At 36.2% G+C, this 57,671-nt stretch carries 62 protein-coding genes (2 of these 62 running past the window's edge); 9 read left to right on the top strand and 53 right to left on the bottom strand.

Annotated features, from left to right (window positions below; genetic code table 11):
- The 6 genes from M947_RS18095 to alaS form a co-directional block, all read right to left on the bottom strand.
- Positions 1 to 1,294 carry the 5' portion of a penicillin-binding protein 1A gene (locus M947_RS18095; RefSeq protein WP_021287515.1) on the bottom strand. The gene continues 707 nt to the left of window position 1, outside the view, so the window shows 1,294 of its 2,001 coding nt (coding positions 1-1,294); its start codon is at positions 1,292 to 1,294; its stop codon lies beyond the left edge, outside the window.
- On the bottom strand, positions 1,291 to 1,980 hold the full coding sequence (locus M947_RS18090) for an ABC transporter ATP-binding protein (protein ID WP_021287514.1): 690 nt from the start codon (positions 1,978 to 1,980) through the stop codon (positions 1,291 to 1,293). The genes M947_RS18095 and M947_RS18090 overlap by 4 nt, the downstream gene beginning before the upstream one ends.
- Before the next feature lie 49 nt (positions 1,981 to 2,029).
- Positions 2,030 to 3,133, bottom strand: a complete 1,104-nt coding sequence (locus tag M947_RS18085; protein WP_021287513.1) for an aminotransferase class I/II-fold pyridoxal phosphate-dependent enzyme — start codon at positions 3,131 to 3,133, stop codon at positions 2,030 to 2,032.
- Entirely contained in the window at positions 3,130 to 4,866 is a 1,737-nt protein-coding gene (locus tag M947_RS18080; RefSeq protein WP_021287512.1) for a sensor domain-containing diguanylate cyclase, read from the bottom strand. The genes M947_RS18085 and M947_RS18080 overlap by 4 nt, the downstream gene beginning before the upstream one ends.
- Before the next feature lie 178 nt (positions 4,867 to 5,044).
- Positions 5,045 to 5,590, bottom strand: coding sequence for a septum formation inhibitor Maf (gene maf, locus M947_RS18075; protein ID WP_031347975.1), 546 nt, complete (start codon positions 5,588 to 5,590; stop codon positions 5,045 to 5,047).
- Complete coding sequence (gene alaS / locus M947_RS18070) at positions 5,587 to 8,136, bottom strand: alanine--tRNA ligase (protein ID WP_021287510.1); 2,550 nt, start codon at positions 8,134 to 8,136, stop codon at positions 5,587 to 5,589. The genes maf and alaS overlap by 4 nt, the downstream gene beginning before the upstream one ends.
- A gap of 156 nt (positions 8,137 to 8,292) precedes the next feature.
- Here alaS and M947_RS18065 point away from each other — a divergent pair, with 156 nt between their 5' ends.
- On the top strand, positions 8,293 to 9,072 hold the full coding sequence (locus M947_RS18065; protein WP_021287509.1) for a flagellin: 780 nt from the start codon (positions 8,293 to 8,295) through the stop codon (positions 9,070 to 9,072).
- Here the strand turns inward: M947_RS18065 and M947_RS18060 are convergent.
- Together M947_RS18060 and M947_RS18055 are read right to left on the bottom strand one after the other, a co-directional pair.
- Positions 9,064 to 9,504 carry a 2-thiouracil desulfurase family protein gene (locus M947_RS18060; RefSeq protein WP_021287508.1) on the bottom strand — a complete coding sequence of 147 codons (441 nt, stop codon included), beginning with the start codon at positions 9,502 to 9,504 and terminating at the stop codon, positions 9,064 to 9,066. The two genes, M947_RS18065 and M947_RS18060, sit on opposite strands and share 9 nt — an antisense overlap.
- On the bottom strand, positions 9,504 to 10,919 hold the full coding sequence (locus M947_RS18055; RefSeq protein ID WP_021287507.1) for an aldehyde dehydrogenase family protein: 1,416 nt from the start codon (positions 10,917 to 10,919) through the stop codon (positions 9,504 to 9,506). Before M947_RS18055 ends, M947_RS18060 begins: the two co-directional genes overlap by 1 nt.
- Before the next feature lie 178 nt (positions 10,920 to 11,097).
- Between M947_RS18055 and M947_RS18050 the strand changes: the two genes are divergently transcribed.
- The gene (locus tag M947_RS18050; RefSeq protein ID WP_021287506.1) at positions 11,098 to 11,847 is read left to right on the top strand and encodes a DUF3108 domain-containing protein; all 750 of its coding nucleotides are present in this window, start codon (positions 11,098 to 11,100) and stop codon (positions 11,845 to 11,847) included.
- On the opposite strand, the gene M947_RS18045 is transcribed toward M947_RS18050, so the two are convergent.
- From M947_RS18045 to M947_RS17995, 11 genes are all read right to left on the bottom strand, one after another.
- On the bottom strand, positions 11,840 to 12,169 hold the full coding sequence (locus M947_RS18045; protein ID WP_021287505.1) for a YraN family protein: 330 nt from the start codon (positions 12,167 to 12,169) through the stop codon (positions 11,840 to 11,842). The two genes, M947_RS18050 and M947_RS18045, sit on opposite strands and share 8 nt — an antisense overlap.
- Entirely contained in the window at positions 12,166 to 14,235 is a 2,070-nt protein-coding gene (locus tag M947_RS18040) for a molybdopterin oxidoreductase family protein (protein WP_021287504.1), read from the bottom strand. Before M947_RS18040 ends, M947_RS18045 begins: the two co-directional genes overlap by 4 nt.
- Positions 14,236 to 14,248: 13 nt before the next feature.
- Complete coding sequence (locus M947_RS18035; protein WP_021287503.1) at positions 14,249 to 15,508, bottom strand: homoserine dehydrogenase; 1,260 nt, start codon at positions 15,506 to 15,508, stop codon at positions 14,249 to 14,251.
- 21 nt (positions 15,509 to 15,529) lie between these two features.
- Complete coding sequence (locus M947_RS18030; RefSeq protein ID WP_021287502.1) at positions 15,530 to 16,750, bottom strand: LL-diaminopimelate aminotransferase; 1,221 nt, start codon at positions 16,748 to 16,750, stop codon at positions 15,530 to 15,532.
- A 69-nt stretch (positions 16,751 to 16,819) separates the two neighbouring features.
- Positions 16,820 to 17,656, bottom strand: coding sequence for a hypothetical protein (locus tag M947_RS18025; RefSeq protein ID WP_021287501.1), 837 nt, complete (start codon positions 17,654 to 17,656; stop codon positions 16,820 to 16,822).
- Positions 17,650 to 18,465, bottom strand: a complete 816-nt coding sequence (locus M947_RS18020; protein ID WP_021287500.1) for a hypothetical protein — start codon at positions 18,463 to 18,465, stop codon at positions 17,650 to 17,652. The genes M947_RS18025 and M947_RS18020 overlap by 7 nt, the downstream gene beginning before the upstream one ends.
- Positions 18,462 to 19,142 carry a 23S rRNA (guanosine(2251)-2'-O)-methyltransferase RlmB gene (gene rlmB, locus M947_RS18015; protein ID WP_021287499.1) on the bottom strand — a complete coding sequence of 227 codons (681 nt, stop codon included), beginning with the start codon at positions 19,140 to 19,142 and terminating at the stop codon, positions 18,462 to 18,464. The genes M947_RS18020 and rlmB overlap by 4 nt, the downstream gene beginning before the upstream one ends.
- A 50-nt stretch (positions 19,143 to 19,192) precedes the next feature.
- Complete coding sequence (gene rsmI / locus M947_RS18010) at positions 19,193 to 20,008, bottom strand: 16S rRNA (cytidine(1402)-2'-O)-methyltransferase (RefSeq protein ID WP_021287498.1); 816 nt, start codon at positions 20,006 to 20,008, stop codon at positions 19,193 to 19,195.
- 58 nt (positions 20,009 to 20,066) lie between these two features.
- Positions 20,067 to 20,267: a 50S ribosomal protein L31 gene (gene rpmE, locus M947_RS18005; protein WP_021287497.1), complete on the bottom strand. Its 201-nt coding sequence runs from the start codon at positions 20,265 to 20,267 to the stop codon at positions 20,067 to 20,069.
- A 246-nt stretch (positions 20,268 to 20,513) separates the two neighbouring features.
- A complete protein-coding gene (locus M947_RS18000) occupies positions 20,514 to 21,191 on the bottom strand; it encodes a 16S rRNA (uracil(1498)-N(3))-methyltransferase (RefSeq protein ID WP_245541255.1) in 678 nt (225 codons plus the stop codon).
- On the bottom strand, positions 21,182 to 21,589 hold the full coding sequence (locus tag M947_RS17995) for a hypothetical protein (protein ID WP_021287495.1): 408 nt from the start codon (positions 21,587 to 21,589) through the stop codon (positions 21,182 to 21,184). Before M947_RS17995 ends, M947_RS18000 begins: the two co-directional genes overlap by 10 nt.
- Positions 21,590 to 21,706: 117 nt before the next feature.
- Between M947_RS17995 and M947_RS17990 the strand changes: the two genes are divergently transcribed.
- Positions 21,707 to 22,918 carry a molybdopterin molybdotransferase MoeA gene (locus tag M947_RS17990; protein WP_021287494.1) on the top strand — a complete coding sequence of 404 codons (1,212 nt, stop codon included), beginning with the start codon at positions 21,707 to 21,709 and terminating at the stop codon, positions 22,916 to 22,918.
- Positions 22,919 to 22,937: 19 nt separating this feature from the next.
- Here M947_RS17990 and M947_RS17985 read toward each other — a convergent pair whose 3' ends face one another.
- The 6 genes from M947_RS17985 to M947_RS17960 all read right to left on the bottom strand — a co-directional run bounded on the left by M947_RS17985 (position 22,938) and on the right by M947_RS17960 (position 28,168).
- Positions 22,938 to 23,336: a PaaI family thioesterase gene (locus M947_RS17985; RefSeq protein WP_021287493.1), complete on the bottom strand. Its 399-nt coding sequence runs from the start codon at positions 23,334 to 23,336 to the stop codon at positions 22,938 to 22,940.
- A 100-nt stretch (positions 23,337 to 23,436) separates the two neighbouring features.
- Complete coding sequence (locus M947_RS17980) at positions 23,437 to 24,018, bottom strand: 6-pyruvoyl trahydropterin synthase family protein (protein WP_021287491.1); 582 nt, start codon at positions 24,016 to 24,018, stop codon at positions 23,437 to 23,439.
- Between the two features lie 3 nt (positions 24,019 to 24,021).
- Complete coding sequence (locus M947_RS17975) at positions 24,022 to 24,783, bottom strand: 7-carboxy-7-deazaguanine synthase QueE (RefSeq protein ID WP_021287490.1); 762 nt, start codon at positions 24,781 to 24,783, stop codon at positions 24,022 to 24,024.
- 328 nt (positions 24,784 to 25,111) lie between these two features.
- Positions 25,112 to 26,077, bottom strand: a complete 966-nt coding sequence (moaA, locus tag M947_RS17970) for a GTP 3',8-cyclase MoaA (protein WP_021287487.1) — start codon at positions 26,075 to 26,077, stop codon at positions 25,112 to 25,114.
- An 8-nt stretch (positions 26,078 to 26,085) separates the two neighbouring features.
- Positions 26,086 to 26,760, bottom strand: a complete 675-nt coding sequence (locus M947_RS17965) for a hypothetical protein (RefSeq protein ID WP_021287486.1) — start codon at positions 26,758 to 26,760, stop codon at positions 26,086 to 26,088.
- Positions 26,761 to 26,896: 136 nt separating this feature from the next.
- A complete protein-coding gene (locus M947_RS17960) occupies positions 26,897 to 28,168 on the bottom strand; it encodes an OprD family porin (RefSeq protein ID WP_021287485.1) in 1,272 nt (423 codons plus the stop codon).
- A gap of 187 nt (positions 28,169 to 28,355) precedes the next feature.
- Here M947_RS17960 and M947_RS17955 point away from each other — a divergent pair, with 187 nt between their 5' ends.
- Together M947_RS17955 and M947_RS17950 are read left to right on the top strand one after the other, a co-directional pair.
- On the top strand, positions 28,356 to 28,838 hold the full coding sequence (locus tag M947_RS17955) for an RDD family protein (protein ID WP_021287484.1): 483 nt from the start codon (positions 28,356 to 28,358) through the stop codon (positions 28,836 to 28,838).
- Between the two features lie 152 nt (positions 28,839 to 28,990).
- A complete protein-coding gene (locus M947_RS17950; protein ID WP_021287483.1) occupies positions 28,991 to 29,416 on the top strand; it encodes a hypothetical protein in 426 nt (141 codons plus the stop codon).
- A 148-nt stretch (positions 29,417 to 29,564) separates the two neighbouring features.
- Here the strand turns inward: M947_RS17950 and M947_RS17945 are convergent, their stop codons facing one another.
- The 5 genes from M947_RS17945 to mnmG all read right to left on the bottom strand — a co-directional run bounded on the left by M947_RS17945 (position 29,565) and on the right by mnmG (position 35,396).
- On the bottom strand, positions 29,565 to 30,509 hold the full coding sequence (locus M947_RS17945) for a c-type cytochrome (RefSeq protein ID WP_021287482.1): 945 nt from the start codon (positions 30,507 to 30,509) through the stop codon (positions 29,565 to 29,567).
- Positions 30,510 to 30,519: 10 nt separating this feature from the next.
- On the bottom strand, positions 30,520 to 31,737 hold the full coding sequence (locus M947_RS17940; RefSeq protein WP_021287481.1) for a cytochrome b: 1,218 nt from the start codon (positions 31,735 to 31,737) through the stop codon (positions 30,520 to 30,522).
- A 16-nt stretch (positions 31,738 to 31,753) separates the two neighbouring features.
- Positions 31,754 to 32,284: a ubiquinol-cytochrome c reductase iron-sulfur subunit gene (gene petA / locus M947_RS17935; protein WP_021287480.1), complete on the bottom strand. Its 531-nt coding sequence runs from the start codon at positions 32,282 to 32,284 to the stop codon at positions 31,754 to 31,756.
- A gap of 58 nt (positions 32,285 to 32,342) precedes the next feature.
- On the bottom strand, positions 32,343 to 33,218 hold the full coding sequence (locus tag M947_RS17930; RefSeq protein ID WP_021287479.1) for a hypothetical protein: 876 nt from the start codon (positions 33,216 to 33,218) through the stop codon (positions 32,343 to 32,345).
- 264 nt (positions 33,219 to 33,482) lie between these two features.
- Complete coding sequence (gene mnmG / locus M947_RS17920; protein ID WP_021287477.1) at positions 33,483 to 35,396, bottom strand: tRNA uridine-5-carboxymethylaminomethyl(34) synthesis enzyme MnmG; 1,914 nt, start codon at positions 35,394 to 35,396, stop codon at positions 33,483 to 33,485.
- A gap of 98 nt (positions 35,397 to 35,494) precedes the next feature.
- Here mnmG and M947_RS17915 point away from each other — a divergent pair, with 98 nt between their 5' ends.
- From M947_RS17915 to M947_RS17900, 4 genes are all read left to right on the top strand, one after another.
- On the top strand, positions 35,495 to 35,698 hold the full coding sequence (locus M947_RS17915) for a hypothetical protein (protein ID WP_021287476.1): 204 nt from the start codon (positions 35,495 to 35,497) through the stop codon (positions 35,696 to 35,698).
- Positions 35,695 to 36,381, top strand: coding sequence for a tetratricopeptide repeat protein (locus M947_RS17910; RefSeq protein ID WP_021287475.1), 687 nt, complete (start codon positions 35,695 to 35,697; stop codon positions 36,379 to 36,381). The genes M947_RS17915 and M947_RS17910 overlap by 4 nt, the downstream gene beginning before the upstream one ends.
- A gap of 19 nt (positions 36,382 to 36,400) precedes the next feature.
- Positions 36,401 to 37,021, top strand: a complete 621-nt coding sequence (gene ribE / locus M947_RS17905) for a riboflavin synthase (protein ID WP_021287474.1) — start codon at positions 36,401 to 36,403, stop codon at positions 37,019 to 37,021.
- 133 nt (positions 37,022 to 37,154) lie between these two features.
- Entirely contained in the window at positions 37,155 to 37,676 is a 522-nt protein-coding gene (locus M947_RS17900; RefSeq protein WP_021287473.1) for a YtfJ family protein, read from the top strand.
- Positions 37,677 to 37,678: 2 nt separating this feature from the next.
- Here the strand turns inward: M947_RS17900 and M947_RS17895 are convergent, their stop codons facing one another.
- The 23 genes from M947_RS17895 to ccoN all read right to left on the bottom strand — a co-directional run.
- A complete protein-coding gene (locus tag M947_RS17895; protein ID WP_021287472.1) occupies positions 37,679 to 38,434 on the bottom strand; it encodes a tRNA (5-methylaminomethyl-2-thiouridine)(34)-methyltransferase MnmD in 756 nt (251 codons plus the stop codon).
- Positions 38,435 to 38,448: 14 nt separating this feature from the next.
- Positions 38,449 to 38,751 (bottom strand): hypothetical protein, encoded by a 303-nt coding sequence (locus M947_RS17890; protein ID WP_021287471.1) that lies wholly within the window; start codon positions 38,749 to 38,751, stop codon positions 38,449 to 38,451.
- The gene (luxS, locus tag M947_RS17885; RefSeq protein ID WP_021287470.1) at positions 38,752 to 39,258 is read right to left on the bottom strand and encodes an S-ribosylhomocysteine lyase; all 507 of its coding nucleotides are present in this window, start codon (positions 39,256 to 39,258) and stop codon (positions 38,752 to 38,754) included.
- A gap of 567 nt (positions 39,259 to 39,825) precedes the next feature.
- Entirely contained in the window at positions 39,826 to 40,782 is a 957-nt protein-coding gene (locus M947_RS17880) for a thiamine pyrophosphate-dependent enzyme (protein ID WP_021287469.1), read from the bottom strand.
- A 9-nt stretch (positions 40,783 to 40,791) separates the two neighbouring features.
- A complete protein-coding gene (locus M947_RS17875) occupies positions 40,792 to 42,015 on the bottom strand; it encodes a 2-oxoacid:ferredoxin oxidoreductase subunit alpha (protein ID WP_021287468.1) in 1,224 nt (407 codons plus the stop codon).
- A gap of 2 nt (positions 42,016 to 42,017) precedes the next feature.
- A complete protein-coding gene (locus tag M947_RS17870; RefSeq protein WP_021287467.1) occupies positions 42,018 to 42,410 on the bottom strand; it encodes a 4Fe-4S dicluster-binding protein in 393 nt (130 codons plus the stop codon).
- A gap of 10 nt (positions 42,411 to 42,420) precedes the next feature.
- On the bottom strand, positions 42,421 to 42,978 hold the full coding sequence (locus M947_RS17865) for a pyruvate flavodoxin oxidoreductase subunit gamma (protein ID WP_021287466.1): 558 nt from the start codon (positions 42,976 to 42,978) through the stop codon (positions 42,421 to 42,423).
- Between the two features lie 126 nt (positions 42,979 to 43,104).
- Positions 43,105 to 43,737 (bottom strand): HAD family hydrolase, encoded by a 633-nt coding sequence (locus M947_RS17860; protein ID WP_021287465.1) that lies wholly within the window; start codon positions 43,735 to 43,737, stop codon positions 43,105 to 43,107.
- The gene (locus M947_RS17855) at positions 43,734 to 45,233 is read right to left on the bottom strand and encodes a peptide-binding protein (protein WP_021287464.1); all 1,500 of its coding nucleotides are present in this window, start codon (positions 45,231 to 45,233) and stop codon (positions 43,734 to 43,736) included. The genes M947_RS17860 and M947_RS17855 overlap by 4 nt, the downstream gene beginning before the upstream one ends.
- Positions 45,234 to 45,237: 4 nt before the next feature.
- Positions 45,238 to 46,626 carry a YdgA family protein gene (locus M947_RS17850; protein WP_021287463.1) on the bottom strand — a complete coding sequence of 463 codons (1,389 nt, stop codon included), beginning with the start codon at positions 46,624 to 46,626 and terminating at the stop codon, positions 45,238 to 45,240.
- 116 nt (positions 46,627 to 46,742) lie between these two features.
- Positions 46,743 to 47,132: a 30S ribosomal protein S9 gene (gene rpsI, locus M947_RS17845; RefSeq protein WP_021287462.1), complete on the bottom strand. Its 390-nt coding sequence runs from the start codon at positions 47,130 to 47,132 to the stop codon at positions 46,743 to 46,745.
- 10 nt (positions 47,133 to 47,142) lie between these two features.
- Complete coding sequence (gene rplM, locus M947_RS17840) at positions 47,143 to 47,565, bottom strand: 50S ribosomal protein L13 (protein ID WP_021287461.1); 423 nt, start codon at positions 47,563 to 47,565, stop codon at positions 47,143 to 47,145.
- A 156-nt stretch (positions 47,566 to 47,721) separates the two neighbouring features.
- The gene (locus M947_RS17835; protein ID WP_281166950.1) at positions 47,722 to 48,330 is read right to left on the bottom strand and encodes a LysE family translocator; all 609 of its coding nucleotides are present in this window, start codon (positions 48,328 to 48,330) and stop codon (positions 47,722 to 47,724) included.
- Positions 48,331 to 48,333: 3 nt separating this feature from the next.
- On the bottom strand, positions 48,334 to 48,501 hold the full coding sequence (gene rd / locus M947_RS23370) for a rubredoxin (protein ID WP_021287459.1): 168 nt from the start codon (positions 48,499 to 48,501) through the stop codon (positions 48,334 to 48,336).
- Positions 48,502 to 48,584: 83 nt separating this feature from the next.
- Positions 48,585 to 51,317, bottom strand: coding sequence for a RecB-like helicase (locus tag M947_RS17830; protein ID WP_021287458.1), 2,733 nt, complete (start codon positions 51,315 to 51,317; stop codon positions 48,585 to 48,587).
- 71 nt (positions 51,318 to 51,388) lie between these two features.
- A complete protein-coding gene (locus M947_RS17825) occupies positions 51,389 to 53,743 on the bottom strand; it encodes a PD-(D/E)XK nuclease family protein (RefSeq protein WP_021287457.1) in 2,355 nt (784 codons plus the stop codon).
- A gap of 15 nt (positions 53,744 to 53,758) precedes the next feature.
- On the bottom strand, positions 53,759 to 54,265 hold the full coding sequence (locus M947_RS17820; RefSeq protein ID WP_021287456.1) for a FixH family protein: 507 nt from the start codon (positions 54,263 to 54,265) through the stop codon (positions 53,759 to 53,761).
- Complete coding sequence (locus M947_RS17815; RefSeq protein ID WP_021287455.1) at positions 54,252 to 54,941, bottom strand: hypothetical protein; 690 nt, start codon at positions 54,939 to 54,941, stop codon at positions 54,252 to 54,254. The genes M947_RS17820 and M947_RS17815 overlap by 14 nt, the downstream gene beginning before the upstream one ends.
- 109 nt (positions 54,942 to 55,050) lie before the next feature.
- Positions 55,051 to 55,260 (bottom strand): DUF4006 family protein, encoded by a 210-nt coding sequence (locus M947_RS17810; protein ID WP_021287453.1) that lies wholly within the window; start codon positions 55,258 to 55,260, stop codon positions 55,051 to 55,053.
- Between the two features lie 10 nt (positions 55,261 to 55,270).
- Positions 55,271 to 56,086 (bottom strand): c-type cytochrome, encoded by an 816-nt coding sequence (locus tag M947_RS17805; RefSeq protein ID WP_245541249.1) that lies wholly within the window; start codon positions 56,084 to 56,086, stop codon positions 55,271 to 55,273.
- Between the two features lie 119 nt (positions 56,087 to 56,205).
- A complete protein-coding gene (locus M947_RS17800) occupies positions 56,206 to 56,409 on the bottom strand; it encodes a cytochrome c oxidase, cbb3-type, CcoQ subunit (RefSeq protein WP_021287451.1) in 204 nt (67 codons plus the stop codon).
- 12 nt (positions 56,410 to 56,421) lie between these two features.
- Positions 56,422 to 57,114 (bottom strand): cytochrome-c oxidase, cbb3-type subunit II, encoded by a 693-nt coding sequence (ccoO, locus tag M947_RS17795; RefSeq protein WP_021287450.1) that lies wholly within the window; start codon positions 57,112 to 57,114, stop codon positions 56,422 to 56,424.
- A gap of 17 nt (positions 57,115 to 57,131) precedes the next feature.
- A protein-coding gene (gene ccoN, locus M947_RS17790) for a cytochrome-c oxidase, cbb3-type subunit I (RefSeq protein WP_021287449.1) crosses the window boundary here: on the bottom strand, positions 57,132 to 57,671 show its 3' portion. The gene runs 954 nt beyond the window's last position; only the last 540 of its 1,494 coding nucleotides appear in the window; its start codon lies beyond the right edge, outside the window — the gene reads right to left on this strand; the stop codon is at positions 57,132 to 57,134.

Raw genomic sequence — 57,671 nt, 5'->3', positions numbered from 1 at the left:
CAAGCCCTTTATAATTTTTTCCATAATTTCTTGGACTCCAAGTTAGCTCTTGCCCATCTTTTTCATACTTATATGTTCTTGATATGTCTACAAGTTCAGTAGCCCCTGAGTAACCAAGGTCTATGGCTACTTGATATATAAAAGGTTTAAAAGCAGAACCAGGAAGTCTCTTTCCTTGAGTAGCACGGTTATAGGATGAAGTCTTATAGTCAACACTTCCAACAAGAGCAACTATATCACCACTTGCAGAATCAAGAGAGACTATAGCACCATTAAGTAAAGAGGTGTTTACATCTTCAGATGCTTCGTATGATGGATTAGTCTCAAGGATCTTAGCCTCCCTCTCTTTATATCCTTCTATTCTCTCTAAAGACTTATCGTAAGCGCTCTTTAGTGCCTCTTTTGCAGCATCTTGAAGTCTTAAGTCTATGGTTGTGTATATCTCATAACCACCGCTTTTCATATCATAAATACCAAGGTCAGGAAGTCTTCTAGCAACTTCATCAACTATAAAAGGTGCTCTATTTTGAGTTAGAGTATCATCATAAACTTTTGGATTTTCATCCATTGCAGCTTTATAAGTCTCTTCATCTATCCAACCTAGAGTGTGCATCCTAGATATGACACGATTTGCTCTGCCCATAGATATCTCATAATTTTTTGTAGGTGCATAAATACTAGGCGCTTTTGGAAGCCCTACCAAAATCGCCATCTCTTTTAGTGTCAAGTCACTTAGTTTCTTGTTGAAGTATCCATCAGCTGCTGTTTTTATACCATAATATCCATGCCCATAATAGATCTCATTTAAGTATCTCTCAAGTATCTCTTCTTTAGTTAAAACTCTCTCTACTTTGAGTGCGAATATCGCCTCTTTTATCTTTCGTGAGAGTTTTTTCTCTCTTGTTAAAAGCACATTTTTTACAAGTTGTTGGGTGATGGTACTTGCACCCTCCACCGCTTTCCCAGCCTTTATAACCTTAATGGCTGCTCGAAAAATGGCATCTATATTTATACCAGGATGTTCAAAAAAAGTAGTATCTTCTATAGCTACTAGTGCTTCTATGACTCGCGGTGGGATCTCTGCAAAAGTTGCATAGTATCTATGTTTTTTATCAAAAATATTTGCTATTTTTTCGCCATTTTTATCATAGATTCTAGTAGTAACATTTGGTTTGTACTCAACTAGCTCAGTTATGTCATAACTATGTGAGGTTAAAAAATATCCTAAAACTATAAATGGAGATAATAACCCCACAAGCAAGATACTCAAAAAAATATTTTTAGCAATTCTCATCTTCTAAAATCCCTATTTGCAAAGTTTGCATCTATGAGTGTTTTTGTGTACTTTTGTTGTGGCGAGGCTAAAAGAGTCTTCATATCACTACTCTCTACGACTCTTCCATCTTTTATAACGCAGATCTCATCACAAATCACTTTAGCCGAGTTCATATCGTGTGTTACAAAGAGCATCTTAAATCCATGCTCCTTTTGCAAATCCCTTAGCAAGTCAAGTATCAAAACTCTGGTTTTTGGGTCGAGTGCCGTCGTTGGTTCATCTAAGAGTATAAGCTTTGGCTCTCTCTCTAATGCCATAGCGATTACTACTCTTTGAAGCTGCCCACCAGAGAGTTCAGGTGCAAATCTCTCAAGCAAACTCTCATCTAAATCAACCTGAGAAAAAAGCTCTTTTATCCTGCCATCATCCACAAAAAACTGTTTTTTTATCTTTGTCAGTGGAGAGAGGGCTGTAAAAGGATTTTGAGGAACAAAAGAGATATCTCTGCCACCTTTTAGTTCAAATGCAGCATCTGACTCTATGATGGATTCCATTGAAGATGGGAGCATCCCCAGAAGTGCTTTAAGTGTCAAACTCTTTCCGCTACCACTCTGTCCAACAAGTGCTAAAGATGATGAGATGCTAAAGTTTATATCTACTAAAATTTTCTCTTTGAGGCTAATCTGCAACTTGGATATTTTCATTGTGCTATTCTATCTAATTTCTAGTAACACTTCACTTACTCTCAAAAGACTAAACCTCTCTCTTTAAGGCTATTAGTCTGCATAACTCTCTTAGCTCACCTTCACTACCGCCAAGTCTCGCTATTAGCCTTATAATAGCACTCTTTACAGTTGGTTGTCTGATGGCACCTACTGCATATCCGCTCCTTTTTAGCTCCTCTTTTATCTTTATAACCTCTGCATTATCACCTATAGTTATTGGAACTATCAAGCTCTCTGTTTTTATGCCTAAATCTTGCTCTATTATGCTTTTGTTAAGCTCTATTTTCTCTTTTAAACTCTCTTTGTTATCTCTTATATATCTTAGAGCGTTGTGGGCTAAAAGTGTGTCGTAGAGAGAGAGTGAAGTGGCATAGATGATTGGTCTTGCACGATTTATAAGATAGTCTATAATGTGTATTGAAGATAAAATATAAGCACCAAAACTTCCATATGCTTTACCCAAAGTTCCCATCTTTATGTGGTTTGGTCTGATTTTAATATCATACAAATCATAAACACCCATAAGATTTTCGCCAACTACTCCACTACTATGAGCCTCATCAACAATAACAATAGCATCATGTTTATCGCAAATTGTAAAAATCTCTTTTTTTACCAAATCGCCATCCATAGAGTAGATGCCCTCAACTGCTACTATTTTCCTCTTAGCATTAGATGCAAGTAGCATCTCTTCTAACTCTTCTATATCATTATGCTTAAAAAATTTCACTCTTTTGTTGCCTATCTGAGATGCCAAGACCCCAGAAGCGTGATAGAGTTCGTCCATAAAAAGTTCATCGCCTTTTCTCACAAGAGCATCTATAAGTGCAATATTTGCGCTAAAACCACTCCCTAAAACTACCGCATCTTCAAAGCCATTTAGCTCTTTTAATATATCTTCAAAATTTTTGTGGATCTTATGATAACCATTTACCAAAAGTGAGGCTTTTGAGCTGTTTTGTGGAAGTTTTGAAATCTCTTTACAGGTTTTTTCATGCAAGACTTTGTTGCAAGAGAGCCCTAAATAGTCGTTAGACGCAAAATCTGCAAGAGAGTTATCTACTAGCTCTCTTTGCCTATATCTTGAACTCTTCTTCAGAGCTTTTATCTCATTTTCGTAGTATAAACTCACTGAACTACAACCATATTTCTACCATTTCGCTTTGCACTATAAAGAGCATCATCAACTCTCTTATAGATGGACTCAAAATCATCACCCTCTTCAAACTCAACTACTCCAAAGCTCATTGTAATAGAGATGACTTTTTTATGTGACTCTATAGCTACTCTTAATTTTTGTGCTATCTCTTTAGCCGCATCTTTTGAGGTATATGGAAGTATAATCATAAACTCTTCCCCGCCAACTCTACACAACACATCTGCTTCACGCAAGTTAGAATTAACAAGTTTTGAGTACTCCTTTAAAACCTCATCGCCTATAGCGTGACCATACTTATCATTTACTACTTTAAAGTGGTCTATATCAAACATTACAAGAGAAAACGGATAATTATATCTACTAGCACGGCTTATCTCTTCTTTTAGTTTTCTCTCAAAATATCTACGATTTCCAGTATTAGTTAACTCATCAGTAATGCTTAAAAGCTCTAGCTCTTTTTTGTATATCTCTTGTTCAGTAATATCACTTAAAATTACAGAGTAGTGCTCGCTTGTACTTAAAAGTTTAGCTGCTCCAACGCTAAAGCAATATACTTTGCCAAATATATCAAGTTTAATTTTATGAGTCTCTTTTGGGTTTTTAACTACATACTTAATCCAGTTTACTCCACCTATATCTTCTTGTAGATATCCATCTTCTGCAACAAAAAAATCACTTATGCTTCTATGATTTTTTTTGAACTCTTGTAATGTTTTGTATCTGCTAAAGTATTTAAAAAATATCTTATTGACGTCTATAATGTTTTTGGTATCATTTACCATTACTATGTTAGTTGATGAGTCTATAATATTATGAAAATACTCCTTCTGCCTTCTGTTTGCGAAAAAAAGCATCATGCTTACAATTATAGCTACACTCATTACAAAAACCAAACCAAAAGTAAGCCACTTAAACATAAAGTAATCCAAATCTAAATTTGAGAGGCTATTTATCTTTTTAAACATCACATAGTGACCAAACAAAGTGCCATCAGGATCCTTTAGTTCGTAAGAGGTTACTATCCTATCATCAACTATTTTACAGCCTTTGATAAAATAACTCTCAACTCCATCTCTTTGCATCCTCTTCATAAGCTCTTTTGGAGCATCAAAGTTTGCAACATAATAATCACCCATAAAGATTTTAGTAAATGGCTCTTCTAGTTGCTCTTTATACTCTTTACCCAGAACTACAACTGAGTCTATATCTGACTTTTTGAGCTCTTTAGAGATGGAGTTAAAGTGAGAAATCACTTCAATAATACCAACAAATTCATCTTTTATAAAGAGTGGAACTATGGCTTTTAAGGAGAGATTAAACTTTGCCGCACTTATAGAGTAGATAACTTTTTTATCCTCTACCGCTCTTATCAAGTCTGCTCTTATATTTGAGAGATTGTCACCACGCTTATGCGACCAACTTCTATAAAGTGTGTTTATATCTTTATCAAAGAGCTGTATCCAGATGTTTTTATAGAGTGTTTCTCGTGTGAGCTTTTCTATGAGTTGTTTGTAGTAGTCTTGTTCGATTTTTTTGTTTTTTACTTTTAGAGCTAGGTTTTTATCATTGGCAAGACTTAGAGCCATGGCAACTGTAGCTTTTTGTTTAAGCAAAATGAGACTACCTACTTGCTCACGCATAAACGAAGATTCTGCTTGATGCTTAGACATAGTCAAAGAGTCTTTTTTAAAATTTAAAAAATCCATATACAACCATGATGCACATAAGACAATTAACACTAATGCTGATATAAGTATATATAACCTATATTGTCTCAAAACAGCTCTCCCCTCTCCTTTTCTATTTCCTATTCTTCCATTTTATCACTATATCTTATTAAAACTTCTAAAAATAGATATTTAATCACTTTTTTAATTATTTATCTTATAAAAATGCTTTTAACACCTCTATATTTAAGCCCATAGCGGTACTCTCAAAGCCTCTTACTTCTTCTATATAAGCTTTGCAAAATCCCTCAACCATACAAGCCCCTGCTTTACCCATCCACTCACCACTTTTTAGATACTTTTCTAAATCATCTCTATCAAATTCTCTAAAACTGTAAGTTGTTTGTGAAATATCTATGATTTTTTTATATTTGCTTTGGTATATCATGCAGGTGATAATAGAGGTAAGATTGCCGCTTTGAGATAGTAAAATTTCTCTTGCCTCAGCCTCATCTTTAGCTTTTCGTAAGATTTTACCATTTGCTGTTACTACAGTATCGGCGACTAAGAGAGAAAGTTCATCATAACCAAAGGCTCTTAGGTTTGTCTCATACTTTCCCAAAGTAGCAAGATAAACAAACTCCTTAGGAGTTTTTGCAACTATAAAATCTTCATTAAAATCGTATGTCTCTTGGATAAACTCTATGCCAGCCTCATGCAAAAGTTTAGCACGAGTAGAGGAGTTGGATGCTAAACGTATCAGCTTAGTATCTCTTTTATATATTTTAATGCTTCTTGCTTTGCCTCGGGAAGTTTTGTTTTATCTTTTCCTCCAGCTTGCGCAAAGTCAGGTCTTCCACCACCGCCACCGCCAAGTATTGGAGCTATTTTTTTTATCCACTCGCCTGCTTTTGCATTAGCATCTTTTACACCAGCTGCGATCAGAACCTTGTCACCTTTTACCTGAAAAAGCATTGCACAAAGTCTATCGTTTTGCACTTTAAGTTCATCGATTTTCTCTTTTATATCGCCAGACATTAACTCTTCAACCACTACGCTTACACCATTAATAGTGTCTGCTTTTATCTCAACGCTAGAACTCTCTTGTGCAGTTTTAAGTTCCGTTTTTAACTCGTTTATATTTGACTTTAGTCTTGAGATACCAGCCAATACGTCAAGATTTTTAACCTCAGCTTCAACTTGCTTTAGCAACTCTCTTTGCTGGCAAAAGTATCTATAAGCAGCTTCACCGCATTGTGCTTCAATCCGTCTCACTCCTGCACTTACACCACTCTCTTTTGTGATGATAAATGAGCCTATATTTGCACTATTTTTAACATGAACACCACCACAAAACTCTATAGAAGCATCCCCAAAACTAACAACTCTAACTTCATCGCCATACTTTTCGCCAAACTGTGCTTTTGCACCGCTTTTCTTAGCATCTTCTATGTTTAAAAGTTCTGTTTTAGCCTCTATGCCTCTTAATATTTCATTGTTTACACGAAGTTCTATCTCTCTTAACTCATCACTACTTAAAGCTTTTGGATGCGAGAAGTCAAATCTTAATCTTGTGGCTTCTACTAGTGAACCGGCCTGTGAGATATGCTCACCTAGGACATCAAAAAGTACCGCATGTAAGAGATGAGTTGCCGAGTGATGTTTGATGATCTCATTTCTTGAGTTATCAACCTTTGCATCTACCATTTGCCCTACTTCTATCTTAGAGATAACTTTTATCTCTGAGAGGTTAAGTCCAAAAAAGCCTCTTGTATCCTTAACACTAGCAAAACCCTCAAGTTCTCCTATATCTCCACACTGTCCGCCACTTTCAGCGTAAAATGGAGTAGTATCTAGCATAACCCAGCCACTCTCATCTTTATCCAAAGAGTTAACTCTTTTAAAGTCCGCATCAAGCAGAGCTAAAACTTTTGAGTTATGGCTCATCTGCTCATAACCTACAAATTTATTTGCACCAAACTCTTCTAAAAGCTCTTTAAAGTCTCCCTGAGTTGCAATATCTCCACTTCCCCTCCACGCCGCTTTTGCGCGAGATCTTTGCTCCTGCATAAGCTCTTCAAATCTAACAAAGTCAAGTTTAATGTTTTTGCCTTTTAGCATATCCTCTGTCAAGTCAAGTGGAAAACCAAAAGTGTCGTAGAGTTTAAAAGCCACATCTCCACTAAAAGTATCTTTAGTGCTTCTTAGTTCTTCTTCAAAAAGAGCTATGCCAGACTCTATAGTCTTGAAAAATCTCTCTTCTTCAAGCTCTATTTGCTCTTTTACAGCTGCTGCTCTTTGGCTTAAGTACTCATATTCCCCGCCCATAATGCCAACTACAACATCAACAAGTTTATACATAAAAGCTTCTCTAAAACCCAAAAGATAGCCATGTCTTACAGCTCTTCGTAAAATTCGGCGAAGCACATATCCACGACCCTCATTTGAGAAGTTTATGCCTTGTGCTAATAAAAACAGAGCCGTTCTTATATGGTCAGCTATAACTCTATAAGATGCTCCACTTTTATAGACATACTCTTTGCCTATAAGCTTTTCAACCTCTTTGATGATTGGCATAAAAAGAGATGATTCATAGTTACTCTCAACTCCCTCACAAACAGCAGTAACTCTCTCTAAACCCATACCAGTATCGATGGATGGTTTTGGAAGTGGAGTCATTTTGCCATCAGCACTTCTTTCATATTGCATAAAAACAAGGTTCCAAATCTCTAAAAACCTATCGCCATCACCACCTAGATAATCCTCTTTAGAGTTAAAATTCTCAGCACCTTGGTCATAAAATATCTCACTACAAGGCCCACAAGGTCCAGTATCTCCCATTTGCCAAAAGTTATCTTCATCACCTAAGCGGAGAACTCTATCCTTTGCTACATATTTTTGCCAAAGAAGTTCAGCCTCATCATCGCTATCATGAACTGTAACCCAAAGTTTCTCAACAGGAAGTTTTAAAACCTCAGTTATAAACTCCCATGAGTAGGCAATAGCTTCTTTTTTAAAGTAGTCTCCAAAGCTAAAGTTTCCCAACATCTCAAAAAATGTATGATGGCGGCTCGTGTGCCCTACATTTTCTAAGTCATTATGCTTTCCGCCAGCTCTTAAACAGGTTTGACATGAAGTAACACGAGGATTTGTAGGTCGTGGGATTTCGCCTGTGAAGATTGATTTGAATGGAACCATACCAGCGTTGTTAAAAAGAAGCGTGGCATCTTCTGGGACTAAAGGTGCGGATGCAACTCTCTCATGGTTTTTTGATTCAAAAAATCTTAAGTACTCTTCTCTAATGTCCATCTGTTATTCTCTTTTATAAAATTGCGCGATTATATCTAAAAATATCATTGTTGAAGTTTAATTGTCTCCCTTAGTAAAAGTAGTTTTATTTTTTTATACTTAATAAGCATAAGTAATGTATAATAGTTACAATTAACCACGATAAAAGGATTGATTATGAATGTCTCAAGTACAACGCATTTAAATAATAATAGCATAAACTTAAATTCAAACATGACTAAGTTGTCGTCTGGATCAAAGATTAACAGTGCGGCTGATGATGCATCTGGTATGAGTATCGCAGATGGGATGTCTGCTCAAGTTCGTGGATTAGGTCAAGCGATACAAAATTCAAACAATGCCATAGGTATGATTCAAGTAGCTGATGGAGCGATGCAAGAGTATAGTAATATCTTAAATGATGTAAGAGGACTTACGCTAAAAGCTTCAAGCGGTATTATGAACAACAGCAACAGGGCCATTATACAAAATGAGATAGATGGACTTCTCTCCTCAGCAAACAACATCATAAATACTACTTCTTACAATGGTATTAACTTGCTAAGAGGTGATAATGAGTTTTCTTTTCATACTGGAGCAAATGGTGGTGAAAACATCAATGTTGATTTCGGAAATGCTGGCTCAATCTTGCCATCAGTAGATGTCTCAAACTCAGCTAGTATAGAAGATAGTTTGAAAAGTATAGACTCTGCTTTAGAATCTGCTGGGGATATTATGACAAACTTAGGTGCTGGACAAAATGCCCTAGAATCCAATGTAAGAAATATCTCTGTATCTCAAATCAATGTTGCTTCAGCAGAGTCACAAATCAGAGATTTGGATTTTGCAAAAGAGAGTGCAGACTTTAATAAAAATAGTATCTTAGACCAAGCTGGTATATTTGCATTGACACAAAAAAATATTGTACAAGCAAATGTTTTAAATCTTTTAAAATAGATTTAGTTCACTCTTTATCTCAATGTCGGGATACTTTTTTATAAATATTTCTGCGGCAATTCCATCTCCGTCGTAAAGTTTTTCTCTATTTTCATTTAAAATTGGCGTAGTTTTAAATCCACAACTAGGACTTCTTGCCTTTAAAACTATCAGATCTGTATTTGGATATTTTTTTATAAATGAGTATATCTCATCTTCTAAGAGTTTTGTAACATCTTTGTTTGTCTCATCAGTAATTATTCTGTTTTTCCCATCAATATTTATAACACTTATCCTCTCTCTTGGTGTTCCAAAGATAGGTGCTTCAGGACAAAAAGGGATAATCTCAAAATCTTTAAAGGCTTCAACTATTTCTGTAGTTTTTTTAGTCTTTCCATCATAACGGCAAAGATGCCCAAGTAAACAAGCTGAAATGATTACTTTTTTACACATTAGCAGATAATCACACTCTTAATCTCACTCATCTCTTCGATGGCAAATCTAGGACCTTCACGTCCTACTCCGCTAAGTTTGACACCGCCATATGGCTGAATGTCAAATCTTAAAGTAGGAATGTCATTTATCACAACCCCACCAGCGTCAAGTTCGTCTATTGCTCTTTTTGTTATGTCTAAACTATTTGTAAAGACTGAAAATTGTAAGCCATAAGGCGAGTTGTTCATGCGAGGCAAGGCATCCTCAAAACTCTCAACTTTAACAAGCGAGACAATAGGTGCAAAGACTTCCTCACAAACTATAGCCATATCATCTCTTACATCAGCCATAACACAAGGATAGAAAACTCTTCCCTCGCACTTTACTTCAAGCAGAGGTTTAGCTCCCTCTTTTATGGCGCTTTGCACCCACTCATATGCTCTTTTAGCCGAGTCATCATCTATGAGTGGACCTAAAAAAGTATCATCTTCATAGGGTGAGCCTACTTTTAGTTTGCTCGTCTCTCTTGCCATCTTAGATGCAAACTCATCGTAAATCTTAGCATCTACATAGATTCTTTGAAGTGAGATGCAGACTTGTCCAGAGTTTACAAAAGCGCCATAAGCACAACGCTGTGCTGCTAAGTCTAAGTCAGCACTTGCATCTATATATGTAGCTGCATTTCCGCCGAGTTCAAGTGAGATTTTTTTAATCCCAGCACTTTTTGTGATAATCTCTCCAACAGGAACTGAGCCAGTAAAGCTTATCACACGAGGTATATCACTACTTACTAGTGCGCCTCCAACCTCAGCATCTCCATAAACCACACTTAACGCATCCTTAATGGCGTACTCACTCTCTATAAAGAGCTTTGCAAACTTGAAAGCTGTAAGTGGTGCTTCTGGAGTTGGTTTTAGTACTACTGCATTTCCTGCAACAAGAGCAGGAGCCAATTTATGTGCGGCTAAATTTAGTGGGAAGTTAAAAGGAGTGATGGCAACTACAACACCAACTGGTATGCGTGTAAAGTAAGAGATAGTTTTTTTGCCACTACTCATAGCATCTGTATTTATAGTCTCTCCATGCATAGTTCTCATAGTCTCAGCACTCAGCCTTAGAGTCTCAACGCATCTATCTACTTCAATACGGGAAAAAAATATTGGCTTTGAAACTTCATCAGTTATGGTTTTTGCCATATCCTCTTTTGAAGCCTCTAGCTTGTTTGCAACATCTAAAATCCAATTGCATCTTTGTGCTAGGGTTGTTTTTTTAGCCTCTTTTGCTGCATCTTGTGCAATTTTTAGAGCCTTTTGAGCATCCTCTTTAGTGCATTTACAAGCACGTGATACTACACCTCCACTATAAGGACTTTTTCTTTGGGTAAAATTTTTACTTAAGCCCTGTGTTGAGCCAAAAAATATATTTGCATCCATAAAAATCTCCATCTTTATAGAGTGATTATACCATTTTAAATGGATGTTGTGAACAATCATAAAATTGGATACCAAATCAAAATAAGAGAATCGTTTAAAGTAGCTAAAGTAGGCATCTTAAGCTATTTACACTTTTTCTACATAATTTCTCGCTACCCTAATATAAAGGGAGGCATATATGAAACAGTTAATAATATTAGTGATTATCTCTTTGGCTTTAAATGCTAATACCATGAAGATGGATTATATAGGTGAGTTGTCTTTGTTTGGCAAAGTTGCTAGTGCAAAGGTTATTTACGACAATGATGGTAAGGAGTATAGTATCAAGATTACTGCTAGTGGATCTGGTATTCTTGGAAGACTAACCAATGATAAGCAGTATGTTTTACAAAGTATTGGGGTAGTAGAAGATGGCGTACTTATCCCTCAAAAGTACATAAAGTCTGAGTTTACACAAGACTTTAAAAAAGTAAAGACATACACGATAGACTATGAAAACGGTAAGACTTTTATCAATGAGTATAAAAAAGAGAGGGTTGAGGAGTCGACTTTTGACATTATTAGCGTCAAATACAACGTAACGCACAAGGATGTCGAGACAACCAAGGAGGAGGTTTTAGACACTATCTACAAGGATGATATGATTAGTATGTTTTTTAACAAAAGTAACAATCTCCTTGCTATGAAAGATAATGAGGTAAAGCGTATGACTGCTCTTGGAAGCGAAGACACACAAGAGGGTGTGGTAGTTAAACATATAAAACATGAGGGTGACAAGTCTATCTTTAGTGTAACAGTTGAAAAGGACTACTTAAGCGGTGGCTCTAAAGATGCTATCTTCACTCTAGATGATGAAAATATCTTATATGAGAGTAGGATTGATGGCATACTCTTTTTTGGAAATGCAGTAGTTAGAAGGGTTAAATAGTTATATTTTCTACCAGCTCCACTCTTTGTGGAGTAACTACGATAGCATCATAGGTAAAGTTCACGTCGAGCTTATTCTTTTTCAAAAATGTGTTGCCTGTTCTTATGAGTTTTCTTAGTTTACTTCTAGTTATGTTTTGTATGGCTAACTCATAATCAAGTCCGCTCTTTACCTCGATGAAGTGTAAAACGCTCTCTTTTGTAGCTATGATATCTATCTCGCCAAATCTTGAGTAGAAGTTTCTCTCTATAATCATAAAACCATTCTCATCAAGATATGCACAAGCTCTATCTTCTGCTATATTACCTTTGGCTCTGCTCAAAGATTTACAACCTCAACTTTTACACTCTTAAATGCAGCGGTAAGGATGAGTTCATCACACTCATCTCCAAAAAGAGCGTTGATTTTAGACTCCGCGTGATGGAAGGTTGTAAAGAGTGTTTTTGGTTGGACTTTATCTGTAAACTTTACACTTAGCGGCGAAGTCTGTCCATACCTTGATTTTAAGATAACTCTCTCGCTCTTAAAGTCATCTGCATCTCCATCATTTACTAGCAAAATATCCTCACTATATCTCTTATTTAATGATTCACTCCTTTTTGTTTGTGAAGCATTGTTGTATTGAGCTAGTGTTCTTCCTGTTGTAAGATGATAGCCCGTAAGATTTTTACCAACTATCTCCTCCACCATTCCACGAAGCTTGTACTGATGGTAGCAAAATCGCCCTAGCCCATTATCAGTTCTAAAGTCTAGCTGATGGAGTATCGGAGTATCTTCTGTATGGACTGGCCACTGGAGTCCCCTCTTTCTATGTCTCTCTAAGCGTGTATAGTCAGCTCCGCTAAATCTTCTATATGCGACCTCACGAACTTCATCCCAAACATCTTTTGAGCTCTTATAGTTAGCACTTCCGCCCATTTTATTATCTAGTAACTGCAAAACTTCCCAATCATCTGGCAAGTCGCTCTTTACAAGAGGTTGGGAGAGATGTAGTCTTCTCATAGCATTTATATAGACACCTGTTTTTTCATAAGCTGATTTTACACCTATAACAATGTCAGCTTTTTGTGCTATATCTGTCATAAAAAGCTCTTGAACTACTATAAGTTCTAACCTCTCTAAAGCACTATCTATCTTGTTTATATTTGGATGTATATGAGTTAAATCTTCGCCCATATTTAGTAGCGCCTTTATCTCTCCACAGAGCATCGCATCTACGAGTTGTGGAGTCATAAGCCCCACTTCTTTTGCATCTTGATAGTCTGGCTCGTAGTATGGAAGCATCCCCATATCACAGGCCCCTTGAACATTGTTTTGTCCGCGAAGTGGCATAAGTCCAACCCCACTTCCTCCAATATTTCCAGTCATAAGCGCTAAGTGCGTTATTGCCATAACAGCATTAGAGCCATCTATATGCTCAGTGATGCCAAGTCCCCAAAATATCATAGAGCGCTTTAGAGCGTACTCGCGAGCCACTTTTGGTATCAGCTTTGCTAAATTCTCATAACCCTCAACACTTTTAAAATAATTTGGATTTGCAAAAGGATCATTTAAAATCATCTGCTTAAACTCATCAAATCCCTCAGTTCTATGGGCTATAAACTCCTCACAGTAGATCTCTTCATCTATAATAACAAAGGCTAGCATATTTAGTACGAGCAAGTTTGCTTCATGAGGCATAATTGCTTTATACTTTGCAAATCTGTGGAGTTTTATCTCTCTTACATCAAAAACCGTTAGATTATCATGCTCGCGTGCTACATCGAGGATGCGATTTGAGATGATGGGATGCGCCTCAGTTGTATTTGAGCCGATGACTATCATAAACTCCGTGTTATATATATCGTTGTAGGGATTTGTAGCAGCACCCTCGCCTATAGTTGTTCTCATCCCTTTTAGAGATGGAGAGTGACAAACTCTAGCACAGTTATCAACATGAGGGGATTTTAGCGTTTTGCGGGTAAATTTTTGAAAAAAGTATGAACTCTCACATGAAGTTCTAGCACCGCCTATAGAGCAGACACTCTTTTGTCCATGCTTACTTTGAATCTCTTTTAACTTCATTGCAATAGCTGTAGTAACGCTATCTAAGTCAGTTTCATACCAAACATCATCAAGAGAGTTTAGAGATGAGAGGATGGTGTTTTTAATATTTGGATTTAATTCAAGAAAGGATTTTTTTATGCAAGGGACTCTTACTCTATCCTCAGCATCCACAAAGTCAAAACCATATTTTCCTTTAATGCAAAGTTTTCCTTGTGAGACAACTCCATCAGGATGAGCAAAGATTTTTTTTATCTTGTTTGCTTTTACATCTACGTTGGCAGCGATATCGCAGCCAACACCACAATAGGTGCAGACGCTATCTATTGTCTCTATATTTTCCATATATCTTCCAGTTTTAAACTATCCTAATCATTACAGGAGCCGCATTTACAAAGTCTAACTCTTGTATCTCTTCTATCATGTTTTGTATATCTCTCTCTAAGGCTATATGAGTAGATATTAGTAGGTTTGCAGAGTTTGCTTGTGATGGACGTTGGAGCATAGTCTCTATTGAGATATTGTGCTTTTCAAATATTTTAGCAAGTTTTGCTAAAACTCCTGTTCGATCTGAGACATTTATGCGAAGATAGTATTTTGAGTTTATATCAGCAGTCGCTTTTAGTGTTAGCCTTCCCTCTAGTGGTTTATCAAAACCTAACATCGGTGCAGATTTTCCACTTCTTGCAATATCTATGATATTTGCAATAACAGCACTAGCAGTTGCATCTCCACCAGCTCCCGGACCATAATAAAGTGTCTCGCCTACTTTGTCACCAACAACAGAGATAGCGTTCATAACACCATCTATCTTAGCTATCATCTCTTCTTCATTTATCAAACAAGCGTGAACTCTAAGCTCTACTTCATTTGCATCTTTTTTTGCGATGCCTAGTAACTTGATGACATATCCAAACTCTTTAGCAAAAGCTATATCTTCTTGAGAGATATTTTCGATTCCCTCGATTAGTATATCTTCAGGTTTAGCATCAATACCATAAGCGATAGATGCTAAGATAAGTAGCTTATGAGCAGCATCATAGCCACCTATATCAAAAGTAGGATCAGCCTCAGCATAACCTAAATCTTGTGCCTCTTTTAAGATTGCATCATAAGAGACTCCCTCATCTCGCATCTCTGTAAGCATATAGTTTGAAGTGCCATTCATTATGCCCATGATGGACTCTATATGATTTGCAGACAAGCCATCACGCAAAGCATTTATGATAGGAATCCCACCAGCTACAGATGCTTCATACTCAAAAGCGATATCTTTTGCCATATCTTGAAGCTCGTAGCGATGATAAGCTAAAAGAGCTTTGTTTGCTGTAACAACCGCCTTGCCACTACTTAGTGCGCGCTTAACTACTTCAAAAGCCTCTTCAACCCCACCCATAAGCTCAACGACGATATCAATCTCATCATCATCTAAGACATCATTAATATTGTCACTTAAGTTTATATCTAAACCTCTATCTTTACCTAGATCTTTTACAACCCCACACTTTACAACTATTTCAACACCTGCTCTTGCAGAAATAACATCAGCATTATCTTTTAAGATTTGAGCTACGCTTGTTCCAACTGTTCCAACGCCTATTATCCCTACTTTTACCATAGATATATTTCCTTTAATTTATTACTTTTTCTCTTCTTGAAACTGTTTTAAAAACTCTTTTATATTTCTTGCTGCTTGACGGATTCTGTTGTCATTTTCAATAAGTGCTATGCGAACATAGTTCTCGCCATAAGCACCAAAACCTATACCAGGGGCTACTGCAACTGCAGCCTCTTTAAGGAGCCTTTTTGAAAATTCCAAACTACCCAAATGTCTTGCACACTCAGGGATCTCAGCCCAAACAAACATACTAGCACGATTTTTACGAATCTTCCAACCAGCTCTCTCAAACGCACGAAGTAAAACATCTTGGCGATGGTTATACTTATCTGTTATATCTTGTACACACTGCTGATCACCATTAAGAGCTACCGTAGCTGCAACTTGTATAGGTGTAAACATTCCATAATCAAGCCACGATTTTATTTTTTGCAATGCTCCTATGAGTTTTTTATTTCCTACAAAAAAACCAACTCTCCAGCCAGCCATATTGTATGATTTCGAGAGTGTAAAACTCTCTACTGCTACATCTTTTGCACCTGGGACACTCATAATAGATGGAGTTTTGTACCCGCAAAAAGTTATATCTCCATAAGCGATATCTGAGATAACATAAAACCTTCTCTCTTTTGCCATCTTTACAAGACGTACATAAAACTCCTCAGTCACTGTAGCAGTTGTAGGGTTATGAGGGAAGTTTACTAAAACATATTTTGGCTTTGGAGAGCTCTCTTTAAAGACACGATCTAGATCATTAAAAAACTTATCCTCATCTAGCTTGTAATCCTCATCAAACTCTATACCAAACTTAACTACATTTCCACCTGCTAAGATAAAAGAGTACTCATGTATCGGGTAAGTTGGATCTGGGATTACTGCTACATCACCAGGGTTAGTTATAGCATAAGTTAGATGTGCATAACCCTCTTTTGAACCCATAGTAGCTACACACTCTGTCATTGGGTCTAGGTCACAATCGTATCTTCTTTTGTACCAGTCAGATATTGCCAAAAGTAGTTTTGGAATACCTTTTGAAGTTGAATAACCGTGAGTTTTAGTCTTATTGGCTGACTCTACAAGCTTTTCTCTTATGTGCTCTGGAGTGTCCCCATCAGGGTTCCCCATAGAGAAGTCGATAACATCAGAACCAGCTCGCCTTTGGGCCATCTTAAGCTCATTAACCTCAGCAAATACATACTTCGGTAGTCTCTTCATCCTGTCAAATTCTATTTCGTCAAACATCAAATATTCCTAAGCTAATTATTATCGTAATTCTAGCAAAATTATCTCTACTTTGCTAACAATCTTTATCTATCTTGCACCTATAGGCTTTAAAGTCAAATCATCTCTTATATTTTTTAGAGAGTAGATGTCTGAAATCTTTATGTAGTGAGTATTATCGCTAAGCTCAAGCGTGAGATTTCTTTTTTTGCTATCGTGTTTTTCAACCTTTAGCAGATGCAAAGAAGCATCATAGTGAGCAATGTAAGGGTACCAACTATTTCTTCTTGATGATAAGATTTTTAGTTGCTTGATTTGTGAGACATCTATCCACTTAGAGTACAGTGATCGCCTTAAACTCAGTTCTACTCCCTCTTGTAGTGATTCAACATTTAGCCTTCCATCCCTCATATCTACAACATAAGTCCAGTCAGTAGCTGAATTTCTTTTGATATCAACTATAGAGGAGCTACTTTTGTTAAGCTCTTGTTGCAAAATAAGCGGGTCTGTTGCATACTCTGATGTTAAGTTTATAGTCCAAGTAAATTCTGAATTATTTAGGTTTGATTCTTGTGTTACATATCTGTAGTAGCCAATATTTCTAAGGGTATCACCCATGATTTTAACAAAAAACAGAGGTGAACCACTAGTTTTAAATCGTAAGGTAAGCTCACTTGGTTTCTTAAAAAAGAGATTTAAAAGTCCACTCTCCTTTAGGGTCTGTATAACTTTTACAGCATCAACTCTATTGTTTACAAAATAATCAGATTTTGGAGAAAAAAGTATATCTATATATGCTCTATTTTGCTCGTATGTATTAGGATTTATGAGAGTTTTTATCTTTTGTGCTAAAAGCTCACTATCTTGCAGGGCATCTGCAAAAAAGAGTGAGCTAAAAAGTAAAAGAGCAAAAAATACTTTTACCATTTTTGTCCTCTATTTAGCTCTTTAAACTCTGTAAAACTTATCTTTGAGAGCTTAGAATCTTTATATAAAAGTCTAAGATTTGATCTATCATTAAACTCTTTTACAACTCCGTCTATCTCTATATTTACATTTCCGTGACCAAGGGAGAGTAACCAATCTTTATTTGGATTTAACTCTAACTCACCTTTAAATAATTTTTGATACTTTTTATGGTTTGAAAGGTCAATATATCCTATCCATAACTCAACTTTTGGTAAAATTTTAAAAGATTTTATAACTTCGGTAACCTCAGCCTCTGCTATCTTTTCTTCTTCCTCTATCTCTGTTATTGTTGCATTTTCATCTTCTATCTCTTCTTCGCTTAGGGTTTCTAACTTATCACTTTTAAGCATACTTTGTTGAGCATTTTTAATAGCACTATTATCAATGCTGTGGTTATCAGTTTTCTCACTACTCTGGGCTATTTTATCTAGGGTAAAAAATATAGCTACTGCAAATATCGCTATAGCTATTAAAACATAAACAAAGGTGTACTTTTTCTTTCTTGTAGGGGAGACAAAAAATCTAGTCTCACTATCATCTTCTTCTGGAGCATTAAGAAAATAATACTCATCAACCTTAGCTTTAAACTCACTCAAATCTACATCATACTCTCTTTGTAAGATAGATATAAAACCTTGCATTTGAATCTTTGTCATATCCTCAAAAGCTTCATGCAAAAGAGCTTGAACATGATGTCTTGCTATATGTGTTTGTTCATGTATTTTTTGTGCACCTATCTCTCTTAATCTCTTAAGCCCATCACTCATATTCTCATCCTATCCATCAAAATAGCTCCTGCCACACTAACATTTAAAGAGTCAAATTTATGCGACATTTTTATACTTACAACCTCATCTAACTTTGATACTATTCTTTTGCTTAAACCCTCTCCCTCGTTACCAAGGACTAAAACTCTTTTTTGCTTTAACTTGACATCTCTTATGTCAACTCCGCCCATATCAGCACCATATAAACAAAACCCAGATGTTTTTAAGTCATTTATTACATCAAAGATATTGTGTTCTAGCGCGAAGGGCATATCAAACAGAGCGCCAGTACTTGTTCTTACTATTGGCGCGAGGTTAAGATTTTTAACTCCACATGCCACTATACCTTGGACTCCCATTGCATAAGCAGTTCTTACAATGGCTCCAATATTTCCGACATCAGTCAGTCCAGATAAGACTAAGACAAACTCTTTATCTAAAAAAGATTTAAAATGGTGCAGTTCATACTCATCGATCTCAGCTAAGATACCTTGATGATTTGCATTTTTACACATCGCTCCAGCTGCATCTGATGGAATGCGTTTTACTTCAAAGTTCATCTTCATCAAGCGAGCATACTCTTTTTTATCTACTTCTTTTGCCAGGTAGAGAGTCTTTATCTTGTTTGGATAATTCTGTATAAGATATTGGATTGGTTGTTTGGCATAAATTAACATATGGACATTCTAGCAAAAAAAAGTGATAATGCAGTCATTTTGTTATATATTTATAGCTTAAGTAGTCTTTCATAACAAGATTTAGTGTTTTCTTGTGTTATTTTGCAGATGAGTTTTGCTTGTACTTTTTTTGGTAAATCTAGTTCTAAAATGTCATTTTCACTAATAGCACTATAATTTTGTCTCTCGCTCTGGCTTATCACAACCACCCATTCGCCCCGAAAATTGTCATTTATCTCATCTAATAATTCTAAAGCAGTTCCACTAAAATATGTTTGATATTTTTTGCTTATCTCTTTAGCTAAAAATAGTTCTCTTTTAGGTTGCTCTTTTGCCACTTCTAAGAGAAGTTTTTTAAGCCTGTGTGGTGACTCATAAAGAACGGTTGTAAAACCACTAAATAGAGCAGCATTAAGCGAGGCCACTCTATCACTTCCCTTATGAGGTAAAAATCCCCAAAATAGTAGCCTTGTCTCTACAAAGCCACTTGCCACAAAAGCAGTAAGCAAGGCACTTGCACCCGGCAAAACATCATACTCAATGCCGTTTTCTTGTGCATATTTTACAAGAGCTTGACCAGGGTCACTGATGCCAGGCATTCCAGCATCACTAACATAGACTACTTCTTTGTCAAAAAAAGAGATATCTAGTTTTTCTATAAAGCTTTTTTCATTGTGTGAGTGAAGTGAGATGAAGCGTTGGTCTTCTTTAAAAGAAGTGTTGTAACGCTCTTTTAGTATATGGATAAGCTTTTTTGTGACTCTTGTATCTTCACAAAGTAGGATATCAGCTTCTCTTAGTGCCTCAATGGCTCTAAGAGAGATGTCGCTTATGTTTCCAATGGGAGTTGGAACAAGACTAAGCACTGTTAAATCTCACTCAAATTTGTAGTTACGCCTTTAGCGAGAAAAAACATTGAAGTTTCTAGTTTTTTGCGTAGCGCTTTTTAAACTTCTCAATTCTTCCAGCTGTATCTACCATTCTCTCAGAGCCTGTAAAAAATGGATGACACTCATTACAAATGTCTATACGAAGCTCACTATCTACGCTTTTAGTCTCAAAGCTGTTTCCACAAGCACAAGTTACTGTACATGTTACTAGTTTAGGGTGAAGATCTTTTTTCATGTTTTGCCTTTTGATACTCGTTAATGTGCGAATATCTATATATTTTTTAAATCCGTATGGGGGCGGATTTTTAGAGTTGCAATTATACCCAAACTTATCTTAATTTAGTTTTTGCCCGGAGCCCAGAACAAGTTCGGAGCTCCAATCTTGTCACACCTCCCAAACTAGTTCCCACGCAGAGCGTAGGAGTCAGAGAGCCCTGCCCTGTGCTACTTTAAAACCTATCACATCTTTCAAAAAAGATCTTTACAACAGCATTTTAGAAGAGATAGCAACTACTGCACTTTCGGAACGAAGTACCATTGGAGTATCTAGCATAAAACTCTTTTGAGATAGCAGCATCTCTCTCTCATTTTGAGAAAATCCACCTTCACAGCCAATAAGCACTCTCTTAAAATCTGCATCAAATGCTAGGGGATTTTTGCAAAAGTCAAAAACTACCACATCGCTAAATTCATGCAAAAACTCTTTAATATTTTTATACTCATCAAGCTCCATCATATCGCTTCTCCCACACTGTTGCATAGAAGCTATCAAGATCCTCTCAAACCTTACAAAATCAAGTTTGATATTTCTCTGACTTCTATCACAATAAACAAACGAGACTCTGCTAACCCCAAGCTCATTTAACATGGGAAGTACTTTTTCTATTGATTTTACATCTATAACACACCATGCCACATGAAGATAGTTTTTGCTTTTAACTTCAAGCATCTGGGATGAGACTAAAGTAAGCTCTAAACTCTTGGCATCTAGACTTGAGATTTTATACTTATAAAGCATAGAAAGGTTATCTTTTGCTCTTAAGTCTACCTCATCATCAAGCTTATGTCTACGAACTTTTATAAGATACTTATAAAGCTCTCCTTTTATAGTAATAATATCTTTTGACGCCTCATCACAAAGTACAAACTTCAAAACCACATCCAAACAGAGATGCTAAGAACTACAAATATCTCTATAGCAAAAATTTTATATGCCTCTTGTTTATGACCCTCCAACGCATCTGGGTGCTCTTTATTTAGCCTTTGTAGCTTTTTTGATCTTTTATTTTCTAAAACTATCAGCACAATGGCAAATAGTATCATCAAAATATTTTCTACACTAAAATCAAGATGTTTAGCAGCCATCATAACCACACCAGTAAAGATAACCGCACCAATAACTGTCATTCCTATAGGCATAAAAAGGGTCACAAATCTCATATAAGCTCTTGTATTATCAGCTCGCACAAGCATCAAAAAGTTAAACAAAATCACCGCTAAAATCCCATAAACACTATAGTTATGTATAACTATACTCATCTCATACATTTCATTCATGGTGCAATTCTACTATAAATTCTACGTAAATAGCTATGAGTTTACATATTAGAAGTTTGAAAGTCCATACTATGCTACAATACTAAAACATTTTAAACCATTTAAAAAGAGGCATTTATGAGCGTTACTATACTTCAAGCATTGGATTTTATCTATAAAAATACAAAAACAAAAGCACTTAAAATTTTACCCCTAGAGCAGGCACTCGACTTCATCTTAGCAGAAGATATTTACGCAACTCACAACCTTCCACCATACAATAACTCGGCGATGGATGGTTACGCGGTAAAAATTTTAGATGCAGGAAAATGTGTTAAAGTAGAGCATACTATCTTTGCTGGTGATGACTCTAGTGAGGTTTTAACATCAGGTTATGCTATAAAAATTATGACAGGAGCTAGGATTCCTGAGGGTTGTGAGTGCATAGTTCCTAAAGAAGACACAAAAGAGTGTCAAGATGGAGTTATACTTCCACAAAACCTCTCAAAGGGCAAACATATCAGGCTTTGCGGAGAAGATATCAAAAAAGAAAATTTACTTTTACAAAAGGGGCAGAGGCTTCAAGCCCATCAGATAACACTCTTAGCATCTCAAGGTATAAGCCATATAAAAGTTCACAAAAAACCACGCCTTGCCCTCTTTGCATCAGGAAATGAACTTAAGATGCACTTTGAACAAGTAGAGTCTCATCAGCTCTACAACACAAACACACCTACTCTTTTAGCTCGTGCGAAAGAACTAGGCTGCGAAGTTGAGTTTATCGGTACGGCAGAGGATACCTTAGACGATCTAAAAGAGCATATAAAAAGTGCCCTCAATTCCGATCTTATTGTAACTTCAGGTGGAGCTAGTGTAGGAGATGCAGATTTTACAAAAGAGGCCTTTAGCTTCTTTGGCATGGAGACTTTTTTTGACAAGGTAGAGATAAAGCCAGGAAAACCAACAGCATTTGGTAAGATAGGCAATACATTTATCTTAAACTTACCAGGAAATCCACTAGCTGCCACACTAAATTTTGAACTCTTTGGAGGAAGCATCATCTTGGCACTAAGCGGAGCACGTGAAAAATACCTAAAAGGTATAGATGCAAAGATGCAGAGTGAGTACAGACTAAAAAAAGGTCGCATCTCTTTAGTGCCTGGAACATTTAATGGAAGTAGTTTTGAGCCTTGCAAAAAATTTGCTCCGGGCATGGTCTCACCCCTTGCTAACTCAAACTCTTATATCATGATAGACGCAGGAATTGAAGTGTTAAAAAAAGATGAAAAAGTAAAAGTTATACCTCTAAGATTTAGCTTTACAACAGATAAGCAAGAGAGCCTGCTATAATTAACAAGCAAGAGAGAGATCAGACAACACTGATCCCTTTTCTATATACAGTTCCTGTAAAAGTGGCAATAGTGTTATCTCCTTCATCGCTTATGCGTACTTCATAAGTTGCGATTTTTTTGCCATCGCTTAGTTCTTTTGCTTTGGCAAAGAGTTTACCGCAAGATTTTGCTTTTTGAAAGTTTATATTTGCATTGATACCCAAAGAGAGGTTGTTTTTTGAGTTTGAAGCAATAGCAAAAGCAAAATCAGCTAAAGAAAATAAAAATCCACCATGGACTACATCTGCCCCATTGAGGTGTTCTTCTTTTATAGTAGTACTTACTGTAGCACTTCCTTCTTCTATACTCTCTATATGAAAGCCTAAAAGTTTTGCAAATCTATCTTGTTTTTCAAAAAATTCTCTTATCTTATTCATGTTACTCCTTCGTCTGATAATTCTTTCTTTCTCGTTCCCACGCTCCAGCGTGGGAATGCATATATATATACATCACACCAAACCAAAAAAGACAACCCCATTAAACCGTTGTTGGATTTGTAAAGCTTTCGCCCCTTTTTACTCTCTCCCACAGCTCTCTATCGCTAAAATCATCTAGCACAGCCTGAGAAAAAACAATACTATCAAGCTCGATAACACCCATATCTTTTGAGTAAGCATCATAACTAAAAGCTTGTGCATAACCTGTTGCAGTCTCGTGGACTATAACGCTATGGAGTTTTACTTCTCTCTCACCGTTTACTGTGTTTGTGAGTTGCAAGAGTCTATCTATCATCACAAAAAAGACACGGCTAAACTGCTCGCATGAGGGCGAAACTGGAAGCTCTATCCATCTCTGTGAGTGTTTTTTCATATCTTTTATATACTCTACTTTATCACTACTCCAGATACTAACTCCATGATCAAAAGCGTCTATTAGCTCTTTCATATTTTGCTTCATAAGCCCAAAGTCATAAACCATCTGAGCATTATCTAAAAAGTTTGACTCAAAAAGAAGCTCTACTTTGTAAGAGTGACCATGCAAAGAACTTCTACACTTTTGTGTTGAACACCCTCTTACTATATGAGCATTTTCAAACTTAAACATTTTTCTTATAATCATAACTTAGACTCCCTTGTTTGCATCCCAGATTCTTATATGAAGTCTATCTGAGAAGTTGTAACCTTTAGCTTTACAAAACTCTACTAGCATCGGGGTATTTGCCTCAACGGTTTTTTTATCTCCACCTACTGGCATACAAAAAACATCAGCACTAGGTGCATGTGAAGTTATATCAAATATCTCATCTTCTAAACCTAAGTTTATAGACTCAGCATCTACGCTAAACTTAAAGTAAGCATCTTTTGCGTTAGTTGCTATGGAGTTTATAACCTCGCCTCTTACCCTTTTTTTATATGGCTCATTTGAGTTTGAGAGTTTCACCGAGAGAGCAAAAATGCACTCTTTATAAATCTCATATTTAAAAAAATTAACCGCAATAGTCGCATTTGTCTCAAAACAAATCCTATGACCTCTTTGATGAAGAACTTGTAAAAACTCAACAAAAATTTCATCTTGTGCATATAAAAGAGGCTCACCACCAGTGAGTACTATGTCCACACTTTTTTCTGGAAGCTCATAAAGTTCTAGGATATTTAAAAGTTCTCTGGCTTTTGTTATCTTGCCCCATTGTGAGGAGAAGTGTTCTTTGTTTACCGCATAAACAGTATCGCAACCCACAACTACAGTGCCATCAGGAGCAACTTCGCTACAAGCAAAACCCTCGCATTTTAAGTTACAAGCACCAAAGCGAAAAAAGAGTGATGGAGTCCCAATATAACGCCCTTCTCCTTGGATACTATAAAAATGTTCAACGAGGTATATCATCTATTTCCAATTTTAAAACTTATGTAATTTTTGAAACCCTCAAGAGATCCTGAATCAAGTTCAGGATGACGGGTTGTGGGAATTCATGATGACGAAGTAACGTCATTGCGAGCTAGCACTTCCGTTACTGCGGGCTTGACCCGCAATCTCATCAACCCAACTTCCGTCATTGCCACTCCAAAAAACCGTCATTGTTGGCTTGACCCGCAATCTCATCAACCCAACTTCCGTCATTGCCACTCCAAAAAACCGTCATTGTTGGCTTGACCCGCAATCTCATCAGGCTTCAAAGCCTCTCTAACTCCCACGCTCTGCGTGGGAACGAGACTCACCCACCAGTCTCATAAAAAGCTCTTGATGAGATTTCGCCCTCATCTCCACCCCAACGATTTTTCTCTGGCTTAGTTCTCACAACTTCTCTTAAAACTTCCCCAGCAGCTTTTATATCTCCAGCTTTGATAGCTTTTGATATGCTCATAGCCTCATCAAAATAGAGACATGGGATAAGATTCCCCTCTGCTGTTAGCCTGATGCGATTGCACTGCTTACAAAAGTCATCTTCATAAGGCTCTATAATGCCAAATCTATAACCATCACTCATAGTGTAGTAGTGAGATGGGGAGGAGCCATCAAAACCATCATCGCTAAACTCATACTTAGCTCTTAAAATATCCAAAAGTTCAGCTGATTTTAGCCCCTCTATCTCTTTAGATGCAAAAGAGTTTTGCATATACTCGATAAATCTAACGCTAATGTCACGCTCTTTACAATACCTCAACACATCTATAATCTCATCGGCATTAAGGCTCTTCATCGGAACCATGTTGGCTTTTACTTTTAGTCCAACTCGAAGTGCTTCATCAACTCCCTCAAGGACATTTTTTAGTACATCTTTTTGAGCTATCTTTTGGGCAATTTTAGGCTTTAATGTGTCGATGCTAACATTTATGCGCTTTAGTCCTGCATCTTTTAACCTTTGTGCTGTGCCTTTAAGCAAAAAGGCATTTGTTGTCATCGCTAGGTCAATATTTGGCTCATAGTCATAGATCATCTTTATAAACTTATCTAAATCTTCTCGCAGAAGTGGCTCTCCACCTGTTATGCGAATCTTTTTTACACCCTCATCTATAGCTATCTTCATAAATAAAAATAGCTCTTCAAAGCTAAGCAAGTTCTCTTTTGGTACCCACGAAAAAGGCTTCTCTGGCATACAGTACTGACATCTAAAGTTACATCTCTCTGTCACAGAGACTCTTAAGTAGTCAACAACTCTATCATAACTATCTATTAGCATTGTATATCTTACTTATTTAGTATGTTTGTTTTTAGAGTTTTAAACTCTTCTTCGTTTATGATGCCTTTTTCTTTTAGTCCATAGGCTTTCATAATTTCATCTGTTTTTGACATCGGTGCTGTTTGCATGTGTGTTTTTGAGGTTGCTGGAGCTTGAGCAGATACTGGAGCTGGTGCTACTGCTTTTACCTCCATAGACTCACTCTTTTTAGGGTTTACAAACTCTGTTATAATGTTCTCAGGTGACTCTTCTGATGAGCCTGCTAGTCCAGTTGAAGCTATCTCTGCTTTTGCCTCAGAACTTTTTACTTTTACAAAGTCAAATGCACTCCCATCTTGGCTATCTACTATCTTTAAGTAGTAAGTCTCACCCTCTTTTAAGTCAAGGTCAAGAACTACCTCTTGTATCTGGTTCTTTGTAGCTGAGAGTGTCATAGCTTGTGGTTTTAAGTTTAAAACCATATATTCGCCGTCTTTTATTCTTTGCATAACTGGTTTGTTATTGATGCGAAGTGAGTACTCACCACGATTTACGCTATCACTTGAGCCTAAATGTACCTTTGCATATACATAGACTAGAGCTGCACTGTCAAGTGGTTCTTGGAGTTTAAAAGCTGTTTTGTTTCCACATGCACTAAAGAGTAGTAAAGTGGCTGTTAGTAGGAGTGTTTTTAGTATTTTCATTTGATTTCTCTCTTAGTTTAAAGTCAAGAGATTATATCATAAAGTTTTTGATTGGGGATTGATTTTGAAGAATTCCTACGCTTTAAAGGCGTAGGAAAATTTTGTTAGAGCTGTTATCTTTTAAGCTATGTGCTTATTAGAAGTTGTAACGACCCCAAAGACGAACTCTGTGTTCAGTGTCCATATTAATAGCATTCTTTTTATCAAAATCTCTATAGATATATCCAGCGAAATATTGAACGCCAGCAGCTTTAACTTTATAGATCAGGTCAAATTCATTATAATCGTTATCAGCACCCATTAGGTTAGCTTTACCAGCTGAAGTCATAGTGCCTTGTGCGATTACTGTACCATAATCACCTGTATTATAAGCAGCTTTAAGCAAGAAAGTATCTGCATCAAGAGAGATAGCATCTTGGTTATATGTCATTTGAGTATATAGTGGAGATTTGATACCAGTACCAAAGTTTTTGATAGCTACAGCAGGCTTGCTGTCATCACCATCTACTGTTGTAAATGCTGCACATAGAGTAAGAGCCTCTACTGGAGCTATGCCAACTTTAACACCAAATGCAGTAGTGTCTTCTAAAAGTGAGCTATCAGTCATAATAGTTCCACCTTGAAGACCAAGCTTAAGTCCCATTGGTAGATCTTTTCCAGCAATAGCTACGTCAGCCCATAGAGCATCTGCGCCTTCTAAGTTTGTTGTATATGCAGAATCTTTTATCTGTGACACACCATAGTATGAAGCAGTTACTGTAGTCATAGGGATAGACTTATTTTGTACTGTTAGCATATAAGCCGTGCCATCAACAGCAGCTTTACCAGCATAGCTAGCAACTGGAGTTAAGTCACCAGTTGAACTTAAATCCATACCAGTTCCACCTGAAACATATGCACCAACTAAAGTAGTATCTGGGATATCAGTGTTTACTGCCAAAATTGCATCAAAAGTGTTCTTAAATACACTCCAACCCTCTGAATAAGCAAAAGGAGAAAGTGATTTTGGAAGCTCTTGGCGACCAATTTTAACTGTAGTATTAGCAATTTTTTTAGCTACAAAGATCTGAGTTAGAGCTACTTGATTTCTAGTATCTGTGTTGTTTATACCTGGCTGTTTTTCTGCAGTAACAAGATTTTTCTCTAAACCAGCTGTACCTAAGTAAGATAGTTGTGAACCAAAAGTGAAGTTATTTTTAAGGTCAGCATCTAGGTTTAGTTGAAGACCAACGTTCGCTTGTGAGTTATCTTTATGAAAAACATCTTCTGTACCATCTCCATTGTTAGTACCTGTTTCATAGTAAAGAACTGCTTGACCAGTTGTTACGATATCTATACCCTTGTCAGCTGCCATTGCAGTTGTTGCGATTAGCGACGCTGCCGCTAAAGAAACCATTGTTTTTTTCATTCTAATTCTCCTGTTTTTTTTAAAAGTTACCACATTTTTGAGGTGTGATACATTTTGAGACTACATATTGTACAAGGGTAATTTTTAAATTAAGTTTAAATCATAGGTTTTATTAGTTATTAGTTTACTTTTTAGCAGAAATAGCCATTTTTTGGTACTTTTAACTAATTTTTTTGTTTAAAGTTTCATGATTTTTGCTATAATTCTCTCTATGAGATTCAGAAACCTAAAAAAACATCAAAAAAAAACATCACAAAAGCCTAAATATTTTTATGCTTCCTTCACAAACAGGATAAAAGCTTTTATAACAGATCTGTTTATGATATATGCTCCCATACTATATATATGTGCTTATGTCATCATGGACGGCAAAGATGACTTTCAGGCATCACAACTAGCTCCGCTTTTAAGCACAGCTCTCTATGGATTTATCTACGCCATACTTCTGAGCAAGTTTGGACAAACCCCCGGTAAAAAAGCTTATGAGATGGAAGTAGTAGATAGTAAAAATGGTGAGCATATCGGATTTTTCAGAGCCATTTTAAGATTTGTCGCCTTTTTATTTACGGCGGCAACGCTTCTAGGACTTTTTCTACCGCTATACAGAAAAGATAGAAAAGCTTTGCACGATATTTTAGCCAACACACTTGTGGTTGTAGAAAAAAAGTAAAACCCTCTCCTCAATCTCGTCCCCATGTTCGGACATTAGAACACGTACAAATCTACAATCTCGTTCCCATAACTTGGGAGCGAGAAAATACTTTATACATAGCTAAAAATTATTATGCTACAATAAATCACAATAAAAAAAGGAGTTTTGCTATGTTAAAAAAAACACTCGTAGGAAGTTTGGTATTTCTACTCTATACACCGCTTAGTGCATACGATCTTAGATCAAATATGTTGCAACTTGGAGCAGAGCTTGCTGAAGTTCAAAAAGCTTTTATTGCTAGTGATCAAAAAGGCGTCGAAGTCTCAATAAAACGCTTTGCAGAACACTCACAAGCACTTCTAGGAGATAGAGACAACTTCTCTGCTATGCTTCCTCCGGATAAAAAACATAAAGCCAATGAGGCTGTTATGAGTGCACAAATCATTAATCATAATGTTGAGATAATTCTCAATGCTATTGAAAATAAGCATAATCAATCTGGCATAGTTCGTCGAGAAGAAGCTCAAAGAGCCTATACTTACATAGAGCATGCTTGCTTTCGCTGTCACAACATAGTACGAGATGAATATAAATAACAATAGTTAAAAAACGACTTCTCTGCCACGTCAAAACATGGGAGAGGGAGAAAAAAAAGCAAAAAAAAAGGCTAAGACAAAATGTCTTAGCCTTAAGAAGAATTAAATACACAATTAACACCGACTCCAAAGGAGTCAAGCTTTTATATTAATGTAAGTCTCTCCAAACTTGTTTTTTCCATAGAAATGCGAAGAAAGCAAAGATTACAAGATATATCATTACATTTTTACCTATAGATTCTCTCTCGTGTCTCTTAGTGTCGCCTGAATCTTTCATATACTCTAAAACCTTCTCAGCAGCGTCAGCAGTTACTCCAACACGAGGCATAGCAGTTCCAGCTAAGTGATTTTGAGGATTTTCTATAAAAGTTCTTAAAAAATCTTCACTACGAGAGCGAGTATACATACTTAAGTCTGGAGGTAATTTACCCATATACTTAGTAAGTGACTCTTCATACTCTAAAACTTTTATATCAAATGCAAGAGCATCTTTTTCATGCTTAAATTCAGGTTTAGTTCCTATCTGAGTCCAGTTTTCATAACCAACTGCATGACATCTACCACAAGCATTTTCAAATGCCATCTTAGGTGTAACCTCAGATGGGCTAACAGCTAAATCTTGTAAGTAAGCAACCATATCGGCTACCTCTTGATCTATATCTCCGCCCATTCCATAAAATGGAACCATCGGATGCATCTGCCCTTTTGACTCATCAAATTTATGCTCAACTTTTAGTGCATGTGCAGGATTTTTGATAAGTTCAGCTAAGAATCTAGCATCATAAATAGCACCTGCTTCACTTATGTCTGGTGGGTTTACACCATAGCTTTGGGCTGCCATAACTGGGTCCATAGGAGCTGGCATGCCCGCTTTTTCTATAGAGTGACAGCCAACACAACCTGCGTTTACTATCAACTCTTGTCCGTTTGCAACATTACCACTCTTAGTAAGAGCTGGTAAGTCTTTGTACTCAAAATTTTCACTCTCTACATGCTTGTGCATTACACCATGAGCAAAAGGCTCAACTAGGTAGTAAGTTACAAGCGAAAAGAAGATGACGACTATTAAAATTATTGGTTCTTTATTTTTCATATCTTTATCCTTATACCTTTTTTTCCCTAGATGTTATAAATGGAAGCGCTAGCCACTGTACAACAAAAACTATAGCCGCAACAAGTCCGATAGTACTAAACACACCCTCTGGAGGTAGTTTACCCATAGCGGTCAGTATTATCATGTTTGAGAGCATCAGCCAAAACCAAACTTTAAACATAGTTCCGCGACGATTTGCAGGACATGTGTTTGGACTTCTATCTAGAAACGGTAAGAAAACAAATATAACTTGAGCAAAACCAAATAGGATTAGACCTAAGTCAATATTAAATGGACGAAGAATCTCATAAGACCACAAGAAATACCACTCTGGGTAGATATGTGCAGGTGTTTTTAGTCCATCTGCTGGATCAAAGTTTACAGGATCAAGTGCAAAGCTATAGTTCCAAAATACTAGATAGAAGAAAAAGATTAAGAAAATTCCTACGACCATTATATCTTTAGACATAAAATCATTTGCAAATCTAATTACTTTACTTCCAGCTTTATCGCCATCAAGATATTTTTTAGACTCAGCGTCAAAATCTATCTCTTCGCCATCTTGATTGTTTACATGCGGGATACGAAGTGCCGCAAAGTGAAGACCTATAAGTCCTACAATAGCAAGTGGTAAAAGAAGTACATGCAACATAAAGAAACGACCCAAGAATGCTTGAGCAGGAACATAGTCTCCACGAATCCATTCAACCAAACCATCTGCATGAAGTGAACCACCAGCAAATAGATTAGTAATAACCATACCAGCCCAATAACTCATTTGTCCCCATGGTAACATATAGCCTGAAAATGCTTCTGCTGAAAAAGTAACAAAAAGTAACATGCCAGATATCCAAATCATCTCACGGCCCTTTTTATAAGAACCATAATAGATACCCGTAAACATGTGAATGTAGATAACTAAAAAGACAACAGATGCAGCTACACCATGAATATGTCTCCATAACCACCCAAAATCAACTTCTCTCATTATCGTATAGTTAACACTATAAAATGCTTCATCAACAGTTGGTACATAGTACATTAACAAAAATATACCTGAAACCAATAGTAGTACAAATGTAACTACTAAAACCATCCCCATCGCCCATAGAAAGTTGATGTTTTTCGGAATCCAATACTCCGATGCCATCACCTTTTCTACCTTGTCAATTGCTAATCTTTGGTTTAACCAATCTTTAACACTTGTTGCCTTCGTAAAATGTGCCATTTATTTTCCCCCTAATTTACAGCGTAACGCCATTATCTTTCATCGATTGCCACTCAGGACCTACTTCACCTAAAATCAAATTTGTACCATCAATTTTAAATGGAGGAATATCAAAACCTCGTGGAGGTGGTACTTTTTTGACTAAGCCAGATGCATCAAACATCCCACCATGACAAGCACATAAAAAATCATTTTCATCTGGTCTAAATGCTGGAATACAGCCAAGATGAGTACATAGACCAATAGCAACCATAAAGTTATCATTGCCAATCTTGATATTTCTAGCTTCAGCTTCTGGATTTCCCTTTTCATTCTCCATAACTTCTGCTGATTTTTTCAAAACAAAGATAGGTTTCCCCCTCCATTTTTCTGTAACCATAACACCCTCTTGGTATGTTGTCATATCAAGAGTTGTAAATCCTGCTGCTTTTACACTTGGGAGTGGGTCCCAAGTTTTCTTCATTGCGACTAATGAACCTACAGCACCAACTGCTGCTACAGCACCAAACGCTTTGCCCATAAAACCTCTACGGCTATTATTTTCCATATTTGCTACTTTAGTGTGAATTTTAACCCTGATTATACACTAAATTAGTTTTAATTATTTATAAATTTAAGCTAACTTTCAGAAAATCAACCAATTTTTTATTATTATGTTCCACTTTGTAATACTCGTGTATTTTGCGAGCTTTTAATATTGTCAAGAGTTGACTATTTTGGTAGTTTTGGACGATAGGAATGTTTAGTTTCTTAAAAATTTCTAAAAAATCTTCGGGATAATCTTCTCTTTGAACAAAGATGGGTTTTCCCCCAGATGCAAGATTTTCTAAAACTGCTTGATGTGATGAAGTGATAAGAATTTTTGACTTTTTAATGACATCATCATACTCCTCAAACTCATAATGTCTCTCAAACTTCTCTTTTAACATATCCTCATAATCAAAAAAGTAGTAAAAGCCTAAAAGTAAATCAACATCTACACCATCAAGTAAAGAGAGATTTTTTTCTAGCTGTTTATCATAATCATCATCTCCAAAGAAAAATGAGATATCTATAATTTTTTCTTCATTTATAAAATACTTCTCATCAATGACTAAAGTGTTTAAAATACCTTCTCCTTCTAAATAAGGAGATATTAAAAATTCATCTTCTTCTTTTTTGTCATTAGCATCATCACTAATACGAACAAATCTTGAGAAGTAAGCTCGCATGTCTTGTAACATATTAGGATTTGCTTCTGAGGAGTCAAAGATAAGTCTGTCACCATGATTTGCAATCTGAGGAATGTTCCTTACAACATCAACACCTACACTCTTTTTTACACCAAATTCAGATGCAATCTGTGCAATGCGATAGTCAGAACACAAAAGTGTGATATCAACATCTTTTAGAAGTCGCATAATCGTACAAGCTCTTCTAAATCTATCCAAACCAATACGATGACCTGTATGAACATAGTAGTAAGTTTTAGGGTTTAGCATTTTTTTCCTTCTTTTTGGTATTAGTGCTTTTTTTCGTCATTGCGGGCTTGACCTGCGATCTCATCAGAGATTTAATGTTTATGTGACTTTTTAAACCCTCAAGAGATCCTGAATCAAGTTCAGGATGACAGGTTGTGGGAGTTAAGAATAACAACACTTCTGTCATTGTGGACTCGCCTCTTCATCATTGAAAGCCAAACATTTTTGTCATTGAAAGCCAAACATTTTTGTCATTGCGGGCTTGACCCGCAATCTCATAAGACTTTAAACTTTTTCAGACACCATTTTTTCATTTTTCGCTGCTATTCTTATATAGATATGCAGTATCTCTATAGCTGCCGGAGTTATTCCGCTTATGTTCATCGCAGCTTGCAAGGTTGGCGGATTGTAAGTTTCTAGTTTTTCTATTATTTCGCTTGAGAGTCCGCTTACTCGCTTAAAGTCAAAGCTCTCTGGGATAGCAACTTTAAGATACTTTTTCATTCTTTGTATCTCAAGCGATTGTTTTTCTACATATCTTGCGTATTTTGCTTCTACAAAGATCTCTTCTTTTATGTAGTCATCATATTTTTCTAGCTCTGGAGCTATTTTTAGCATCTTCTCTACATTAAAACTCTTTCTTGCAACGAGTTGAGCAGCAGTTGCTATGTCTTTGATGGGTGCTTCATCCATTGACTCTAAAAAGGCTATAAACTCTTTGTTTGGAGTAAATTTTGTATTTTCTAAAAATAAAGCACCCTCTTTTATCTGCTTATCTTTAAGTTTAACGCTCTCATAAAACTCATCGCTTAAAAGCCCTAGAGCGTGTCCATAGTGGCTAAGTCTTGTATCTGCTGACTCCTCGCGCAGTAGAAGTCTATACTCCGCACGAGATGTAAACATACGGTAAGGCTCATTTGTTCCTTTTGTAACTAAATCATCGATCAAAACACCAATATAAGCCTCATCTCGTCTTAAAATAAGTGCCTCTTTGTCTTGCAATGAAAGGGACGCGTTGATGCCAGCCATAATGCCCTGTGCTGCTGCTTCTTCATAACCTGTAGTTCCGTTAATCTGGCCAGCTAGATAGAGCCCTGATATTTTTTTAGTCTCAAGCGAATGCTTTAGTTCTCTTGGATCTACAAAGTCATACTCTATAGCGTATCCATAACGAACTATCTTTGCATTCTCAAGTCCTTTTACTGACTTTATCATTTCACGTTGCACTTCTGGTGGAAGAGAAGTTGACAAGCCGTTTATATAACACTCTGTATTGTCTATAGTTTGTGGTTCTATAAAAAGATGATGCCTGTCTTTATCTGCAAATTTACTTACTTTGTCTTCTATGCTTGGGCAATATCTCGGACTTTTTCCTGCTATTTGACCGGTAAAAAGTGGTGCTCTATAAAAATTTGAAGAGATTATTTCATGAGTTTGTTCATTTGTATAAGCAATGAAGCAAGGAAGTTGTTTTTTTGTGGCCCTAAACTTATCTCTAGAAGTACGAAAACTAAAAGGACTTGGAAGAGTGTCACCACCTTGTTCTTCCATAACAGAAAAATCAATAGTTGAGCTATCTACTCTCGCGCAAGTTCCTGTTTTTAGACGTGAAATATTTAAGCCACAATCATCTCTAAGAGAAGCACTTAAACTCTCACTTCTCTCTTCTCCATAACGCCCACCTTTTTTTTGGATTTCACCTACGTGAATAATTCCATTTAAAAATGTTCCTGAGGTTACGATGACTCTTTTAGCTCTATACTCATTTAGTAGATCAGTTCTTACGCCTTCTACTTTTGGCGAGGCTAAAGCCTCACTTCCTATTATTAAAGAGTCTGCTGTCTCTTGCGTTAAGTGCAAGTTTGGAGTGTTAAGCACTACATTTCTAGCGATAATTTTATATCTATCCATATCTATCTGAGCTCTGGTTCCTCGAACTGCTGGACCTTTTGTGTGGTTTAAGATGCGAAACTGTATCCCCGCTTCATCTGTGATGAGCCCCATCTCTCCACCAAGTGCATCTATCTCGCGAACTAAGTGCCCTTTTGCAAGTCCACCAATAGCAGGATTACAGCTCGTAGCTCCCACATTTTCTGCTAACATCGATATCATAAGAGTTTTATTGCCCATTCTAGCACTAACTAGTGCAGCTTCTATGCCAGCATGTCCGCCGCCGATAACTATTACATCATAATTCATCAAAATTTTTCCTATCACTTTTGCATCGTAAGCGCAATTTTAGCATTTTTGAGTATTATTTGCATACTAATATATAGAATTCTTTAAGGTATTTTAAAATGAGCAAAGATGCAAAAGGGACGTTTGAAGATTATGTTCCTGAGATTTTGGAGTTTGATGAAGAGATTGATGGATGTGATGAGCATAAGATTAGAGATGAGCATCTAAGTGCGAAAGAAAAAATTTTAAAAGATTTTAAAGAAAAACAAGCCAACAAAAGAGTCTATAGACATCCTATCCGAACTGAAAATGAGAAAACATGATACAAAAAGCACATGAAGCTTACAACACTCAAAACTACGATTTAGCACTAAAACTATACAAAGAATTAGCCCAGCAAAACAACGCTGAAGCGATAACATCTTTAGGTTATATGTACCAAAATGCAAAAGGCTGCGAACAAGATGATGCAAAGGCGCTAGAGCTTTATGAGAGTGCAAGTGAGTTAGAGTATCCTTTGGCTTTTTTTAACCTTGCACTTTTATATATGAATGGTTTAGGCGGAGTAGAGCATGACCAGTTTAAGGCGCATGACCTTTATATGCAAGCTGCCATAAGAGAAGTTGTTCCTGCAATGTATGAAGTAGCTTTGATGCTAGAGCGTGGGCTTGGCTGTTTGCAAAATTTTTCTGAGGCTGCTTTTTGGTATGAAGAGGGAGCAAAAAGAGGACATTTAGAATCTTTTAACAATCTAGGCGTACTCTATAAAGATGGTCACGGTGTCGTGCAAGATGAAGCAAGATGCTTTATCTGCTTTTCTCGTGCAGCTGAGGGTGGTTTGGCTGAGGGACTTTATAACTTAGGACAACTTCATGATCAGGGTATAGGATGTGAGATAGACCACGATAAGGCATTAGAGCTTTGCAGACAAGCGGCGTACAAGGGACATGAAAAAGCTAAAGAGATTATAAAAAACCTACAAGAAGATGGCAAAATTGTCTTTTGATAAAAACAAGGAAAACTAAATGTTCACAGGGCTCATAAGAGAGATAGCAAGAGTTAAAAGTTTTACAGGTGAGAAGCTTTGTATCTCCTCAAAGTACAAAGCAAAACTAGGTGATTCCATCGCTATAAATGGAGCTTGCTTGAGTGTTGTAGAAGTTTTACCTGATGGCTTTTGCGTTGAACTCTCAAAGGAGTCACAAAAAGTTTTAGCTACAGAAAATTACAAAAATGAGGTTCATATAGAGCCTGCTATGATGATGGGCGATAGATTTGAAGGTCATGTGGTTCAGGGTCATATAGATGCTATAGGAGAGATAAAAGAGATAAAACAAAATGGTAACTCTTATGATGTTTTTATAGAGATAGACAAAGAGTTTATACCCTTCATCGTGCCAAAAGGCTCTATAACTATTGATGGAGTGAGCTTGACTGTAAATGATGTAGGAGCCAATAGTTTTAGACTCACAATCATCCCCATAACCATGAGAGAGACCCTTTTTAAGAACTATCATAGAGGAACAAAAGTAAATGTTGAAACCGATATGTTTGCAAGATATGTTTCACACATTATTTCACATCAAACAAAAACTAAATCTAGCGTTTCATGGAACGATATAGACTCTATATCTGCTATGTATTAATATTTCTATCACATAAATTTAAATTTTTTTAGTCATCTATCTTTCATTCACTTCTAGGTTGTAAAATAGCGTCAAAGTATGCATTAAACATTGCAGTATAAGTTAATATTAAACCAAAACTGTGGAGCAACACATGACAACAAAAGCACTATTGCTCTTTTTAGCTATCTTTACCATAAATTTATGGGCAGTAACTATAAAAGAAATTCCAAAAAATGTAATTATTCAAGGAGAAAATGGAGGTCTTGCCAGTAGTGGTGCTGCCTGGGACTCATCAACAATTAAAAATAAAGTATATGTTATGTTTTACATAGACCCTGATGAGAAAGATACTAATGTCCATTTTTCAAATAAGTTAAACGAGAAAAAATACAACAAATCCAACTATGGAAATATCGCTATCGTCAATCTCGCAGCGACGTGGAAACCAAACCTCATTATAGAAACTCTTTTAAAGAGCAAACAAGAAGAGTTTCCTGATACCATATACGTAAAAGATAAAAAAAGTATCCTTGTAAAAGAGTGGGGATTAAAAGATGATGCTTCAAACATACTTATCTTTTCTAAAGATTCAAAACTACTCTTTTACAAATCTGGGAAAATGAGTGAAGATGATATAAAAAAAGCTTTTAATATAATAGAAGAAAACTTATAATGTTAATCTCTCAAAGGTCTTGCATCAGGATTACATTTGATTTTATGCTTCATATCTACTAGCTCTAAATCTTTAAGATTTTCTTTGGAGGCAATCGTTGAATTTCTTATGCTCTCTTGTCTATTTACATATACATTAAAGCCATTTTCATATAGTGCCAATCTTGTTGCTAGTGCTGTTGAGTATGTGCTTAAGATGCCATCAGCTTTCATGGAAGATGAGATATCTCTAAAATACTCCCCAGTCCATAGTGCATAATTGGCTTTTGGTGAAAAAGCGTCTTGATAGACTATGTCAAACTTGTTTTGAAAACTCTTAATATACTCTCTTGCATCTCCTAAAAATATCTCTATATGAAAATTCTTATCGCTATATATTTTATTTGCCAAAAGTTCATCTATGATGTGTTTAAACTCATCAAAAATCTCTGGGTAGGCAAAATCTTTTAGTGACTCAACTAGCCCTGTATCTAGCTCTGGGGAGTAGATATTTAACCGTTGCTTTAAAGAGTGCTTCTTATGATAGTAGAGCGAAGCAAGAGTATTAAAACCAAGTCCAAAACAGATATCTAAGATATTTACTTCATCTCTATTTTGCATCATATTCATAGTTGGAATAACATGCTTTAAAAGAGACTCATTTAAAGCTCCATCTTTAGTAGAGTGATAATGTTCATCGTACTCTTTTGAGTAAGCTGTAAATGTGCCATCATCACTTAAAATGATATCGTGGAGAGGGCTATTGAAATTGTGTATCAAAGTGACATGCTCTTTTAGTAAGCTAGCTCATGAAGTTCTTTAAAGAGATATGCTTCTATGATCTCTTCTAAATTTCTTTGAGTATGAGCTACTAAAACCATCATATTTTGCTCCATAAAAGGCCAAACGTATTCATTGTCATCTATGACGACTGCGCACTCGCTAAGGCTTGAAAAGCCATCTCTATCGCTAGAGTGATTTGCTTCTAAAAGCTGGCCATTTTCCACTAAAACCTGAGTCCAAATTTTAGCATCATCAATCTTACTTAGTGAAGATGTGCTTACATCATCACTACTCATAGGTAAGAGAATATACATCTATCCCTCTACCTTTGATAGGTCAAGTGCAAGTGCATCATTGTCCATGATATCTATATCTTTGCGTAAAACTGCTTTTGCTATATCTTTAGCATCACTAAGTGAGTGCATCTTGTAGGTTCCGCACTGATAAATATTTAACTCTGGGATATCTTTTTGCTCTTTTACTTCTAAAACATCTCTCATAGAATCTTCCCAAGCTTTTACAACTATCTCCTCATCTGGCTGTCCTATAACGCTCATATAAAAACCTGTTCTGCATCCCATCGGAGATATATCTATAATCTCTGTTTTATCTGAGTTTAAATGCTCTCTCATAAAACCTGCAAAAAGATGCTCTAATGTATGTATACCCTCTGATGAGAGTGTCTCTTCATTTGGCTTTACAAAACGCAAGTCAAAAACTGTAATATCATCCCCTGATGGAGTTTTCATTCCTTTAGCCTTACGAACTGCTGGAGCTGGCATAATGGTGTGGTCTACTGTAAATGAATCTAGTAATGGCATAGTTAATAATCCTTAATTTTATTTCATAAAATGAAGGGTTGCTTCATTTATTTTGTTGCATTGTTGAAGTAATTGTATCAAATTTTGATTTATTAACATTGAAGTTGTAAGATTAAATTTTAAATATGTGAAGTTATAGTTTTGGAACCGCGAACTTGTTTCGGGCTTTGTTACATCAAAGCTTATCTAGCCCCGAACAAGTTCGCGGTTCCGAGATAGAATTGAAGTTGCTTAATTAAGTTGTAGAATAGGTTTGAGTGGTTGTTATGCATTCCACCTCAGGAGAGGATGAAACGAGAAAAGTAATCAATTTTTTATAGAAAATTAAAGATGTATTATGCATAATATTGATAATTTATTTGAAAGGAAAAACAGATGAAAACTGAAGATTTTATTATTGGTATTCCGGTACTTACTTCTATCTATTTTATAGAATTTTTCTTTTTACTAAATTTTTAAAATAAAAGTTTTAGATTTACTGTAGCTTGTGCCCAACTCAGACCGAATGCGTACTTTAGTACGCCGAGTGTCTGAGTTGGGTGCAAGATGCTGTGAAGCTAGAATCTTTTAAACTCTAGCTTCTTCGCGACGTTGTAGATAAGCCCAGTTATCGTCGATACGCTCTTGCCACTCTTTGATTAAGTACTTATACTCATCTTTAAAAAGGTGCTTAAAACGACCTTGTGCAGCTAGATAATCCTCTACTGGAACTATGTTTTTAGGTCTGTATGTGATGTTTAACTCTTTACCATCTATGATCTCATATAGAGGGAAAACTAGTGAGTCAGTTGCTAAGTCAGCTATAGTCATAGTATCTTTAGGATCAAACTTCCACTCTGTCGTACATGGTGATGCAGCATTTATAAATACTGGACCATCAACTGCAAAACCGTGTTGGATTTTTTTAACCATATCTTTCCATTTGTTTGGAGAGACTTGTGCAGAGTATGGGATATGGTGTGATGCCATGATAGAGACCATATCTTTTTTGTTTCTTTTCTCACCATAACTTACACGACCAGCAGGTGAAGTAGTAGCACTAGCACCTATTGGAGTTGAAGATGATCTTTGTCCACCTGTGTTTGCATAGACTTCATTGTCAAGTACGATATGCATCATATTGTGACCTCTCTCCATACATCCAGAGATCCACTGAAAACCAATATCATAAGATGCACCATCACCTGCAAAAGATACAAATTTAGGGTTACGTTCTGGTTGCTTTAGACGGCCTTTTCTCTTAAGAGCCTTGTACATAGCCTCAGCTCCAGCTACCGCTGTAGAGCCATTTTCAAAACCAATATGAATCCATGAAGCATCCCAAGATGTATATGGATAAACTGCCGTACAAACTTCTAAACAGCCTGTTGAAGCTGAAAGAACTAAGTCATCATTCGTTGCATTTAAAACTTCACGAACGATAATAGAGTGTGCACAACCAGGGCATAAAAGGTTAGCACCCTCAAAGCGATCTGCTGATGTTGAGAACTCTTTTAAGTTTTTTATTTTTTTCATTTCACTCATAGTATTCTCCTATAAATATGATAGTTTCGGTCCACGAACACCGATAAACTGTTGTAATGGAGTTGTTACTTTACCAGCATCAACATTTGCCTGAAGCTCTGTGAAGAGATCTACTAATTGTGCCTTAGTTAAATCACGACCACCTAAACCATAAACATATCCTGAGAGGAGTGCTTTTGTGTCAGTATTAAATAGTGAGCCTGCAATTTCATTAAATAGCATTCCAGGTGCACCGTTTGGAGATGATCTATCAAGTGCAGCTATAGCTTTTATATCTTTTAGTGCATCTCTTATTTGTGCAAAAGGAAATGGTCTTATAACGCGGATGCCAACAACACCAGCTTTTATGCCTTTTTCTCTCATTTCACCTGCAACTTCACGAGCAGTCTCAACTGAAGAGCCAAGACATACTACACATACATCTGCATCTTTTGTTTCGTACTCTTCTACGATGTTGTATCTGCGACCTGATAGTTTTTCAAAGTCTTTAAATACTTCTTCAATTTTTGGTAAAACTTTTGTCATAAGGTCGTTATGTTGGCGAGCTTTATGCTCAAAATGCCAGTCTTCTTCTGTTTGAACGCCATGAGTTACAGGATGCTCAAAGTCAAGCATATCATTCATTGGTTTATAATCACCAACAAAGTTGTAAGCAGCGTCATCACTTATTGTTGTAACGCCTTGAGCAGTGTGAGAAGTCATAAATCCATCTTGATGAACCATAGCAGGAAGTCTTATATCGTGGTCTTCACTAACCCTAAACGCTATAAAATTTAAGTCATAAGCGTCTTGAGGACAATAAGCATCAATTTGAATCCAACCGCTATCACGACCTAGGTACATATCAGAGTGATCACCATTTACATTTAGCGGAGAAGCCAGTGCACGGTTTACTACATTTAGAACTATTGGAAGACGCATGCCAGATGCTTGGTAAAGTGTCTCAACCATCAGAGCAAAACCCTGTGAAGATGTAGCAGTTGCCACACGACCACCAGCAGCAGCAGCGCCAATACAGCCAGACATTGCGGCATGTTCAGACTCAACCATAACAAACTCACCCTCTATATAGTTGTCTGCTAGAAACTTTGCATAACCTTCAACGATTGGAGTCGATGGAGTAATTGGATAAGCTGCAACCACATCGATTTGACACTGTCTTAAAGCTTGAGCAGCAGCAAAGTTACCATCCCATACTTCGATATCTCTTAATTCCATTTTATCAAATGCCATTACTATTTCTCCTCATCTTTTGTAGGCCATGATGCTATCTCTGCCTCTTCATCTGCTTGTTCTGGGAACATTAGTAGTGATTTAGGGTTTGTCGGACAAACCTCAACACAGATTCCACAGCCCTTACAGTGATCCATATCTATTCCTATCATTTTTTTATCTCTTGAAATTATTGAGACATCTGGACAGTAAACCCAGCAAAATTGACAATCGATACAGTAATCTTTGTTAAATATTGGCTTAATAAGTCTCCAATCAGCAACACTAGCAGTATAAGAGCTATTTTCTGAATAGTCACGATCTTCTTGTCTTGTTCCAGCAATATCGTCAATCTTGCCATCAAATGAGCGAAGCATAGCCCCTATTTCAAATTCATCCCATCCTTTTTTTGCCATCATAAGCTCCTTATTTCACTTCATCATAAGCACGCTGAATTGCAACCATATTTGCATCAACGATCTTTTGTGGTAGTTTGTCAAGAATTCTTTTCATGCTATCTTTAAAAAATTCTATTTCATACATCTCTGATACTTTCATAAATGCACCTAACATTGGCGTATTTGGGATAGGACGACCAATAGTTTCATTTGCAATAGTTATACAATCAACAGTATAAACTTCCTTACCTTCCAACTTAGGCTGAGCTGCTACGAGCTCCTCTTTACTTAGATGGGTAGTTATTATGTATTTTGTATTATCTTTATGATTTATAGTAACATCAGTTGTAAATGTCAGTGCGGGATCAATAACAAATACAAAGTCTGGTTTCATGTACTTTTCATGATTCATAATCATCTTATCATCAACACGATTATAAGCTGTCATCGCTGCCCCACGCTTTGCAGATCCATAAAATGCAAAAGCTTGTACATGTTTACCAGTTGTAGATATAACATCTGCTAAACCTTTTGCCCCCGTTACAGCGCCTTGTCCAGCACGACTATGCCATCTAATTTCTAGCATAAGTTCTCCTTCTTTTTATTGCAGTAAGAATTTTTTAGTTCTATTGGTATGTATTTTAGAGAAGTTGCTCTTAAATACAGCTTGAGTCTATCTACTTTTTTAATAACTAGCACAAATATCTCTATTTTACTTATTTTTAAGATACCCAACTGCTTCTAAAACATCACTAAATATCACATTTGTATGCTCTTTTAGGGCGTCAAAAGCATCATAGCCACTCAAAACGCCGATGGAGTTTACTTTTGCAGATTTTGCACTTATGAGGTCTAACTTTGTATCGCCTATCATCCAAACATCTTCATCATTTTTCGCAAGTGCTTCAAGTGCTTTTAAGATAGGCTGGGCATCTGGTTTTGGACGTTCTACATCTTCACGACCTATGAGTACTTCAAAGTGGTGCATCAGCTCAAAATGCTCCATCAGAACCTTAGAGTATCTTCCTGTTTTAGTTGTAACTATACCTAGAGTTGCAAACTCTCTTGCTTGAAGCACTGCTTCTCTAGCGTTATGCAAAAGTATGGTTTTTTGAGTAGATATCTTTCTATAATTCTCTCTATAAGTATCCACAAAGTCCCAAATGCGGTTCTGCTGTACTTCTAATTTAGCAAACATTATATCTAGCGGATAACCTATAAGTGCTGTAATTTGCTCATCTTTTGGATGTGGATGATTGTGCGTTTTAAAAGAGTGATGAAAACTCTCTACTATAGCTTCGGTTGAGTCTATAAGCGTTCCATCAAGATCAAATAATATTATCAATTTTTCTCCCATTCTATATAGTTGTGCCAAATGCCACTTGGAGCAGGCTCAATATTTTTTATATTTTTGTTTACTGTGGTTATAGTATTTGGTATGTACAAAAACAGGTAAGGATTGTCTTTTACTATTATGGCAAACATCTCCTGCCAAAGCTTCGCTAATTTGTCTCTATCTACCATGCTTTGTGAAGCTTCTATCATTTTATCAAGTTTTTCATTTTTATATCCTGCTAGATTGAAGCCACTTTTTCTATCATTATCACTATGCCAAAAAACATATGGATCAGGAGTAGGAGATAAACCCCAACCTAAAAGGACACTATCAAATTTATTTGGAAATACTACCATGTTTAAAAAGGCTTGCCACTCCATCACTCTAAGTTTTACTACTACTCCAGCTCTTTTTAGTTGGTGTTGAATTATCTGTGCTGCGTATGGTCTGATAGCACTTGCATTTGATGTGACTATTTCAAATGTAAAAGGATTATTTTCATCATATCCAGCTTCATTTAGTAATTTTTTTGCTTTTTGTATATCTGGCTTTGGTGCTTTTACATCTGGATTAAAAGCTTTGGTCTTTGGCAAAAATGGACCTGTGCAAACCTTAGCGTGACTAAAAAACAAGATATCTACTATCTCTTGTCTATCGATGGCAAGTGAGAGAGCCTCTCTAACTCTTGCATCTTGAAACTTCTCTAATCTTAAGTTAAACCCTAGATAAGTATAGGAGCGTGAAATATTTTCATAGATGTTAAACTTATCAAAAAAATCCTCGCTTAGTTGTCTCTCAAATTGCATAGGCTCTATACTTCCCACATCTAAAGCTGATGACTTTAGCATCAAAAAGCGTGTCATTGGGTCTCCTATAATGCTAAATGAGATCTTATCTATCTTCGCTCTTCCTTCAAAGTAGTCATCAAAGGCTACAAGTATAATGTTTTTTGAGTGTTCTAGTTGATGGAGCTTGTATGCTCCTGTGCCTATTGGATTGGTGTTGAACTTTGAGTTCATAAGGTTTTCTTCACCACTTAAAATGTGTTCTGGAAGTATCCCCATCATCCACACTTCCAACGCTTTAAAGTAGGGCTCATGATAAGTTACCCTAATCGTAAAGTCATCCAGCATCTCAACACTCTTTACAAATCTAAAATCTGAGCTATAAGGAGATACTACTTGTGGAGATATAAGGATTTCATAGGTAAAGATAACATCTTTTGCACTAAAGCTCTCTCCATCGTGCCACTTTACATTTTTTCTTAGTTTAAAGATAAGCGTAGTGTCATCAATAAAATAAAACTCTTCGGCTAAATCCCCAACTATAGCCGTGGCATCTTTATCAAACTTTACAAGCCCATTAAACAAAAAAGATGCTATCTCTGATGAACTAGAATCCGTTGCAAGGAGTGGGTTTAGTCTTGATGGATTTGTTGATGTTGCTAATTGCAAAGTTGATGCTAAGATGTTTATATATAAAAAAATAAATAGTAAAAATTTCATATCTTTAGTTTATCACTCTGTCGTTAATGCTAAGGGCTCCAGCATTTAGTTTGATTTTGAAAATCATCTTATCCTCTTCCTCTTTTGCAAATGGGCTTATTAAGCCCATCAATAGTACGTTTTCGTTTATAAAGGTAAAAAGAACTTTTGAGAGAGATAGGGTTGATGCTAGATTTATACTCTCAAGTATCTTGTTGGGTGACATCTTTAAGTCTTGCTCCAGATTTGGGTTCTCATTTAGTGTCATCCTCGCCATAAAATTAAAACCATCTATAGACTCTTTATTATCTAGTAAAACTTTTTTTATAGACATGTCAGGGATACTCAAAGATAAACCCTTTGAAAGCAGTTTCACAACAATTTTTTGGAGTTTTTGCTCATAATCTGGTGAGTTTGTAACATTTGCATGTGAAGTTAAAACTCTAAACTCTTCAAATGAGTCTTTATCAACACCATCTAAGGAGATATCATAGTTAATATCGCTCACTTTGATGCTGTGTATATCTTTAGTATTTATCTCCATCTCTTTGAGTGACATCTTTGTGTAAAATTCTCCAGCACTTGCTTGAACATTTGATGAAATATTTACTTTGAAATCGTCTAGAGATGCACCTAATTTTTTCTTTTGCTGCTCTTTTAAAAGAAATGAAAAACTCTTTAGAGATGCGCTAGATGCATATGTGCTTTGTGACTCAAATGTTGACGCTGATTTTAAATCTTTTGCTCTAAAGATAATTGTCTCATCACTCTCTTTCTCGATAACATTTATAGCAATCTCTGCAATATTGGTATGAAGATTCTTTGGAGCAATGATGGGACCCTCTCCATAGTAGGTGGCATGTAGCAGTTTAAATATCATCTCATTGCCATTGTCAAAAACATACTTTTCATCTATATCTTTAATAAAGCCATCAAAAATATCCTCAGAAGTATAGTAGTTCATATGATAGAGCACACCTTTTGCTTGAAGAAGTTTATCTACATAGTTATAAAAGTTTAAGCTCTGTTGTTTTAACTCTTGCTCTAACTCTTTTGGAAGTGTTATAGGGTAGATATCAAGAACTATTTTGGAGCTTATGGGAAAGTTGCTATACTCTATATCTACGCCAATAGTTACACCACCAATAGCCGCTTCAACATAAGGAGGTAGCTGTGCATCTGAATATTGGTTTATAAACTTTACAAACTTTGGCGCATCTCTTAGTATGAATTCATAATGATTTTTTGTTTTAAGATAAGTAGAGTACGAAGTTTCATTTTGTATCTCGACTCCATTTGCACAAAAAAGATCGACGTTTTCTTTTAGCGCTTTTTGTGCCACGCTGTTGCCGATGATGGGAAGAAGAGCTACCACCCCAACAATTATAAATAATATGATAAGAAACTTTTTCATAATTTACCTTTTTAAACGTTGGTGTATTATATATAAACTATGATTAATTGTTAGTGAGTAGTAAGTTTGTAGATTGTGAGAAAGCGAGGCAATTGCCTCTGCTTTGCAAAAAGTGATTAACGCTTAGAGAATTGGCGAGAACGACGAGCTTTACGCTTACCTGGTTTCTTACGCTCAACAACTCTTGCATCACGAGTCATCATGCCAGCTGGTTTTAATATAGCTTTTATCGCTGGATCAAAAGAGACCAAGGCACGAGATATAGCGTGACGAAGTGCATCTGCTTGACCACCAAAACCACCACCTAAAGTAGTAGCAGTGATATCAACTGAACTCTCTTGCTTTGATAGAGCAAGTGGTTGTTTAACACGAAGTTTCTTAGCTTCAAGTCCACCAAGCCATGCATCTAGTGAAAGGCCATTGATAGTGATGTTGCCTGTTCCTGGAGTTAACCATACTTTTGCGATTGACGCTTTACGGCGTCCTGTTGCATAAATTTTTGCCATCTACTTGTCCTTACTTTGCTATTTGTGCAGTGTGTGGATGAGTATCACCTGCATAAATTTTTAATTTTTTAAGCATTTTAGCACCAAGCTTAGTTTTAGGAAGCATACCGCGAGTAGCTAGTTTGTATAGTTTCTCTGGATTTTTTTCTAAAAGCTCAGTCATTTTAACGCTCTTTGTGCTACCGAAGTAACCAGAATGTGAAAAGTACTCTTTGTTTGCCACTTTACCAAGTCCATTAAACTTAGCTTTAGAAGCGTTAATGATAACTACGAAGTCACCACAATCAATATTTGGAGTATAACAAGGTTTATTTTTACCGCGAAGTATAGTAGCTACTTCTGTAATCATACGACCGAAAGTTTTACCATCTGCATCAATCAAAATCCATTTTTGATCGATTTGTTCAGGAGTTGCAATTTTTGTAAATTTCATGACCTTAGAACCTTTCGTTTATTTTAATGCGGAAGTATAACCATATAAACTTAAAGATTACTTAATTTATGGTTATTTTAAGCTTCTAAAAGTGTGACTTTAAAGTGGGTAAAGCTTTCCCTAGTTCCCACGCAGAGCGTAGGAGCCAGAGAAAGGTTAAAACTCCATTTGCGAGAAAAGATTAAGAAACATTGTCAGTCCAAAACCCAACAAAATCACTGCTGAGACAATGTTAATCCAGTAAGAGACTCTTGATGATATCCTATGTTTACTCTTGTGAACCAGATATGGCATGATGATTATCCAAAGTGCTATTGCACTAAGCATTCCAAAGAGAGTGACAAACATCTCTAGCTCTTTTGATGCTACAAAACCTGAAACACTTAACCAAAAACCTATGCTGTATGGGTTTACAAAGGTTAGAGTCAACCCTTTTATATAGAGTTTTGAGTAACTGCTTTTTTTATAAATACTACTAGTTTTTTGCCTCTCATTTCTACTTTTAAAAATAGCATAAGCTAGATAGATTAGAAAAATAGCTCCAAAAAAAGAGAGAGAGTTTAGTACATAATACTGATTGAAAAAAGCCACGAGTCCAAGCATGATTAAAAAGAGATATATAACATCAGAACTCATAGCTCCAAGACCTATCATTACAGCACTCTTGTACTCTTTTATAGCTTCATTCATTATAAGAATGTTGATCGGACCTAGTGGAACTGCAGCACCAAGTCCGAGTAAAAATCCTTCAAAGAAAGATAGTATCAGTTAGTCTCCATCATAAGGAGAGAAATCCTCTTTTGACACCCCACACTCTGGACAAACCCAATCATCAGGAATATCTTCAAATGCAGTCCCCGGAGCTACGTCCCCATCAGGATCACCAACTGCTGGATCGTAAATCCACCCACAAACATCGCAAATATATTTTTTCATTGCATTCTCCTTTTCTAATTTTAAGATTATATAGCATTTGTTATAAATATGCAATGAGGGTTAAAAATACAAAGTACTCTTTTTTAACTAACCTCTACAAGCACTGCATCCAAACTTGCATCTAGCAAGTAAACTATATACCCCTTTACTTTTCGCTTTGTTATCTCTTTTATAGCTTCCATATAGAACTTTACTTGAGTTTTATGGTTTTGTGTATAACTTTGGCTTGTTTTGTAATCTATAACCGTATAGCTCTCATCTTTTTGTTTTATAAGCAGGTCTATATAGCGAAGATTGTTTTTATAGCGGATAGCTTGTTCTTTGTAGATTTCACCGCCGAGTTGTGAGGTAAACTCTTCACTTTGAATAAGCTTTACTACCCTACTCTCTATCTCTTTTATCTCATCTACTTCCAGTGTATAACCATATTTGTTTAGCATCATATCTTTTGCATCCGCTATACTGCTCAGTGAAAAATCTGCCATCATCTCAAGCATATAGTGAAGTGCTATACCAAAATTGATGGCTTTTAAGTCCTCCTCTAGCGTCTCTTCTGGTTTTAAAATATCGCTTTGAGTTCCATAATATTGCTCTTTGAAGTCAAACTCATAAGCCATTTGGCTTGTCTGCTCATCTCTTTTTTGTAACACATTTACGCCTGGCTCTTGCCCTAAAGTTTGTGCTTTTAACTCTAAGATTTCAAAGCTAGAATCTTTTAGTTTTGATATAACGCAAAGACTCTCCTTTGCCCTTGTAAAAGCGACATATAGAGCATTTAGACTGTCTTCTTTTACTAAGGTTTTCTCTTTTGCTAGTGCCTCGGCATATTTTGCATCTAACTCATCTCGAGCCTTTACTCTTAGGTAGACATCTCTTAGCTTGATGCCATCATACTCATAAACTATTTGCTCTCTTGCAGGTGGTGCTTTTTTGAGTCTATCCATAACTATGACATGTTCGTACTCTAGTCCTTTTGACTTGTGGATGGTTAAGACTCTTACTCCACTTATATCAGATGCCGCTGCACTGATGTCAAGTCTCTCATACTCAAAGAGCAAAGCCTCTATATCATCATAAGCGCTGATGGTATCCATAAAGCGGATAAGGTGAAAGTCATCACTAAATAGTCTGTACTTATCTATAGCGCCTTTTATAAGTTGCGATAGTTTTGTTTTTTTCAGATCTATTTTTGCGATACTCTGTGCATCTCTTTGGATAAGAGCAAAAAAGTTGTGTCTATAGATATCTTGCTCAAAATAGAGATACTTTAAGTACTCCAAAACCGCTTTTACACTTCTTTGATTTATAAGTTTTGTTGTAGTCTCTGTGACTACTTCTATATCTTGCTCTTCTAAAAGCTCCTTTATAACTTCACCATCACCATTGGTGGCACAGAGTATAGCTATCTCGTTTATATCGCCTCTTAGAGATATTAGCTCTTTTGTTTTAGCAAGTGTGGCATCTAAGATATCTTCTCTCTCTCTTACTTCGACATATCCGCCATCAGCGTCTTGTCTTGTCTTTTGCGGGGCATAATTTTTTATCTTGTCTTTAAATGTCTCATTTACAAACTCTATGATATTTTTTTGAGATCTGTAGTTTGTAAGAAGTGGTTCAACCTCTGTATGGCACTCACGCACAACCTCTCCAAAGAGAGCACTCACACCACCGCGAAATCTATAGATGGACTGCTTAACATCTCCTACAAAAAAGAAGCTCGCATCTTCTTTTACTCCGCTACCTGAGACTATCTCGCCAATAAGTGGTTTTAGTATCTCATACTGTAAGATGCTAGTATCTTGAAACTCATCTAAAAGAATATGCTCTATGTTTGCATCTAGTCTAAAGTACAAAAACTCACTATCAATTTGCTCTTTTAAAATCTTATAAACTAAGATTGTGACATCATTGAAACCAAGCTCGCTATCTTCTATATAGAGTGCTTTTTTCGCTTTTTCGTAAATATGTGTAAGTTCACTTAAAGAGTAAAAGAAGTTCTGCTCTTTTGCTCTTGTATGTGCTTTTATAGCTTCTTGAATCTCTCTTAGATGTACATCCATCTCTGGTGTAAAACACTTTGAAAATGTTCTATATTCAAGACTCTCACGACCTAGCCAACTCTTCTTTAGTAGCTCCTCATAACTCTTTGCATCTACTGAGTTTATAACTGTGTTTGAAGCATCTTTGCATCTACTCACTATCTCTCTTAGGCTCTCTAAATGACTCATAGCTACATCTTCGTAGTGTAAAAAATCTTGTTTTTTAAACTCTAGGTGAGAGAGTTCTTGTTGCTTAATATAAAACTCATCTAAAAGTGTAAAAATATCTGTGAGTCTCTTGTTTGATTGAAGTGAGAGTGTGATGAGCGTATCTTTTTTTCTAGCAACATCTACCTCTTTTAAAAAGCGTGAGAGTAGCTTTAACTCGTGTTGAGAGCCCGTAGTTGTAAAGTCTGGCATGAGTGCTGCGTAGAGCGAAAACTTGCGTAAGATGTGTGAGAAAAACTTATCTATAGTCATAATTTTAGAGTTTGAGTTTAAAAACTTCTCTAAAATCTCATCTCTGTTTTTTAGTAGCTCTTCATTTCTTAAGCCTGTAACTCTTGCTATCTCATCTAACTCGCCCCTACTCTCTAGCTCTTCTAAGGTTTGTACTATCCTCTCTTGCATCTCGAAAGCTGCTTTATTTGTAAAAGTGAGTGCTAAGATTTTTGAAGGAGCGGCACCTAAAAAAAGCAAAGAGAGATAACGAACTACAAGCATAAAAGTCTTACCACTTCCAGCGCTCGCCTCATAGGCTAGGTTTTGCTTAAACATATTTACTGCCTCTTTTGTTTTTTTATCACTCAGGGCGAGGCTGAAGCCTCACTTCCGGGGAAGCTTACGATTCACTCTCTACCGCACATGATTTTATATTCGCAATATTGGCAATGCTTTACATCTTCGCACAGCTCAAAGTTTATCTCTTCTATCATTAGCAAATCTTTTATATGTGAAGCTAAAATCTCTAACTTCTCTTGTAAAAAACTCTCCTTTACTATCTTTGCCTCTTTTAAATCATAATATCCGCAGGAGCTGACTTCTTTTAGCTGTGAAGCTAAAAGATAGTAAAATTCTAGTTGAAAGTCAGTTGCCTCGCTAAAGTTTTTTGCTGTAAATGTAGGATATGAACCTGTTTTATAGTCAAGTACTTCTAAGGTGTTGTCTTTAATATCTATCCTGTCTATAGTTCCCATAAGCTTCATACCAGCATATGTAGTTTTTAACTCTTTCTCACAAACAAAGACTCTATATCCATCACTAAATCTCTCTATCTCAAAAGCACAAAATGTCTCTAATCTTCTCTTTTGCATCTCGATGAGATACTTATCTAGCTCACTTTTTCCACGAACTGCATCTAACTCTTTGTGCAAATCTTTTTTTAACTCTTCTAAATCTGTGTAAGAGCTTTTTTTTGTATATAGATTTTTTAGAGCTTCATGAACAGCTGTTCCTATCTCATGCTCAGCTGGCATATCTTTTGGGATCTCATGGTTTCTAATCTCTTTTATATATTTGTAGTAATATCTTCTTTTACAGGTTAGAAATATTTTTAGTTTTGTGGCTGAGAGTATTACATCCTTAAAACTGTAAGCAAATTTTATCTCATCCTCTTTTGGCACGATTTGCTCTCTAGGCTCACAAAAGAGTATCTCTGCATAGTCTTGTTCTGTCTGTCTATTTTGCTCTTTGATACCAAGATACTTTAAAAATCTTGATGGTGAGCTCTCTTGTGAGTTTACATAACAGATGGCTACCTCATTTGCTGAGTTTATAAGCATCTCGTAGTAGTATTTTTGCAGATTTTCTCTGTCACTCATAGTTGGCAAGCCTGCCATCTCTCTTATGTTTGTGTTTAAAAACATGTCTTTATCGCTTCTCTTTGGAACATTTGCGTCACTAAAATCAAGTATAACAACCGCGTCAAAACTAATGGCTCTAGTCTCTAGTAACCCCATTACAGTAACTTCTCCACCTCTTACATCATCAAGAGCTGTGCTGTTTAGTCTTTGTAAAAACATGGATATCAAAGATTTGACGCTCATATCCCTCATGCTTGGAAGTATGTTTTTTAGCAGATATACCTGCTCATTATATATCTTTTTTTGTTCACATGTAACTTCGCACAACTCTAAAAAAAAGTTCAGAAGTTTAGTAGCATCTATTTCAGGAGTTTTTTTATAGTAGAGGCTAAAGAGCTCTTTATATATCTCATCGCCAACTCTTTGAAGCCTTGCCTTGTTCTCCTCTGATGGATTTTCTATCGCCATACATGAGGCATTTATCTTTTGGTATATTAGTGATGTGCTAAATGGCTCTCCCATGGCAAAGTTAAGGTTACCTAGCTTATCAAAATCTCTTAAGTGCTTCGCCATACTCTCATCTGGCAAAACGATAGCAATATTTTTTGCCTCGTAACCTTTTTGGATAAAGTCATATACTTTTTTCTTTGCAAATGCCACTTGCAATAAACTTTGCGAAAAAGACTCGCAATCTATATTTTTGTTTTGTTTGATGGCTTCTTTTTCTACTATCTCTTTAGTATTTAGTGAGATTTTATATCTATATCCTATCTCAAACTCTATTTTTGTGATTGTGCCTAATCTATCTTGCATCTTAGAGTTAAACTTCGTTGCATCAAAAATGATCTTGATGTTTGAATACTCACAGCATTTAAGCAGTAGTTCAAACTCAAAATTAGTTATATGACCTACCGCTCTTAGCTCTATATCTTTGTGCTCTTTTGCATAAGAACTGTTAAACTCATAAAGCTTTGGCAAAAATATTTTGTCCAATATACCTCGCTCTAAGCAGAGCTTTTCATAACGTCTATACAACTCTTGGAGTATACTAATGTGCTCTTCATACTCTGCGTAAACATCTGAGGTATCAAGCTCATTTATATCATACATCTCAGCACTAAGCTCTTGAAAAAATTTAAAAATATATGAAGAGTTTTTTGTAAAGGTAAAGAAGTTTCTCTCTATGCGAAGTGCGAAAAATGAGCTAAAGTTTGATGCCTCTAAAAGAAGCAAAACCCTGCTATCCTCATCTACCATCTTCATATCTTTTACGATACAAAGTTTTGAAAGAAATTCGCTCATGCTTATATAGTTTGGTAAAAAAAGTGTTTGATCTTCTATTTGAAGTAACTCGTGGCGAATGGCACGAGCTGTTGGGAGAATAATTGTTTTGTTATGCATAGAAGATATTATAGTCTAATATTCTACAATCTCATCTTTTCTAGTATCTGCTTTTATATTGTAGTATCTCTCAAGCTCTCCAATATTTACCTTAGCCATGATGTCCCATCTACCCTCTATTGGCATCTTTATAGACTCAAAGCTATAGATGCCATCATTAACACTAAAAGACTCTAGTGACTGATCGTGCTTATGGTTATTTGGTCTCGTTATAACTATTTTTACTTTCGCATCATTTATAGGGTTGTTTTGTTTGTCTGTAACCCTATACTTTATGGTGCAATTATCAAGGCTCAAGCCTTCATTTATGTACTCTACATTGTACTCTTTATCAAAAGCTATGCGAGCTTCTATGATTTCATTTGCTGATGCATCAGCTTCTTGATAATCCATCATATATGTGTCACTTTTCTCAACTGGCAGCTTACTTGCCACTACAATAGTTGCAACACAAGCACCAAATATAAAAATTATAGATATGCTAATCGCATACGGCCATATTATTCCACTACTTTTTTTCATGACTTTGCCTCCTTAGATATATTTTTCTCTTTATATACATAATAATGGCATATACTATCACACCATAAAACAACACTTTAACAACTAGGATAGTAGTTTGATTTGCACTACCTACTGCATTTTCTAAAACCACATTTTTACTCTTTGCTACTTGCTCAGCTATATCTGCATAGCCGTTAAACATGGATCCTGAATATTTTCCTTTTTGTTCACCATCTTTAGCTTTTTGTGCAAGAAGTGGTAGTATTGTACCTCCACTACTCATATCACTAAAGTCCATATTTAATAGTGCGACTACAAAAGCTTGTACTGGAGATGATATAGGACTCAGTACTTGTTTTTTGTCAAAGTATTCATATAAAGATACAGGTTTTGCTAAAATATCTACTCTCATATCTAACTCTGAAAAGGTTAATAAGATTGTAGGTTCATTAAAGTTTTGCATTAGCTCCTTTTCATACTCAACTATAGATTTATCTCTTGGGAGCTCTCTTAACATTATCAGTCTTAGAGATATTCCTGTTTTTTCATATAGCTCACTCCCCAGTCTGTTAACCTCTTGGTTAAATGCTGGATTGAAGATAACTTCATCTTTATATAAATACTCAGAAGATTGTAGTAGACTTGCAGTAAAAATGAGGGTGAGGGCTAAAAGCCCTCTGTTAAGAAATTTCAAAAAAATTCCTAACCAACGAAAAGATGATTTGGTGTTACAACCGCGTAAATTGTGTAAATAGCCATAATAACAAGACCCCATGAAATTATTTTCTCCATTATTTACTCCCTTACTTCACATCAACAACATGCTTAGCATTATCTTTGCTAATCATTTTGATGGATTTTTCGTCTTTGATTTCATAATAATTAGTCATGTTAGCATTTTGTACACTAAGGCCCCATACTGTTAAAACAGTAAGAATACTTAGGAGTAAAACAGTAGCTATTAACATACCAGTTATACCATCAAGAACAAATACACCTCTATTCTCATTCATATCTGACTCCTTATTCGCTTAAGCTAGTGACATAAGCGCCAACAGCCTCTTTTTGCTTAGCATTAAGTCTATCAAATGCCGGCATCTTACCAATAGCGCCTTTTTTACCATGGCCTAATATATTAGTAACAAGTTCTGGGCTAAATGTTGCAACACTTGGAGCCACATACTCCATACCTTTACCATCTTCACCATGACAAGCTGCACAAGTTCCAGCGAACACATCAGCACCAGCACCACTCATGCCATTAGCTACATACTTAGATACTACTTCTATCTCTTCATCTGTAATAAGTGCGCCAGTGTTAGAATTAAATAGACCATTACGATCTGGCATTGGCATCTCCATCCCTAGTAAGTGATTGTTTGAACCATTTTCAATAGCATATTTTACAGACTTTGCTTCAAGTCTTACATTAAGATCTGCCGCTTTTCCATCGATACCATCAGCATTCAAACCGTGGCATACTTTACATTCAGCTAAAAAGACAGACTTACCCATATCAACTAGCCTTTGACCAGTTATAGTAGCGTATTTAGCCTCAAATTTAGCGTTATGTGCAGCTGTGTCTTCATTATACTCACCAATTTGTGAATATGCATTTACAGGGTAGCCCAATGTAAAGTACCACATACCCCAAATCATTGTAAGCAAAAATACAATTGCCCAACCCATTGGCACATCATTTAAATATTCGCCTATTCCATCCCATTGTTCATCAGCCAACTGACCTTGGGCAGTGTCTGATTGCATTTGACGGACATACTTAATTACAACAAAAACTGTAATTATTACAAGTGATATAGCACCTGCAATAGCAAGCATATTGACGATATCATCATTCAGACCACCCTTAGTCAGGAATATCGTGTAATACGTAGCTCCCAACATAATCGCAACAATGATAATTCCCCAAAGATAAAGCTTATTCATATATCTCTCTCCTATTTCTTTTTATCGTCTGAGACAGATGCTACAGGAGTATCATCTATCTCGTCATGTAGTGCCATATTACTATACTGCTCATAGTCAACTCCATCAGCATTTTTCTTCTTTGAATATAAATGATATATATATCCATAGAGTCCAACTGCTAAAAATACAATTAGTGCAAAGTAACCATAAGCTTGAAGTTCTGCAATATTCACTATAAACCTTTCTTATTTAAGACTATTAAGATATGCAATTAAAGCTACTATCTCAGGGATCTCACCACGAGCAACTGCATCTTTAATATTTTGATCTTTCATATCAGCTGCAATCTCTTTTGCCTCAGCTAAAGCCATTGCATGTGCTTCAGTTACGCTATTAGCCATCTTAACAACTTCTGTACTTCCATCTTTCATAGGAATAGGTTCGTTGTAAGGAACTGAAAAGAACTGTGCATTTGTTAATTGTTCAGCATATGCTGTTGGAACATCAGCTATATTAGTATACATCCAACGATACGCAGGCATAACAGATCCTGGAACAACACCAGCTGGATCTTTCATATGATTTTCATGCCAATCTGTAGTACGGTAGTTACCCACACGCATTAAATCTGGCCCAGTTCTTTTAGAACCCCATAAAAATGGTCTATCATATGCATACTCACCACTTAAAGAGTAGTGACCATAACGGTCAGTCTCTGATTTAAATGGACGAATGAGCTGTGAATGACAAGCATTACAACTATTTTTTATATAAACTTGGCGACCTGTAGTCTCGAGTATTGAATATGGCTTAGTTCCTATAACAGGACGTGAAGCTTGAGCAAAATTTGGAAGAATTTCAATCACTCCCGCAAAAGCAATTACTAAGAACACACCTACCGAGAAAAAGAACGGATGCTTTTCTAACCAATGAAACATAATATTATCCTCCCTTTCTATGCGCCCATAGGCGATGCAGATTGTAGCTCAGATTCTTCAATAGGACGAGCAGACATAGTTTTGTATATGTTATAAGTAAACATTAAAAAACCAACTAAATATAACAATCCACCAACACCACGAATAGTGTAATAAGGATGTAATACAGTAACAGTATCGATAAATGAGTAAGCTAAGTTACCAAACTCATCGTGAGCACGCCACATCATACCTTGAGTAATACCTGCAATCCACATAGAAGTGAAGTACAGAACAACACCTAGCGTTTGAATCCAAAACTGTGCGGTCATAAGGCTTTTTGAGTAGATCTCACGCTTAAATACACGAGGAGCCATATGAAAAAGTGCAGCCATAATCATAAAGCCAACCCATCCTAAAACACCATCATGAACGTGACCAACAATCCAGTCTGTAAAGTGTGCTATAGCATTAACTGATTTGATAGCTTGAATAGGTCCCTCTAACGTTGAGAACATGTAGAATGTAGAAGCTAAAACCATAAACTTAATAAGTGGTGACGCTGCAACTTGTTGCCA

It is taken from the genome of Sulfurimonas hongkongensis (assembly GCF_000445475.1).
GTDB classification, from domain to species: domain Bacteria; phylum Campylobacterota; class Campylobacteria; order Campylobacterales; family Sulfurimonadaceae; genus Sulfurimonas; species Sulfurimonas hongkongensis.
Note: the sequence above shows the minus strand (reverse complement) of the source record. Positions and strands in the feature narration are given on the sequence as shown.

Excerpts from the sequence above, each read along its gene's own strand:
- M947_RS17945 (WP_021287482.1), bottom strand. The coding sequence starts at position 30,509 with ATGAAAAATAAAGAACCAATAATTTTAATAGTCGTCATCTTCTTTTCG.
- M947_RS17870 (WP_021287467.1), bottom strand. The coding sequence starts at position 42,410 with ATGGCAAAAAAAGGATGGGATGAATTTGAAATAGGGGCTATGCTTCGC.
- M947_RS18020 (WP_021287500.1), bottom strand. The coding sequence starts at position 18,465 with ATGAGTGATGGGCTTAAGAGATTAAGAGAGATAGGTGCACAAAAAATA.
- M947_RS18025 (WP_021287501.1), bottom strand. The coding sequence starts at position 17,656 with ATGGTAAAAGTATTTTTTGCTCTTTTACTTTTTAGCTCACTCTTTTTT.
- M947_RS18065 (WP_021287509.1), top strand. The coding sequence starts at position 8,293 with ATGAATGTCTCAAGTACAACGCATTTAAATAATAATAGCATAAACTTA.
- M947_RS17880 (WP_021287469.1), bottom strand. The coding sequence starts at position 40,782 with ATGAGTGAAATGAAAAAAATAAAAAACTTAAAAGAGTTCTCAACATCA.
- ribE (WP_021287474.1), top strand. The coding sequence starts at position 36,401 with ATGTTCACAGGGCTCATAAGAGAGATAGCAAGAGTTAAAAGTTTTACA.
- M947_RS17855 (WP_021287464.1), bottom strand. The coding sequence starts at position 45,233 with ATGAAATTTTTACTATTTATTTTTTTATATATAAACATCTTAGCATCA.
- M947_RS17915 (WP_021287476.1), top strand. The coding sequence starts at position 35,495 with ATGAGCAAAGATGCAAAAGGGACGTTTGAAGATTATGTTCCTGAGATT.
- M947_RS17890 (WP_021287471.1), bottom strand. The coding sequence starts at position 38,751 with ATGTATATTCTCTTACCTATGAGTAGTGATGATGTAAGCACATCTTCA.
- M947_RS17995 (WP_021287495.1), bottom strand. The coding sequence starts at position 21,589 with ATGAATGAAATGTATGAGATGAGTATAGTTATACATAACTATAGTGTT.
- M947_RS17850 (WP_021287463.1), bottom strand. The coding sequence starts at position 46,626 with ATGAAAAAGTTTCTTATCATATTATTTATAATTGTTGGGGTGGTAGCT.
- M947_RS17910 (WP_021287475.1), top strand. The coding sequence starts at position 35,695 with ATGATACAAAAAGCACATGAAGCTTACAACACTCAAAACTACGATTTA.
- alaS (WP_021287510.1), bottom strand. The coding sequence starts at position 8,136 with ATGGACATTAGAGAAGAGTACTTAAGATTTTTTGAATCAAAAAACCAT.
- M947_RS18050 (WP_021287506.1), top strand. The coding sequence starts at position 11,098 with ATGAAACAGTTAATAATATTAGTGATTATCTCTTTGGCTTTAAATGCT.
- M947_RS17955 (WP_021287484.1), top strand. The coding sequence starts at position 28,356 with ATGATTTTTGCTATAATTCTCTCTATGAGATTCAGAAACCTAAAAAAA.
- M947_RS17960 (WP_021287485.1), bottom strand. The coding sequence starts at position 28,168 with ATGAAAAAAACAATGGTTTCTTTAGCGGCAGCGTCGCTAATCGCAACA.
- M947_RS17940 (WP_021287481.1), bottom strand. The coding sequence starts at position 31,737 with ATGGCACATTTTACGAAGGCAACAAGTGTTAAAGATTGGTTAAACCAA.
- rpsI (WP_021287462.1), bottom strand. The coding sequence starts at position 47,132 with ATGGCAAAAATTTATGCAACAGGACGCCGTAAAGCGTCAATCGCAAAA.
- M947_RS17865 (WP_021287466.1), bottom strand. The coding sequence starts at position 42,978 with ATGCTAGAAATTAGATGGCATAGTCGTGCTGGACAAGGCGCTGTAACG.
- mnmG (WP_021287477.1), bottom strand. The coding sequence starts at position 35,396 with ATGAATTATGATGTAATAGTTATCGGCGGCGGACATGCTGGCATAGAA.
- M947_RS17930 (WP_021287479.1), bottom strand. The coding sequence starts at position 33,218 with ATGCTAAACCCTAAAACTTACTACTATGTTCATACAGGTCATCGTATT.
- M947_RS18035 (WP_021287503.1), bottom strand. The coding sequence starts at position 15,508 with ATGGTAAAAGTAGGGATAATAGGCGTTGGAACAGTTGGAACAAGCGTA.
- M947_RS17830 (WP_021287458.1), bottom strand. The coding sequence starts at position 51,317 with ATGTTTAAGCAAAACCTAGCCTATGAGGCGAGCGCTGGAAGTGGTAAG.
- M947_RS18030 (WP_021287502.1), bottom strand. The coding sequence starts at position 16,750 with ATGTTTGACGAAATAGAATTTGACAGGATGAAGAGACTACCGAAGTAT.
- luxS (WP_021287470.1), bottom strand. The coding sequence starts at position 39,258 with ATGCCATTACTAGATTCATTTACAGTAGACCACACCATTATGCCAGCT.
- ccoO (WP_021287450.1), bottom strand. The coding sequence starts at position 57,114 with ATGTTTCATTGGTTAGAAAAGCATCCGTTCTTTTTCTCGGTAGGTGTG.
- M947_RS18055 (WP_021287507.1), bottom strand. The coding sequence starts at position 10,919 with ATGGATGCAAATATATTTTTTGGCTCAACACAGGGCTTAAGTAAAAAT.
- M947_RS17965 (WP_021287486.1), bottom strand. The coding sequence starts at position 26,760 with ATGAAAATACTAAAAACACTCCTACTAACAGCCACTTTACTACTCTTT.
- M947_RS17990 (WP_021287494.1), top strand. The coding sequence starts at position 21,707 with ATGAGCGTTACTATACTTCAAGCATTGGATTTTATCTATAAAAATACA.
- M947_RS18080 (WP_021287512.1), bottom strand. The coding sequence starts at position 4,866 with ATGGATTTTTTAAATTTTAAAAAAGACTCTTTGACTATGTCTAAGCAT.
- petA (WP_021287480.1), bottom strand. The coding sequence starts at position 32,284 with ATGGAAAATAATAGCCGTAGAGGTTTTATGGGCAAAGCGTTTGGTGCT.
- M947_RS18090 (WP_021287514.1), bottom strand. The coding sequence starts at position 1,980 with ATGAAAATATCCAAGTTGCAGATTAGCCTCAAAGAGAAAATTTTAGTA.
- M947_RS17820 (WP_021287456.1), bottom strand. The coding sequence starts at position 54,265 with ATGAAAAAAAGTAGTGGAATAATATGGCCGTATGCGATTAGCATATCT.
- M947_RS17980 (WP_021287491.1), bottom strand. The coding sequence starts at position 24,018 with ATGATTATAAGAAAAATGTTTAAGTTTGAAAATGCTCATATAGTAAGA.
- rlmB (WP_021287499.1), bottom strand. The coding sequence starts at position 19,142 with ATGTTAATTTATGCCAAACAACCAATCCAATATCTTATACAGAATTAT.
- moaA (WP_021287487.1), bottom strand. The coding sequence starts at position 26,077 with ATGCTAATAGATAGTTATGATAGAGTTGTTGACTACTTAAGAGTCTCT.
- rpmE (WP_021287497.1), bottom strand. The coding sequence starts at position 20,267 with ATGAAAAAAGATCTTCACCCTAAACTAGTAACATGTACAGTAACTTGT.
- rd (WP_021287459.1), bottom strand. The coding sequence starts at position 48,501 with ATGAAAAAATATATTTGCGATGTTTGTGGGTGGATTTACGATCCAGCA.
- rplM (WP_021287461.1), bottom strand. The coding sequence starts at position 47,565 with ATGAAATTTACAAAAATTGCAACTCCTGAACAAATCGATCAAAAATGG.
- M947_RS17825 (WP_021287457.1), bottom strand. The coding sequence starts at position 53,743 with ATGCATAACAAAACAATTATTCTCCCAACAGCTCGTGCCATTCGCCAC.
- M947_RS17950 (WP_021287483.1), top strand. The coding sequence starts at position 28,991 with ATGTTAAAAAAAACACTCGTAGGAAGTTTGGTATTTCTACTCTATACA.
- M947_RS17875 (WP_021287468.1), bottom strand. The coding sequence starts at position 42,015 with ATGGCATTTGATAAAATGGAATTAAGAGATATCGAAGTATGGGATGGT.
- M947_RS18060 (WP_021287508.1), bottom strand. The coding sequence starts at position 9,504 with ATGTGTAAAAAAGTAATCATTTCAGCTTGTTTACTTGGGCATCTTTGC.
- M947_RS17985 (WP_021287493.1), bottom strand. The coding sequence starts at position 23,336 with ATGAATAAGATAAGAGAATTTTTTGAAAAACAAGATAGATTTGCAAAA.
- M947_RS18040 (WP_021287504.1), bottom strand. The coding sequence starts at position 14,235 with ATGGAAAATATAGAGACAATAGATAGCGTCTGCACCTATTGTGGTGTT.
- M947_RS17805 (WP_245541249.1), bottom strand. The coding sequence starts at position 56,086 with ATGCTTGCTATTGCAGGTGCTATATCACTTGTAATAATTACAGTTTTT.
- M947_RS17900 (WP_021287473.1), top strand. The coding sequence starts at position 37,155 with ATGACAACAAAAGCACTATTGCTCTTTTTAGCTATCTTTACCATAAAT.
- M947_RS17810 (WP_021287453.1), bottom strand. The coding sequence starts at position 55,260 with ATGAATGAGAATAGAGGTGTATTTGTTCTTGATGGTATAACTGGTATG.
- M947_RS17975 (WP_021287490.1), bottom strand. The coding sequence starts at position 24,783 with ATGATATACCTCGTTGAACATTTTTATAGTATCCAAGGAGAAGGGCGT.